Genomic DNA, 53,466 nt, shown 5'->3' with positions numbered 1-53,466 from the left:
TCTATATCAATATCTACACAATCAAGGGTTGATCTGTACAAAAAAGCCCGCATTTGAGCGGGCTAAGATGATTTTTTACTTCTTATTCTTGTGTTAGAGTGTATTCCATTTTCTACGGCCAGGCATTCTGAATAAGCGCCCAATAATTAAGCCGAGTAGGAGTACACCACCGCCGGTTAAGAACCATTGGCGCTTAACAACATCTTCAGATTGGTCAATTTGTTCAGTGAGAATGGTGTTTTCATTTTCAAGCTTTTGAATGTGCTGTGCCATTTGACGGTTATCTTCATTAAGTTGGATGGCATTGCCTGAGAGTTTTTTGATTTCTTCAAGCTGTTTTTCCAGCTCATAATTGACTTTCTTTGCAGACTTTAGAGATTCATCCGTTTCATTAAATCGGCTTTGCAATGTTTGTTTTTCGAGCTTGATTTGATTTAGTTGCTTTTCAACATAGGCGACCTTTTTCTCTAGATCTGCAACTTTCTCTCTCGCTATGGGCTGTGCCTGCAGTAGAATGGATGGCATCCAACCTTCGATATCTTCACCTCGGTGATTATAGAGCAATTTTGCCCAACCATCTTCATTCACTTCAACAACAGTGACTTTGCTACCAGAGCGTAGCATTCTTAGAATCTTGTATTTGTAACCTGGCTGACTTCTAAAAGGTATTTCAATAGAATCCGTTACATAGTTCGTGTAGCCGCCAGCTTCTGATTCTGCTTGAACACTAGGTGCTAATGTTGTCAGAAGAGCACTGATAGTTAATAGGGGTAGAATGCTGTGGTTAGATTTGACTAATTTTTTCATACTGTTCCTTTAGGTTAGTAAGTGCTTTTTCTGAATCTTCGAGCTTTTGCTTTTCCTTTGCAATAACTGCTTCTGGTGCTTTAGCAACGAAATTTTCATTGGATAATTTACCTGAGAATCGTTTTATATCGCCTTCTAATCGATTGATTTCCTTTGTTAGGCGTTTCAGTTCAGCATCCTTGTCAATGAGCCCTGCCATCGGTATCAGGATTTTCATTTCTCCAACAAGTGCCACCGCTGATTCAGGTGCTTCATCAGTTTCATTCAGTAACGTGATGTGATTTAGTTTAGCTAAACTGTTTAAAGAATGGGTATTATTTTCCAACCAAATTTTATCTTGTGTCGATAAATTTGATAAGAGAATATCTAACTTTTTACTGGGCGCTATGTCCATTTCTGAACGAATTTTGCGAATTCCCATAATAAACTGTTTAACCCATTCCAATTCAGCTTCTGCATAGGTATCGATTAATGCATCGTCTGATTTTGGATATGGCTGTAGCATGATGGTATTACCATCCTTGCCAGCTAGGCCAGCAACACTTTGCCAAGCTTCTTCGGTAATGTAAGGAGTAATTGGGTGCAGCAGTCTTAGAATCGTTTCGAGAACACGTACTAAGGTTTTTCGGGTGCCTCTCTGCGCATCTAGGGTTGCCGTGTCAGAATTCAGTACAGGTTTGACTAACTCAAGGTACCAGTCGCAATACTCATTCCACGTGAATTCGTAGAGTGCATTAGCAGCCAAATCAAAACGATATTGATCAAAATGCTTTGCCACTTCTAATTCAACAGCTTGCATTTTTGAAATAATCCAACGGTCAGCGAGAGAAAGGGTACAAGGCAGTTTCTCATCAACCCCTGTGTCTCTACCTTCGGTATTCATTAGTACATATCGAGTGGCATTCCATAATTTGTTACAGAAGTTTCGATAGCCTTCGCATCGGTTAAGATCAAATCGAATGTCTCTGCCGGTTGAAGCCAGAGAAGCAAAGGTAAACCGTAAAGCATCGGTGCCATAAGATTCAATACCCTCTGCAAATTGCTTTCGCGTTGATTTTTCAATGCGAGCAGCCTTTTCTGGTTGCATCATGCCTGACGTTCGTTTGGTTACAAGGCTTTCAAGATCAATGCCATCGATCAAGTCAATCGGGTCTAATACATTCCCTTTCGATTTGGACATTTTTTGACCTTCGCCATCCCGAACCAGACCATGAACATAAACTTGTTTAAAGGGAACTTGGCCCGTAAATTTAAGGGTCATCATAATCATCCTGGCAACCCAGAAGAAAATAATATCAAAGCCAGTGACTAAAACGGAGGTTGGGTGGAATTTTGCTAATTCGGCTGTTTGCTCCGGCCAACCGAGGGTTGAAAAGGTCCAAAGCGCTGAACTGAACCAAGTATCCAAAACATCACTGTCTTGTTGTAGAGTGACAGTATCGGATAGTTGATATTTTTTGCGAACCTCTGCTTCGGTACGGGCAACATAGACATTGCCTTGGTCATCATACCAAGCTGGAATACGGTGCCCCCACCAGATCTGTCGTGAAATACACCAGTCTTGAAGATTGTTCATCCATTCAAAATAGGTGTTTTCCCAATTTTTAGGGACAAATTGAATATCGCCGTTTTTAACCGCATCAATGGCGGGTTTGGCTAATTCTTGTACTGCAACATACCATTGATCAGTTAGGAAGGGCTCAATAACGGCATGAGTGCGGTCTCCACGTGGCACCATGAGCTTGTGTGGCTCAATTTTATCCATTAAGCCGGCTGCTTCTAAGTCGGCAACAGCCTGTTTTCTTGCTTCATAGCGATCAAGTCCCTGGTACTTTTCCGGAACTTCATCGTTCATAGCCGCATCGATGGTCATGACATTGAGCATTGGTAGATTATGACGTTTGCCCATCTCGTAGTCATTAAAGTCGTGAGCTGGGGTGATTTTGACGCAACCGGTTCCAAATTCCATATCGACATAGTCGTCTGCAATGATTGGGATTTCACGCCCCACTAAAGGAAGGGTAATGGTTTTGCCAATTAAACTTTGATAGCGTTCATCATCTGGGTGTACGGCAACAGCCTGATCTCCAAACAAGGTTTCTGGGCGAGTGGTGGCGACAACTAAATAGCCGGAGCCATCTGATAATGGATAACGCATATGCCATAAGCTGCCCATCTCTTCTTCAGAGAGGACTTCTAAATCTGAAACGGCAGTATGTAGAATTGGGTCCCAATTAACAAGGCGCTTGCCGCGGTAGATTAAACCTTCTTCATGGAGTTTGACAAAGACTTCTTTGACAGCATTGGATAGGCCCTCATCCATGGTGAATCTTTCGCGACTCCAATCTGGAGAAGCGCCTAATCTTCGGAGTTGTTGGGTAATAGTACCGCCTGACTGCGCTTTCCATTCCCAAACTTTTTGGGTAAAGGCCTCGCGTCCTAAATCATGACGGCTTAAGCCTTGAGCAGCTAGTTGTCTTTCAACCACCATTTGGGTTGCGATACCGGCATGATCTGTTCCTGGTTGCCATAATGTTTCGTCGCCTTTCATTCGGTGGTAGCGCGTTAAAGTATCCATAATGGTGTCTTGGAAAGCATGCCCCATATGAAGACTTCCTGTCACATTGGGCGGTGGGATCATAATGCTGTAAGTTTGGCCTGTTGAGCTTTGTTGCGGCTTAAAATAGCCACTTTGTTCCCAAATTTGGTACCACTTAGTTTCGATAGATTGAGGATTAAAATGCTTTTCCATTATGGTTTTGTGTCTTCTTGTAATTGATTGACTAGTTTATAACCGATATTGAGTGGTTATGGTTAGTGCGGGCGTCATTTTGCTTCGCTTAGGTCGCAAAATTCAACTTGATAAGGGGTATTCATCTTTTTGTTCAAGTTATGAATTTGCTGTGCAATGCCGCTTAAAAATTAGAAGAATTATAGCAAATTCAGCCAGGCCTGGCCGAATTTTACCGCGGATTACCACTCAATTTGCGTTGAGGTTGCTTTGCTGAGTTCTGATAACTTTTGTTGATGTGCAACCAGTTCATTTGCATTTGCACGAATGACTTTTAAAGGACCTTTGGGTTTTTCAAAATCCGTTTTAGTCAGATTTTTGGAGGTGTTTTCGGTTTTGGTGAGCATTAAGTCGGTTTGTCCACCCGTCATCGTTAAATAGACATCGGCAAGGATTTCCGAGTCAAGCAAGGCACCGTGTAATGTGCGGTTACTGTTATCGATGCCCAATCGCTTACAAAGTGCGTCTAGTGAGTTTCTTTGGCCAGGGTAGGATTTACGGGCAATTTTTAGGCTGTCAGTAATGGTGCAATGGTCTTCAATTTTGCCCCAATGATTATTAGAAAGTTGAGATAATTCATGGTTAATAAAGCCAACATCGAAGGGGGCATTGTGAATGATAAGCTCAGCACCTGACACATACTCCATAAATGCTTCCACAATATCGGCAAAGATGGGTTTGTCGATCAAGAATTCATTGGTGATACCGTGCACTTCAATAGCATCCATCGGCACTTCGCGTTCTGGTTGAATATATTGGTGGTAGTTATTGTGCGTTAGTTTTCGTTTAAAGAGCTCAACGGCACCAATTTCAATAATTTTGTCGCCATTTTTAGGATCGAATCCCGTGGTTTCAGTATCCAGTACAATTTGACGCATAGAGGGTTTTTCTCTCGTAATCCAGTGAGGGTTTTCAGGTAAAATAAGTACCAAACAATATTTTAATGCAATTGATAGGCAAAAAGTATGAGAATTAAACAAGGCAGCGAAGTGACCTTCCATTATGAACTAAGAAATGACAAAGGGGAGTTGATCGATTCAACTTTTGATGGGGAGCCAGTACATTATGTCCATGGCGATGGCGATATTATTGAGGGACTCGAAACCTTGTTTGAAGGTGAAGAGCCTGGGTTTGAGGCAAAAGTAACCTTGCCACCGGAGCAGGCTTATGGGGTGACGCGCGAAGATTTGGTTGTGTTTGCGGCGCCTGAAAATTTTGATGATCAGGTTGAATTAGAAGTCGGTGAAGTCGTTGAAACAGAAGACCCAGATGGCAATCCAATTCAATTTAGAATTGTTGATATTGATGAAGATAAGGTCTATTTAGATGGTAATCACCCTTTAGCAAACCAAACTTTAGAGTATAAAGTGGAAGTCATCGAGGTTGCTTAGGCGGTTGTTGGCTTCAGTAATGTGATTTGAGCCAAGCATAGGCTTGGCTCAATGGTTATTAATCGACTAACCCACATTTCATATTACCTGGGACGGCAATATCTATTCGTTTGGGGTTGGGTAGGTTGAGGTTGTCCATAATGGTAGAAAAATCCTCAAAAGATTTCCCATCACCAACTCGTACATTGAATTTCTTTTCTTCTCCTATCGTGCTTTGACTAAACCCTTTATAGTCGTGTGCCGGGAATACTTTGGTATCTTCGGGGAGACTAAATAATTTATCTGTTATAGATTGATACATGGCCTGGTTATTTCCGAGTTGAAAGTCGGTTCGTCCACAGTCCCTGACCAATAGAGTGTCTCCAGTAAAAACCGCACCTTCGATATGATAGCTAATGTCATTATTGGTGTGCCCGGGCGTGTGGATGACTCGGATGGGTTGCTGCCCTAAATAAAAGATATCACCTTCCTCGGCTAAAATATCCGCACACTCAGAATTTGAATTTTTATGGACAACCAATTGTCCACCAACCTGCTGTCGTAATTTTCCTGCACCCGTAATGTGGTCGGCATGAATGTGAGTTTCAAGCAGGTATGTTATGTTTAACCCCAGTTCTTTTATATGCTTTTCGTCTCTTTCGGCATTTTCGATTACTGAGTCAATGACAGCGGCTTCATTGGTGATTTCATCCCAAATAAGGTAGGTATAGGTCCAAGTTTCGTAATCAAAGAGCTGGCGTATTTTCATTATGGCGATCTCCTTAAGCAACATGAGAGGCTGAGAGGGTTCAGTAATTATTTAGATTTGAGGATAATTCTCAAACTATGATTTTGTGGCCATTATCCCTCTTTTTTACCCAATAAACAAATTGGATATAAGTTGTTGCTTATTGGTTAAGTTTGAAATCGACAATCAAGGGGTTGTGGTCTGAGATATTAGGTACCCGCATCGCTTGTGCTGAATCGATTTCTAATCCGCGATAAAAAATATAATCTAAGGGTTGGCGGTTTAAGGTTTTAATAGGGCGTTCATCTGGATACGTTACGCGTTTTAAACCTAAGGCACCCATAGAATTAAATAGGGTTGCAACGCGCTTTTTATTCCATGTATTGAAATCGCCACTTAAAATCATTGGGCCAGTTAGTTGCTCTAAAAGCGCTCTAATGGCTTCGATTTCGCGCTTAAAGAGCAAATGGGGTACGAAATTGATGGCATGAATATTTAAATGGGTGAGTATCTCACCGCTTGATAGTGGGTGAAGCGTGATAAGAGAGGCTTTATAGGTTAAAAAGCCCAGCTCTCGACTTTTTGTCAATTGTTGACGTAATGGATAGAAATGGTGAGACGACGCGGTGAGTACACCATAGAGATTTTTAGTGGTTTGAATATTCGGTGTCATGATGTATGGAAGTTGAAAAAAGTGCGGTTGTTCTGGGGTTAAGGTCGCTTCTTGAAGTGAGAGGATCTGAGGCGCAGGTATGTTTAATAGCTTTTCAATGGGTTGATGATGGTGGCGATCAAAATTGACTTTATGGCAGTTCCAGACGATTAACCGAAAAGGGTTGGGTAAAAACCTTGCTGTTGCTGAAGGGATTGATAGGGGTGTGAGCTTGGGTTTATACATTTAAACAACCTGCTCCTATAACAGCGGCGCAAAGACTCGGGTGAGGTTTTCAAAAAAACGATGGACTTTGTGCTGAGAAGGTTGATAAGTCTCGGCTTCTTGTATTTTTATTTCAACCCATTCCATTAAGGTTTTAATCAGTTGGGAATCAGATACAAAATGGCTGATTTCATAATTTAAAAACAAAGAACGGTAGTCCAGATTGGCCGAACCAAAAAAAGCAGCTTGCTGATCAATGATCATTAACTTAGCATGCATAACTCGAGATGGGAAGCAGTAGACGTTTCCGCCGGCTTCCAAAAGCTGTCTAATAAAGGAGGCGCTTCCTAGGTCAAATATGAGGTGGTCTGACGTTTGATTGGTGATTAAGCAGACATTGACCCCCCGTTTGAGCGCCATCATGAGTGCATTCATAATCGCACTATCTGGAATAAAGTAGGGACTGGCGATAATTAAATTTTTCTGTGCGGCATGAATGCTGAGCAAAAAACTTTCAAATAGTGCATCACTATTAATATCGGGTCCCGAGGGAATGGTTGTGATAGAGGTGGCATGGTTGTGGTCGATTTGGTGACTTGAATCTTGCGCGATTGGCGTTAGTCTTTCTTGACTGGTATAAAACCAATCTTCCATAAAGATGGTTTGATGATGGTTGACACTGGCACCCTTTATTTTAAATAAGGTATCAATCCAAAAAGGTCTTTCTGAGGAGCTTGTTTGTCCCATATAATCTTGAGAGAGGTTCATACCACCCGTAAAGGTGATTTGACCATCAAAAATAAAGATTTTTCGGTGGTTTCTAAGGTTCATTTGTCGGCTTAAAAACCCTTTGAAAAGCGGTTGAAAGAAGCCATAACGCCCACCAGCGCGTTTAAATTCGGCTAAAGAGCGTGCGTTTAAATATAGATTAAGTGTGCCGACCGCATCGAATAATATGCGAACTTCGACCCCTTGTTTGGCTTTTTCAGTCAGAGCATTTAATATGGCATGTCCTGTTTCATCCAATTCAAATACATAGGTTTCAATATAGATAGCGGTTTTGGCTGAATGAATGGCCTTTAGCAATTGCTGATAGGCTTCCTCTGGTTCTGCAATAAAGGCAATCGTGTTGTGATAAGTGACACTGTCTATTTGGTTGGCATAGAGTAACTGTGTAATGGCGCTGGGCAAAGGTGCGTGAAATGAGGGATTGGAGGGTGGCGATTCTAAAGGGTGTAATAAAATATTGGGTTTATTCTTTTTATAGAGTAATTTTCGTGAACCTAATACTAAATATAATAGTACTCCGAAAAAAGGCAATAGAAATAGTGTCAGTCCCCAGGTTGTTAGGCTTTGCGGTGAACGACGTTGATAGAGCATAAAAAATAAAATGCTTAATACCAGCAGTAAATTGATTCCGTAGGCCAATAAAGCCCATTGTTCAATACTAAACATTTCTTGCAATTCCTTAAAGCGTCTATAACAATGCTAGGCTTATTATTCTAATCATTTCACGCTTGTTTAGGTGAGTTGTTTAGCTTTAGGGGTAAATTAGAATGGCGGTTTCTCTCTTTAATCAGCCCAATACGCAAGGCCGTTTTATTGCTTGGAAACGTTTGATCTTGATTCTGGGCGCCCTAGTGATGATGTGTGCGGTTTGGGTTGCATACAAAACAGTCAATGCCCCATCAGAAAAAGTGAATCCAGCTGAGATGCATCCACCAGCTAAGGAGCGGATGACTGCTCCAGCAAAGACAGATGAAGAAGCAAATCGAACCGTATCAGAGCCTATCTCGAAACCTTTAAACCTGAATATTGCGCCAGTAGAGGATGGCCGTGAAGAGGGCCCTATACTGGTCGACGACATAATCGAGTCAGCAGCGACTGAGAAGAATAGCACGTTACCTAAGTCGCCACCATCACCGCTTGAATTGGAATATGGCTATAAGGGACGAGATAAACAAGGCCATCGTTTAGAGTTAGGTGCGACTGAAAACTCAACTCAGTTCAAACTAGGCGTTCAAGTCGATGAAAATAAGGTGAATGTAAATTCGATTGAAGTTGAAATCCCCTTATCAAAATAATGGGCAGTATCTCTTTGGCTAGGTGAGTCGTTTTTAACTGTTGTGAGTAAACAATGCTTTTACTTTAAATATGATTATGATAGGGTTTCACTTTTATTTATGTTAATTGTTTGAATGGGTTAGCCTAAAAGTATTTTGAGTTGATTCGTTGAGTATAAAAAGGATTTTTATGTTGTTAAAAAAAGCGCTATTATTGAGTGTCCTGTCGAGCATGATGTGGGTGTTGACGCCCATGACGTTGCAGGCCCAACCACCTGCAGCTCAAAATGCAATGCCGAAACTGAATGATGAGCAAAAAGCAATGATGATGGAGCTTCAGCGAGTTCAACAGTCATTGCAACAAACCCAACAAGCATTACAAAAAATCCAGCAAAAAGTTTATCAAGATAATCCAAAGCTAAAATCTCAACGAGATGATTTACAAAAAAGCATTGCGCAGGCAATGTCAGATGATGACTATAATGCCGAATCAGAGCTGGCAGCATTAAATCAATTGGTTGAGAAATATCAAAACACAAAAGAACAGCCGACACAGCAACAGATATCAGACTTTCAAGCGAAACAGCAGGCCTTTCAGCAACGACAAAGAGCAGCCTTTCAAAACCCAGACATTCAAAAGCAAGCAGAAGCACTACAAGTTCGCCTTCGCAAGGCTATTGAACAGTCCGGAGAATCTGGGCAATCCTTATTAGTTCGCTTAGAAGAGCAAATGAAAAAGTTAAAAACTTTGCGTCAGAAAGCCATGCAAATGATGCAAGGTAGTAGCGCCCCCTAAAGGGCGTTTATTTTCCGATTAGGGGTTACTTTCAATCACAATATTGGGAAAAGCATGGCCATAGTCTTTGCGTTTTAACGCGATAGCGCTTGAAACCTGTGTGGCGATGGCATGATACTTTTGACTGAGTTCCCCTAAAGGGTCGTTAATGACGGTGGGTTCGCCGACATCCATATTTTGGCGAATCCGAGCATCTAAAGGTAGGGCGCCTAAAAAATCGACCTGATTATCTTCTGCCAATAGCATCCCGCCATCATGGCCAAAAATGGCTTCTTCATGCCCGCATTGTCCGCAGATGTGTGTGCTCATATTCTCGACCACGCCCAACACAGGAATATTGACTTTATTAAACATTTGCAGTGCTTTACGTGCATCAATCAACGCAACCTCTTGAGGTGTGGTGACAATGACTGAGCCTGTAACAGGGATTTGTTGCGATAAGGTCAATTGAACATCCCCAGTGCCGGGGGGTAAATCAATAACCAGATAATCTAAATCAGCCCAGTTGGTTTCTTTCAGCAGTTGAACTAGGGTTGAGGTCACGATAGGGCCTCGCCAAATCATCGCATCTTCAGGGTTAATCAGAAAGCCAATTGACATCAGCTGAAGTGAGTAGGCTGAGATGGGTTCCATCGACTTGCCGTCTTTGGTTTCAGGTTTGTCATTAACGCCAAGCATGGTTGGAATGCTTGGGCCATATATATCGGCATCCAATATTCCGACGTTGGCCCCTTCACTTTGCAATGCCAAAGCCAGGTTAACGCTGGTGGTGGATTTGCCAACCCCGCCTTTGCCAGAGGCGACGGCAATAATATTTTTAACTCCGGACAGGGGTTGAATGGATCCTTGGACCGAGTGGGCAACAATTTCAGTTTGAAAATCACAGCTGACTGATTCAATGACGTTAGACTGATCGGTTAGTTGTTTCTGAAGCTTTTGGCTGATAGAAGGCCATAAGCTTTTAGCGGCAAAAGGCAATTTTAGTTTTAGTTTCAGCTGACCTTTCTTTAAGTGAGCGGATTCAATGTTTTTTTCTGAGAAGCTGCCCTCAGCTAAGCTTTCAAACGTTAACGACTGCAAGCTTTGAGAGAGTAAAGCTTGTTCCGTTTCAGGTAGCTGTGAGGCAAAAAGATTCTTAAGAATTTGCATAGTGTCGATTCCATTTCATTTAAAAACGACCAGGCCTGGTCGTTTTTGCGCTATTTTAAACCTTTAAAGCGTCGGCTTCATCCATAAAAAATTCAAGGACATTGCTGTGAATGAATACTGGACTCTTTTGTCTGTAACAGCGGTTTTAAAGGCTAAGGTAGCAGATCAAGTTGGCGTTCATTGTGGGAAAGCTGGGCATCTTGAGTGATTCGGCTTGAGGTAGGGCCTTTTTGGTTTCGGTACTTGGCATCGGCTCTTTTGTTATAGGGCTTAATGGCGGCGCTGGACAGCGTTTCAAAATTAATGGCACAGATATCCATCCCTGGACGAAGGGCGAGCGGTAGTTTTCCGCTGTTAAAAATTTCTAGCACAATTTGGCCTTCCCAGCCGGGGTCGATACGGTGAGCCGTAACATGAACCATTAGGCCTAAGCGCGCGAGGCTCGAACGCCCATCTAACCATCCGACTAAATCGTCTGGGATGGAGACGATCTCATAGGTGGATGCTAAAGCCAGTTCGCCAGGGTGTAGAAAAAATGCTTCGCCTTCTGGGATAACCACCTCATCGCCCATGATTCGATCCATGATTTTCTGCATTTCTTCTGATGGGCCACTGAGGTCAATAAAAGGTGCAGTATGATCGTTAAACACCCGGAATTTATCTGCCAGTCTTAGGTCAACGCTAATGCCTTTGATTTTGTGTTGTTCCGGCATCGGCTCTATGCCGATTTTGCCCATTTTTAAATGTTGGATAATATCACGGTCGCTTAGTTTCATGGTCTTTTTAGCTTCTGGTTAAGTTCGAGTTCAATTTTACGATCAGTATCTTTATTTAGCACAATCATTTTAACGGGAAAGTAGTTTAGACTGGGCATTAACCAAAGTTTGGCATCGATTTTATCATTGTGAAAATGGTAGCGTTGCGTTTTAGCTCGATAATTAAACGGCAAATTTAGGGTTTCTGGCTTGGCCGAAGTGGAAAATTTAAGTTTTTGTTGGCCTTTGGTGTCTTGTAGATAGATGTCATCTAAAGGTTTCTCGTTTAACACTAAGAATTGGAGGCCATAGGCAATGGAAATGACATCATAAACTCGTTCAGGGTTGGGCCATGAACGTTGTTCTTCAACATAATCGATTTGATTGTTGGCTTGGTTACGCACCAGTGTTTCGGTCTTATTAATGGTATCGCCACTCTTTCGGCGAGTCAGAAATTTTTTGTACGATAACCATTTGAAATCGGTATCTGACTGTTTAATTTTGATTTTTTCAACAGCGGATTCATTAATAAAGCGTTTAACCCAGCCAGGGGGTTCAGCAATGCTGGTAAGCAAACAATCTTGTTGCTGACAGGTCATTTTATGCTGGGCTTCACCAATATTAAATCCCATTACCCAGATGTCAAACTGTGCTTTGAATTCAGGTAAGGGTTGGGCTTTCGTTATGCTTGCAAAGCTACTCAATAATACAGCAAAGAGTCCAGTACATATTGCTCTCGGCGCTGTATTTTGGGATGTAGTTATCATCACAACGGATCCGAAGTAGGGGATAGCTGTAGAGGCTGGTTTAATGGTTGGTTGTTAAACCAGGCCTGGCCATTTTTTAACGCAATATCCCCAGTCGCTAGCCATTCAACCACTTGCCAGTATGCTTTGTGTTCATATTGGTGCGCTTTTTTTTGTAAGGATTCTACTGTGTCATTTTCGGTAATGTTAAATTTTGATTGGCAAATAACTGGACCGCCATCGAGTTCAGATGTCACAAAGTGAATGCTAATGCCGTGCTCAGCATCATTTGCTTCTAAAGCTCTTTTATGGGTATTCAGTCCGGGGTATTTGGGCAATAAAGAGGGGTGGATGTTTAACATTTTTCCCAGGTAATGGTTGACAAAGTTCGGCGTGAGAATGCGCATAAACCCTGCCAAAACAATCGCATCGATTTGATGACGTGATAGAGCTGAAATCATTTCCTGATCAAACGCGTCACGCGATTCAAAATGGGTGTGATCTAAAATTTCAGTGGCAATACCTGCCTGTTGAGCAAACACAATCCCTTTTGCCTCAGGGCGATTTGAAAGCACACATCCAATTTGATAATGTGCGGTGGATTGATGATCAATTAATGCTTTTAAATTAGATCCGGTACCGGATATCAGTACTGCGATACGCATTTTAGGCGGTTGATTCATAGAGCAGGGCATCCAGTTTCAATATTAGTTAAGTTGAACACTGGGCTCTTGCGACTCCGCTTGTTCAATTTTACCAATAACGCTCACGGTTTCGCCTTGCGCGGTTAAGCTGTCCATAGCAGCTTGTTGGTTTTCTTCACTAACCACAACGACCATACCAATGCCACAGTTTAAAGTGCGATGCATTTCTAAAAATTCAACATTGCCGTGTTCTTGAATCCAATCAAACACAGCAGGCCGTTGCCAGCTTTTTGAATCTATCACCGCTTGTGTATATTCGGGCATCACTCTCGGCAAGTTTTCTAATAGTCCACCACCGGTAATGTGGGATACAGCATGAATTTCAACCTGCTTCATCAGCTCTAATATGGATTTGACATAAATTTTAGTCGGTGCCATCAGAGCATCAATTAATGGCTGACCATCACAATCTTGATGCAGCTGGGTGCCATTGACTTCAATAATTTTTCGAATGAGTGAATACCCATTTGAATGAGGACCAGATGAGGCGAGTCCAAGCAATACATCACCAGCTTTAACTTTTTGACCATCAATTAAGTCAGCTTTTTCAACAATACCGACACAAAATCCTGCTAAGTCGTAATCGCCATCTGGGTACATTCCTGGCATCTCTGCAGTTTCGCCGCCAATCAATGCACAACCTGATTGCTTACAGCCTTCACCAATTCCTTTTACAACATCACGAGCGGTGTAGATATCGAGCTTTCCTGTTGCATAGTAGTCAAGGAAAAATAGGGGTTCAGCACCTTGAACAATAAGGTCATTAACGCACATAGCAACTAGGTCTATACCGACTTGATCATGTTTACCACTTTCAATTGCTAATCGGAGCTTGGTGCCAACACCATCGGTTCCAGAAACCAAAAGTGGGTTTTTGTATTTTCCCATTGGTAATTCAAATAAGGCACCAAATCCCCCTAATGAAGTTGAAACTTCAGGGCGAGCAGTGGCTTTAGCAATGGGTTTAATGGCTTCAACAAGTGCATTGCCTGCATCAATATCAACGCCGGCATCTTTGTAGCTAATAGAAGGGGTCTTTTTAGTCATATGATTGTGTCGTAACTTTTTTAAGAGACGGTTTGAGCAGCAATTTAACACTGCTTGTCGCGTCTCGTCTTGAAAATAGCGCCAACAAGACATGGATCACTCAAACAGGCGTTAATCGTTGTGTCCATCGGAATTAACCTGAGATTGTCGGCAAAATCGGATAACATATTGTAACTAAAAATAGTGGAGTGATTATGAGAAGTTTTCTCTTGCGTGGTTTTTTTATCGTTATTGGCGTGTGGCTGACTGGAAGCGCCTACGCAGAACCTGCGTCATTGGAAGTGAAGGTACCTGATTTATTTGAAATTAAAGTATTGCAAGAGGATGGTGAACGAGTGCGATCAGAAAGCGCTTTTGATCGTGTTTTGCAGAATGCCATGCGTCGCGTATTAATCCGTTTGACGGGTAGTGAAGATATCTTGAATCAAGCAGAAGTGGCTGATCTTCTCAATCAACCCAAAGTATGGCTAAAAAGTTATCGTTATGAACCCTATGAAGTGGAAGGGGTCAAAGTGGGGAGCTATTTAGTTTTTCAGTTTGATAAGGGGCGGCTATATAAAACGTTTCAAAAACAGGGTTGGGTCAGTTGGCCTTATCGCAATCGCCCAACAACCTTGGTGATGGGATCTCGAATGATGGCGGGTACTTTGGTGAAGTTAACTTCTCAAAATATGGAGTATGCCGCTGACATGGATTTTCGGCATAGTGCGGAGCAGTTGGGATTACCAATTGAGCTGGATCATGAAGGGAAAGTTTGGGTTTATCCCGAGGGACAAAGTCATAGCCAGGCCGTTGCTGATCGTTTACAAAGTAGCTCGGCAGATTATTTGTTAAGCTTTCAGGTTGAATCCTTGATTAATGGACGTCAACATTACAAGTGGCAAGTGTTTAGCCGCAGTGGAGAGAGTGTCATTCCGCTTGTGAAGGATATGGACTTTGTTTCAGTGGATGCTTTTTATGATCAAATCTTTTTAACCTTGATTCAGGCATACTCTGCGAGTTATCGTCAACAGGCTGATTTTCTGGGCGCTGTGACTTTGCGATTTGACGATATTTATTCAGCTGCTCAAGTTACCCAATTAGAAAGTTACTTGAAAAAAATTAAGCCAATGGTTCACCAGGTTAAGTTGGTCTCGTTGAAAGAGGCAACCGTTGTATTTGAAGTTGAATACCAGGGGAGCTATACCCAGTTATTAGAACGTTTACAAGCCTTATCCTTTTTAAAACTAGTGGATGATAATGCGTTAATTGGACGAGTGGATTTCCAATGGCAATCGCAGTCACCAGCTTCTGAGTAAGGGCCTCCAACATGTTTGTGCAATTACCGTTAAAAATTGGCTTGAGAGAAGAGGTCTGCTTTGATACCTACATCGCTGAAGAAGAAGGGGTTGCATTTAAGTTAGCACAGTTTCAGCAGAGTTTGTCAGATAGACAGAGTGATGAGTCTTTTTATGTGTATGGCGAGGTTGGCACAGGCAAAACCCACTTATTGCAAGCTGCTTGCCGGTTTGTAACCGAAAAAAATCGCGCTAGTGTCTATTTGCCTTTGGCAGATTCAAGTTTGCCATTAATTGCAGATGTATTGCATGGACTTGAGCAAACCCCTTTGGTGTGTTTGGATGATGTCGATCATGTGATGGGTGATCCAGATTGGGAGTTGGCGTTGGCAAACCTAGTCATGCGTTCTAAAGCTTTGGGGCATCAAGTGGTGATGTCGGGGAGTAGTGATGTAACTTCTTGGTCGGTTGAAACGACTGAGTGGTTGCAAGCGTTGATGTCAGTGATGCCGATTACATTAAAACCGCTAACACGAAAACAAGATATCGTATTGGCGTTACAGCGCCATGCTCAAAAGCTCGGATTTGAATTGCCCATAGAAGTGGGGAATTATTTGGTAAAGCAATTTTCAAATGATCTGCAAGAGTTGTTGTCGGTTTTGAAGTTGTTAGAGCAAGCCTCTTTTGTTGAAAAACGGCGAATGACCTTGCCTTTTGTGAAACACATTTTAAGAGTCGCATAAATGTATAGGAAAAATGAAATGATAAAAAATAGGGTTTATTTGGGCGTATTTTGGATTTTGGCTACCCTGTTTGTTAGCTTTGTTTCCCCTTCACAGGCTACAGAGAAAATTGAATTTAAAACCTTAGATGGCAAAACAGTTCAATTGTCAGACTACCAAGGTAAATGGGTGGTGGTTAATTATTGGGCGACTTGGTGTCCTCCTTGCTTGGTTGAAATGCCAGAACTCAGCTTCTTTCATGAAGCACACAAAAATAAAGATGCCATTGTCTTAGGGGTAAATTATGAACAGGCTTCTGTCAAAAAGGTACAAGCTTTTTTAGAAGAACAAATGATTAAGTTTCCCGTGGTTCGGCCGACAGGGATTATTGATAATAAAACAACGCCATTCGGTCCTTTACGCGGTTTACCGACGACCTATATGGTGTCTCCATCCGGAGAAGTCATTGCTGCTCGAACCGGGGGCGTTAATCAGCAAATGTTAGAAGATTTTCTAGAAAAATATGGCCATTTAAAGTAAAGGATGTATCGTGAATAAAACAACAATTCGATATGCAATTAAATATTGGCGACTGATCATTCACCTGGTTTTTAAAACCAAGCATTTTGGCGTCAATAACCTTTGGTGGTCAAAACAACCGTCGAGTGTTGGTTGGCACTGGTATCAACAATTGTGGGGACTGGTGACAGTAATGCCGATTGTACGTAATATTCAATCGTTAAAAGTGAGAAGTCGTTTGGGCTGGATTCCAAAAGCGGATAGCGACGCACTTGGCTTTAAATAGGCTTTGGTTGTTCAGTTGCAAGTGGGGAGAAAACAATGATTCAAATGGATCTTGAACAAAGACAGTCCATGCGTTTTGAACGGCCATTTTATGTGACAAATCATGAGGATGAAACTTTCTCGGCAGCATTTGAGGGTGCGGATGTCAATTTAACAGGGTTGGGGTTTCTGGTTGATGATCCGGATTTGTTTTTACCACATCAACAGTTAAGTCTGAGAGTGAGAAATGAGCAGTCTGATGAAGTTTATTGTCTTGAAGGCGTTGAGGTGATTCATCTGCGTCCAGATGAGTCGGGACAGTATTTGTGTGGTTGTCATATCGCACAAGTGACTAGTGGTCAATTATTGGCTCATCATCGATTGGTTATGACCGATGCTGATACTGCGCTGGTGTCAATGGAGGCTTCTAAGTTATCCGAATTTAATTTTTTAGAAGATGGGTCTGCTTTATCAAAGGACGAGGCGGATTTTCAGGAAGCCAGTATGGCTTTAAACCTTGCGGTGACCCAGTCTGAAAATAATCAAAAAGAAGTGATGCGGTTTCTGAATGCGGTTGACAGCTTATTTGACTGTCCGTTAGATGCAGAGACTAAGTTGCAAGAGCTAAAAGAAGAGTTTTCAGATTTTCGACTCTATCTGCAGCAAATGAATGACAGTACCGTCGCTTTTGCCACCTTGGCTAAGTTGTTGGCACATACCCCTGATAATACAGAGGATAAGCTGGCCTGGCGTACTTTAATTGCAGATTTCGAAGCGCGGTTTTTAACAGAAAAACAACAGGTTGCGTATGATTTTATGCATCAAGGTTTGGACGCAGTTGAAGCTTTAGAAATTGCGAATGAGTATTTAAAAAAATAAAGAGAATCACTGCCCCTAGATATTTCACAAATTTGCACCGATCTCGCTTTCCCCTTGATTCCACAAGACATATTTTCCCAGTTAGCCGTCATCAAGGATAGGACACTTCTTCAAAAATTGCCTTGTGAAAACAACTTCCTGCGCAATCCCAGAACAAATTCATGAAGCATGTGGGTTGGACTTTATTCCGCAACCAGTTGTTCGGTTCTAAAATGTCCTTTCGTGGGGGCGAGTTGGTGCGTTAAGATGGGCAAATCGGTTTGCATGGTTTTATACAGGGTCCAAGGTGGATTAATGACAATCATGCCGCTGGCCATCATGCCTTTGGCGTTGTCACTATCAATTCCTAGTTCAAAGAGCTGAATGTTTTTGATACCACTTTCTATAAAGGCTTTTTCAAGTTGTTCTATGCGAAAACGCTCAACAACCGGGTACCACAAGGCATAAGTTCCTTGTGAGAATTTTCGGTGTGCCTTTTTCATCACTTCTACCACTGTTTGATAATCTTGTTTTACTTCATAAGGCGGGTCTATCAGAATATAGCCGCGCTTTTCTTTCGGTGGTAACTGACTTAGGCAAGCTTGAAAACCATTTGATTGAAAGGTTTTAATACGAACATCGGTTTCCATATTGTGCTTAAGGTGTTGATATTCTTGGGGGTGGAGCTCATAAAGCCCCAATCGATCTTGCGGCCTTAATATCTGCTGTGCAAACCAGGGTGAGCCTGGGTAATGACTGAGCGTTGAGGTTTGGTTAAATCGTTTGATCCAGTGAAGGTAATCACGGATTAAAGGTGGCTGAGAAGTCGAATTTTGCCAAAGTTGACCAATGCCAGTTTCATATTCCTTATTCTTTTGTGCTTGATGACCTGTTAACTGAAAGGCACCGCAGCCAGCATGGGTATCCAAGTAAAATAGGGGTTTAGGTTTTTGGGTTAGGTAATTTAAAATTTGAATACTGACACTGTGCTTGAGAACATCGGCAAAGTTGCCTGCATGATAACCGTGCTGATAGCTCAACATTATTATGCCCTTCTAAAAAATATTAAAAAACGCTGGTTACCGTGGGTGTTTAGCGTCGACGTTTGGATTGTTTATTCTTTTTGGCTTCTAAACGCTGTTGTTTTTTAGCCGCCTTGAGGATGCGTTGTGCTTCAACTTGTTGAGATTCTTCGATCATATTTTCCGGAAGTTCAAAGCAGATTGGTCCAAGCAATCCTTCGCGAAGTTCATTGATAAAAATTCGTGAAATTTTGTCGAGGTTGACTTGTCCGCCAGACACTAAGCAGCCTCGACTTTTTCCAATTTGTTCCAGGAAAGTTATTTCTGGAGCAGGGCCATCAGCAGGCAGTTCGGATAATTGATAACGCTGTTTTAAGCGCTCTGGATAAGCTTTTAAGCAATATTCGGCAGCATAGCTAGCGATGTCAGGTAGCTCAAAAGCCGTTTCTTTAATACCGCCGGTAATGGCCAAGCGATAGCCAGAATGGCTATTTTCAATGTTTGGCCACAATAGTCCTGGCGAATCAAACAGGGTGATGCCACCTTCTAATTTAATTCGCTGTAGGATTTTGGTGACGGCCGGTTCATTTCCTGTTTTGGCAATGGTGCGGCTGGCAAGAGTGTTAATTAAGGTTGATTTTCCAACATTGGGGATGCCCAATATCAAAGCATGAATGATTTTGACTGAATTGTCGGTGCGAGGAACCATTTGTTTTATTTGGTTTAAGATGCGCTCTTTACGGTCTGCTTGCTGAGCATGAATGGCTAAGGTCTGAATATGGCTTGACGTGGCAAAGTAATCTTGCCATTGTTGAACTTTTTCGGAGTCTGCTAAGTCAGATTTGTTCAAGATTTTTAAGGTGGGCTTGTCGCCACGTAATTGAGCAATCATCGGATTTTCGCTACTAAATGGAATGCGAGCATCGAGTACTTCAATAATTAAATCGACTTGCGGCAAAATGTCACGAACCGCTTTTTGCGCTTTGTGCATGTGTCCTGGATACCACTGGATTTGCATTTTATTAACGTCCAAAGAGCCGCTTTAAAAAGCGGGCAAGTAAAACAAGGCCACTCAGTAACCACAAATATACAAACCATTTAAAGAGATCGTAAAAAGAGGTGAGTGGCTCTGATAGGTGTTGTAAGCCTTCAACCGATAATTGTCCATTTTCAGCTGTCCCCAGTACGATAAAGACCACCAATAAAAAGCAGGCAGCAATCGCCGTTCCTAAATATAAAAAGATTTTCTGAAAAATATCCATAATGAAGTGCCTTACTGATATGAAAGGATAATTAGCGTTAGATTGTACATGATAATGGTTATTTAAAATGCTTGTTAAGCAGTGAGATGTTGATGAAATAGGTACAAATAATAACCAGGTCTGGTCAAAATGAAGGTTTTAGCGCAATAAAAAAGCCAAGCAGATGCTTGGCTTTTTACAATCAAAGATTAATCGTTACTTATAGTGCAACGATGTTCTCAGCTTGAGGACCTTTTGGTCCGTCAGTGACTGAGAATTCAACCTTTTGACCTTCTGCTAAAGTTTTGAAGCCAGAGCTAACAATTGCGCTGAAGTGAGCGAAAACATCTGGACCAGACGCTTGCTCAATAAAACCAAAACCTTTTGCTTCGTTGAACCACTTAACAGTTCCTGTTGTTGTATTAGACATAATATTATCCTATCAATTTATAAATTAAAGAGTGCTTCGAACCTTATTGATACAAGGTGCTTGGCGTAAACATCAGAAAATAAACTTGACCTTATTTGAACTAGACTACAAAGACGGAGAATTACGAATAAAACAACGAAGACGAGCAGATAAATATGGGTTTTCTTTCTTAGTGAAGCTATTAGAGTTGATCTGGTTCTGGAAGTCAATGTTTATTTTAAATAAATCGAATTTAAAACAATTCGATGGCTTAATGGGTATTCATTGTATTGGTAGGATTAATGAAGATAAAACTGTCTTTAATCGACTTAGATCGCCATTTTATTAAGGTATTTTCAATAAAGTTTAATGAAATTAGATTATTTTTCTAAAGAGATTTGAATAGAGCCGATAACTTGATTGAAGGCAGGGCACACTGCCTCAAAACTAAAAATAGATAAATCACACACAAGTTAGATATACAAGGGAGAAATATCATGGCAATGGTAATCAACACAAATATGGCATCACTCAATGCGGTAAGAACGTTAGACGCAACCTCGCGTGAACAATCAACTGCAATGGAACGCCTCACATCAGGTCTTAGAATCAACCGTGCAGCAGATGACGCAGCAGGACTTGCAGTTGCACAAGGTATGACTACTCAAATCCGTGGAACAGAAATGGCGATTCGTAACGCCAATGACGGTATTGGCATGTTGCAAACTCTAGATGGTGCGACTGAAGAAGTTATGAACATGATGCAAAGAATGCGTGAACTAGCCATACAGTCAATGAACGGTACCTACAGTATGGATAACCGTAAACAAATGGATTCAGAAATTATCCAGTTAAAAGGTGAAATCCAGCGCGTTGCAGATACTACCAAATTTAACGGAATGAATATTATGAACGCCAGTTCATTTGGATCTGCAGCGGTTGCAGCAACCTTTGCAGCAACTAGTGCTGGAGCGCTATCTGTCGCTACAGCCAATGCGTCAGCGATGAAAATTCATGCTGGTTGGGAAGGCGCATCAAATAACCGTATGGGGATTCCAATGCTTAACTTCTCATCACTCAGTGCGATTGGTGCAGCAATAGGGTTGGCTAACTCAGGTATCTCAACTTATGCATCAGCAGCGATTAAAGCCTCGGTTGCGTTGACTACATTTGATACAGGGTTATCTGTATTAAAAACGATGCGTGCGACTTGGGGTGCGTTACAAAATCGACTAGAGTCAACGGTATCGAATTTACAAAATATTAATGAAAACATTAATGAATCACGCTCCAGAATTATGGATGCGAACTTTGCAATAGAAAGTGCAAGCTTGGCGAGAACCCAAGTATTGCAACAAGCAGGGATGAGCATGCTGAGTCAAGCGAACCAACAATCTCAGCAAGTATTATCGCTATTGCAATAAAAAGTCTTCTAAAGGTTTTCCAAAAGTTGTCGATACAGTTTTTGGGAAAATAGAAGTAAAAGAGCGAGAGTTTTATCTAAGTCAAAAAGGAGAACGATCATGGCTATGGTAATTAATACAAATATGGGGGCACTCAATGCTCAGCGGATTCTTGATAATACATCAAGAGAACAAAGTACATCGATGGAAAGATTGACCTCTGGGTTGAGAATCAATCGTGCGGCGGATGATGCGGCAGGGTTATCGGTTGTATCTGGTATGACCACGCAGATTCGAGGTACAGATCAAGCGATTCGAAACGCCAATGATGGTGTTGGTATGTTGCAAACATTGGATGGTGCAACAGAAGAAATTACCAATATGATGGGTCGTATGCGTGAGTTGGCGGTTCAGTCACTCAACGGTACCTATAATATGGATAACCGTAAACAAATGGATACAGAATTTCAGCAGTTGCAAGATGAAATTCAACGTGTTGCAGATACTACCAAGTTTAATGGTATGAATATTATGAATGCCAGTTCATTTGGTTCTGCTGCGGTTGCAGCAACCTTTGCAGCAACTAGTGCGGGAGCTCTATCTGTAGCTGGCGATAATGCCTCTGCGATGAAAATTCATGCAGGATGGGAAGCAGCTTCTGTTAACCGTCTTGGTATTGCCATGCTTAACTTTTCATCTTTGAGTGCAATTGGTGCAGCAATAGGGTTGGCTAACTCAGGTATCTCAACTTATGCTTCAGCAGTGGTTAAAGCCTCTACAGCATTGACTGCAATTGATGGCGGCTTGTCTGTTATCAATGGTATGAGAGCGACTTGGGGTGCGATGCAAAATCGTTTAGAATCGACAGTTTCTAACTTGTCAAATGTAAACGAAAACATCCAGGCTTCTAGATCTCGTGTTCAAGATGCAGACTTTGCAAAAGAAAGTGCTAACTTAGCTCGTACGCAAGTACTACAGCAAGCTGGTATGAGTATGTTGTCACAGGCTAATTCTAACTCGCAAAATGTTCTATCTCTTTTAAGATAAAGCATGCGAGATTAAGGCCTATCATCCAGTTTGAGGTGATAGGCCTTCCACTAAAATGGTTTTTAGAGTCAATGAGTTGATATAGTTTCCACAGGTTGACATCCTACTTTTTTAGTGGAATCATTGGGTTATGGTTTTACTAAAAAAGGAGAATGGTGATGGATATTCAAGCGACAAATACCGTAGATTATTCAAAAAAACCGTCTTCTAATGTGGACTCAGTTGTTCAGTCAGGTTCTCAAAATGGCCTTGCAAGTGCAAAATCCACTGAGACATCTGGTGCAACTTTAAAGAGTGCGGTAACCGAAAATGCTGAAATAGATGCGCAAAAAGCCGACGAATTATTGGTCAGCGTCAATGAAAAGGTAAAGGGGTTACAGAGTTTTTTAAAGTTTGAAAAAGATGAAGACACAGAGAAAATGGTTTTTTCGATTAAAAACAGCGAAACAGGCGAGGTCATTCGACAGATTCCTTCCAGGGATCTACTAGAAGTGTCGAAGCAGATTTCACAATATCTTGACCGGGTGCAGCAACAGGCACCTGGTGATCGGGCGGAAACCCCAATTGGATTACTAACTGATCAGATTGTTTAAGTATGATAGTTCCCTTGTGTTTAGCGGTCTTAGGACCGCTTTTTTTGTTTATGGCTTTTAAAAAGTGCAATTTTTTTCTAAAGAAATTTTGATAGAGCCGATAACTTGATTGAAGGCAGGGCACACTGCCTCAAAACTAAAAATAGATAAATCACACACAAGTTAGATATACAAGGGAGAAATATCATGGCAATGGTAATCAACACAAATATGGCATCACTCAATGCGGTAAGAACGTTAGACGCAACCTCGCGTGAACAATCAACTGCAATGGAACGCCTCACATCAGGTCTTAGAATCAACCGTGCAGCAGATGACGCAGCAGGACTTGCAGTTGCACAAGGTATGACTACTCAAATCCGTGGAACAGAAATGGCGATTCGTAACGCCAATGACGGTATTGGCATGTTGCAAACTCTAGATGGTGCGACTGAAGAAGTTATGAACATGATGCAAAGAATGCGTGAACTAGCCATACAGTCAATGAACGGTACCTACAGTATGGATAACCGTAAACAAATGGATTCAGAAATTATCCAGTTAAAAGGTGAAATCCAGCGCGTTGCAGATACTACCAAATTTAACGGAATGAATATTATGAACGCCAGTTCATTTGGATCTGCAGCGGTTGCAGCAACCTTTGCAGCAACTAGTGCTGGAGCGCTATCTGTCGCTACAGCCAATGCGTCAGCGATGAAAATTCATGCTGGTTGGGAAGGCGCATCAAATAACCGTATGGGGATTCCAATGCTTAACTTCTCATCACTCAGTGCGATTGGTGCAGCAATAGGGTTGGCTAACTCAGGTATCTCAACTTATGCATCAGCAGCGATTAAAGCCTCGGTTGCGTTGACTACATTTGATACAGGGTTATCTGTATTAAAAACGATGCGTGCGACTTGGGGTGCGTTACAAAATCGACTAGAGTCAACGGTATCGAATTTACAAAATATTAATGAAAACATTAATGAATCACGCTCCAGAATTATGGATGCGAACTTTGCAATAGAAAGTGCAAGCTTGGCGAGAACCCAAGTATTGCAACAAGCAGGGATGAGCATGCTGAGTCAAGCGAACCAACAATCTCAGCAAGTATTATCGCTATTGCAATAAGTTAACAGTTAGTCTCCCAATTTAAGTTGGGAGGCACACCAAATTTAATAGCAATGACAATGATTATGAACGCGTAAGTAAGCGTTCCCCTTGTGTTTAGCGGTTTTATAGCCGCTTTTTTTGTTTTTATAACTCAGTATTAAAGATTTATTGTTGTTTGCCGATATAATAAATAACATAAGGATTGGCACTTTTGCTGCTTGAAATAAATATCCTATAATTAAATTATATTGTTCCTGACCAGGAGACAGAATTATGGCTAATGAAATTGGCTCAACATTATTGAATTCACTGACAAACAGCACATTTGATATTGGTAATATGGCCAAGGTATTGGCAGAGGCAGATGTTGCCACCCAACGCGGTATTGTCGAAAAAGGGAATACAAAAGCGACTACAGAATTAAGTGCATTGAAGTATTTAGAGGTCAATTTAAATGCATTTAATTCTTATGTAACGGATTTGTCTTCCCCCGATATTTTTCTAGAAAAACAAGTTTCTTCAACAGATGAAACTGCGGTTACGGCAACGGCATCTACAACTGCGGTTGCTGGCTCTTTTTCTGTTATTGCTGAACAACTGGCTCAATCCCATACCCAGGTAGCAAATCAATCGTTTTCATCTCAATATGATAGCCTGACAAATGGAACTTTTACCATTAATGTTGGTGGGCAGGTACATAATATTACAGTAGATGCAACCAATAATACCTTGGAGGGGCTGCAAAAAACGATAAATAACGGCGATTATGGGATTACCGCTTCAGTCATTAATAATGGCGGTAGTTATCAGATGATGTTTTCTTCAAAGAATTCAGGTGCTAGTGGTGAGTTTTCAGTGTCTGGAATCACAGAATTTGATACGTTAGGATTGACAACAACCGTTGAAGCACAAGATGCGATTATGAACATGAATGGCGTGTCAATTACCAGTAGCACCAATACGTTTGAAGGGGTTATTGATGGTGTTAGTATTAATCTTAATTCAGCAAAACCTGGACAAGTCAATACCATTAATATTTCTCAAGATGCTACTAAGGTTACAGACACAATTAAAAGTTTTGTCGATGTCTATAACCAATTAGAAACTATTTTTGATGAAATGGGCGCTTATGATGCGTCTAAATATACTGAAGAAGAGTTGCAGTCTGATCAATATCTTTATTATGGGGATCTTGCTGGGAATAACATATTGCGTCAAATTCGCTCGGAGTTAAAAAATACTCTATCTGGCGCAATTAACGAAATTTCTGGCAATATTAACTCATTAGGGGTTGTTGGGATCAGCTTTGCATTAGATGGGCAAATGCAATTAGATGAGACCAAACTGAATGATGTTGCTGCTAGCGATGTTTCGGCATTTGCAGCTTTGTTTGCAACTGGCGGAAGTAGCACAGATACATTGGTAAATGTGTTAGGCGGGTCGGATAAAACACAAACAGGTACTTATGCGTTAGACATTACTCAGTTGGCAACCCGAGCTCAGACAGCAGGGAATGCAGCAACCGTGTCAACGGATGAACAAGTTTCTGGCGATAAAATTACCAATAGTGCTAACGCATCTATCATTGATGTGGGTGCGAGTTTAGATATTACGATTGGTGGGGTTAATCAAAATATTGACCTTTCAGCATTGGCGCAAAATTACAACTCAAAAGATGAGGTTGCGACGGCATTACAGGGGGCTTTAGATACTGCTTTTGGTGGTAGCGTTGCGACGGTCAGCTATGATGTTGCTCAATCTCGATTTGAAATTGCAGCAAATTCTGGGCAGGGTGCTGTGACGGTGAATTCTGCGACAGGTCTGGTTAATCAAGGTTTTCAGCAAGCAACTGCATATGCAGGTGAAGGATTGGTTGATCTTACTGCTGCTCCAGTGAGCTTTGATATTAAGGTTGATGACTCTATTTCAACCACGATAAATATTGCTCAACAACGCTATACCTTGAATGAATTAGCCAGTGTTATGGCCAGTAATATTAACGCGAATACAGACGTGAGTACCAACGGCAATTCTGTGACTGTATCAGCGACAGGTGGGGCGTTATCAATTGCTTCCAACCGTTTTGGTGGCTATTCATCAATTGATATTACAAATGTGTCTGCCGGTTTTGCTAATGCTGGTTTTGCGGCTAATTTGACGGCAACAGGACAGTCTGTTGATGGTACCTTAACGACGGCTTCAGGAACGATCAATATCGGTGCTTATGCGGATTCGACTGATGGACGACGAATTAATATTAGTGATTTTGCAGTTATTGGTACTAATGATGCTGAGGTTAGAGGATTAAGTTTCGAAGTGCTTGGTGGCGCAATTGGTGCGAGAGGGAATCTCAGTTTTTCAAAAGGATTTGCCAGTCGGTTAGAAGAAACGGTAAATAATTATTTTGATACTGACACAGGTTTAATTGCTCGAAGAACCGATGCATTAGATACCAAAATCGAAAACTATAAGGAACGCAATACAGCACTTGATGAACGATATGATAAACTTGAAGCCAAATACCGGCTACAGTTTTCTATGCTTCAGTCGATTATGTCTAATGCTGAAGCAACCCGCAGTCAATTAACTGCTCAATTTAGTAACAATAATAATTAATGCTCTTTAGTCGAGAACTAAGGTGTAGTGACTTATAAATAAAACAAGACATAGAAAGGGAAATCAAAGTGAGCTTACTTCAAAAACAACAATTTGCGAAACAGTACGCAAACAACTATGTTGAAACGTCTGTTTCAGAAGCCACGCCGCATAAGTTAATTGAAATGTTATATGACGGGGCTTTGAAGAATATTAAGTTGGTTAAAATTTTTATGGAGCAGAAGAACTTTGAGAAAAAATCAGAACATATGAATAAACTGCTCTCAATTGTATTGAACTTGAGAGAAGGCGTTGATTTAGAAAAAGGGGGTGAAGTTGCGGCTAATTTATATGGTTTATATGATTACTGTTATCGTCAATTAATCAAAGCATCCTTTAAAAATGATACGGTGATTTTGGATGAAATTAACGAATACTTGTCTGGGTTGAGTGAAGCATGGAAAGAACTGCCCTCAGCTTATAAAAAATTATCGAAAGATCAAATTGAAAAGATGGGAGCTCACTAAGGTGCCGTCACTGGCCTTAACGAAAATTACGCTGTTATCAGAGTCAAAAAATTTGTTAACAGCGATTGAATCTGAGTCTTGGCAAGAGTACGTTGCGTTGAATTCTATGTTTCAGCAACACCTATCTGAAGCGATAGAGGAGTACAAGCATGCGTTGGACGATACCTTGAAAGAGTTGGCTCGAGATAATGATCAAATTCAAGAGTTGGTTAAATGCAAGCAACAATCCTTATTGGAGGAGAGTAAGGCTGATTTTAAACGGTTAAAGCAATTGAAAGCATATGTTACACCAGCTGAGTAGTAACAAGCTTTTTTCAACAAAGTTATCGGAATTCTTCGCCTGTTCTGTTGTTGCCTATACCATTGGCACTCAATCAAGATTTTATTTCAAGTTCAATTGACATAAAATAAATTCGCATTTAAAAGTAGCCAAAATTTTGACATCTATGCCAAAAGCCGTTATAAAGACTATATTCAGTCTGTTAATAGTGATGGCAACCTAATGCAACAAACACTTTTACCTAACCTCGTTGGCGCTGGGCCAGCAATGCAACAAGTCAAAAAGCTCATCCATCAAGTCGCAAATACCGATGCATCGGTTCTTATTCTCGGCGAGTCAGGAACGGGAAAAGAAGTGGTCGCTCAAGCCTTACACTCTATTTCAATCCGTTCTGAAAAGGCCTTTATTCCTATTAATTGTGGTGCAATCCCTGGAGAACTGCTGGAGTCAGAGTTATTTGGTCATGAAAAAGGGGCCTTTACTGGGGCAATTACCGCTCGAAAAGGGCGTTTTGAAATGGCCGAAAAGGGCACGATCTTTTTGGATGAGATCGGTGACATGCCATTACCGATGCAGGTTAAATTACTTCGCGTCTTGCAAGAACGAATATATGAACGTGTTGGTGGCAACAAAAGCTTTGAGTGCGATGTTCGAGTGATCGCAGCAACGCACCGAAATTTAGAAGATAATATTTCGGATGGAACCTTTCGAGAAGATTTATTTTATCGTTTGAATGTGTTTCCTATTGAAATGCCGTCTTTAAGAGAAAGACCTGAAGATATTCCAGAATTGTTTGATTTTATGTTTAAAAAAATTCAGGATTCTGGGCGTAAAATTCCAAATTTATCTCAAACGGCATTGATTGCCTTACAAAATTATCATTGGCCAGGAAATGTCCGTGAATTAGGAAACCTAGCGGAAAGATTATCTATTTTGTTTCCTGGTTTGAATGTGGGTTATGATGATTTGCCGGTAAAATATCAAGTCGAACTTGACGGAAATGAAGTTTTAAAACAGGCAGAACCGCCGATAAATTCAGATGTTAGTGTGCAAGCTGATTCTTCCGATATTGACACAGGCACTTCAGCTAAAACGATTTCCGAATCGGAAGAGAGCAAACCTTCATCCATAGAATCTCAAACCAGTGACTTGTCTCCAAATTTAAGTGATGGCTTGGATTTGAAGTCCTATTTAGTTGAGATGGAGGTACAATTAATTCAAAAGGCATTAGAGCAGACGGAAGGGAATGTTTCCCAGGCGGCAAAACTGCTGCAAACTAACCGAACAACACTGGTCGAAAAGATCCGTAAATTCAATTTAAATTAATCTTAAGGCCCCATCGTGAGCACAAACGATAATTCTGTTGAAAAAGAAAGACTCACAGAGCTGGAGGCGGCTTTTGAGTTATTTAACCAGACCTCGTTTCAGTTGACGCATGCGTATGAGGCGCTACAAAATCAAGTTGAAGATCTGCAGGCTCAGTTAGCTGAAAGTAATCGTGAAAAAATTCATGTTGGAGAGCGACTTGAACAGTTGTTGAATCTATTACCAGCAGGTGTGATCGTGTTAAACGCGGATGGTCTTTTGGTGGATATGAACCCTGCAGCCCAGAAAATTCTAGGCGCTGATGCACTTGGTCGTCACTGGGATGTGGTGATGCGAAATGTTTTCCTGGTTAAAAATGATGCAGGCGAACTCATTACCCACAATCAAACGGTTTATCAGTTATCGGAGTCGCCATTAAATCTTGCGTATGACGGTGAAAATATGTCAGGTAAAATATTACTGATTCAAGATGTGACCGATGCACGAGACCTCCAGCGGCATATGAGTCGCCATCAGCGATTAAGTTCAATGGGGGAAATGGCCGCTTCACTAGCACATCAAATTCGAACGCCGCTCGCATCCGCTCTGTTATATGTGTCGCAGCTTTCTTCTCCGCAGTTGGATAGTGATAAGCGTGAAAAATTTATCGGTAAGACCTTAAATAGTTTGCGGCACTTAGAGTCACTTGTTAATGATATGTTGCAATATGCAAAAGGTGGAAAAGCGAAAAATCATAAAGTGGAGATTGATCGCTTATTGAAGGCACTCAAGCAAGCGATTGAACCCAAAATACAACTATCCAAAAGTGAAGTCTTTTTTGAACAAAATCAACCAGGTCTAGCCGTTTTAGGGGATGAGGATGGTCTATTAACTGCTCTTGAGAATCTAGTGAGTAATGCAGTTGAAATTGTGCAATCAGGCGCGAAAATATATATCAAAGCTGAGCGAGAGGCTCAACAGCTGGTTTTATCTGTTCGAGATAATGGCCCAGGGATAACAGCAGAGATGAATGAAAAGGTCTTCGAACCTTTTTATACCAGTCGGGCTCAAGGAACGGGGTTAGGGCTAGCGGTTGTAAGGGCTGTTGCAGAAGCCCATGATGGAGAAGTCTGGGTGAAGTCGGTGGAAGGAAATGGTGCCGAGTTTGGAATACGTTTGCCACTGTTGTTGACTGAGGAGAAAGCATGAGTATTGCAAAGATTTTGGTGGTTGAAGACGATAGCGAGTTGCAAGAAGCCCTAGTGGATACGCTGGAGTTAAATGGATTTGACGTTGTGGCAGTCAGTTCAGCAGAAGATGCGTTGGTCGCACTTGATGATGAAATTGCAATGATATTTACCGATATTCGAATGGACGGGATGGATGGTTATGAGTTGATGACTCGTATTCGAGCGATTAAACCTTTTTTGCCGATTGTATTAATGACCGCCTATGGAACTGTCGAGCAAGCGGTTGATGCTATGAAATCTGGGGCAGTCGATTATATTTTGAAACCGTTTGAAGCCGATGTGTTAGTTGAAAAAGCTAAGTCATATTTTTATCGAGATGCTTCGCTAGATGAAGATTTTGTTGTCGCTGATCCGGCAACCATTCAGTTAAAAACCTTGGCACAAAAAGTTGCGGAAAGTGATGCGACCGTTATGATTACGGGTGAAAGTGGAACGGGTAAAGAAGTCTTAGCACGATTTATTCATAATCACTCAACACGGAAAAAGGAACCCTTTATCGCAATTAACTGCGCGGCTATTCCTGAAAATATGCTGGAAGCAACTTTGTTTGGATACGAAAAGGGTGCGTTTACAGGTGCACTCAAAGCCATGCCGGGTAAGTTTGAGTTGGCACAAAATGGCACGATTTTCTTAGATGAAATTGGCGAAATGAAACCTGAATTACAGGCGAAATTGTTGCGTGTGCTTCAAGAACGAGAAGTCGAGCGGATTGGTAGTTCAAAAGTCATTAAATTAGACGTTCGAGTGTTAAGTGCTTCTAATGTTGACATGAAGGCCGCTATTGCAGCAGGAGACTTCAGAGAAGATTTGTTTTATCGTTTAAATGTCTTTCCTATGCGATTACCGCCATTGCGTGATCGTCCGAAAGATATTGCCGCGATTACCGAGCGTTTATTGCAACGTCACTGTGGCGGACGACGAGTTGAACCAATGATTTCAGCTCCTGCTATGCGAGCCTTAATTCAGTATGGATGGCCAGGAAATATTCGAGAACTGGATAATGTTATTCAACGGGCGTTGGTGATGATGTCGGGTGAAACTATTCAGTTACAAGATATTTTTCTAGATGAAAATTTATCAAATTTGACCGCATCAGAGCCTGCGGGATCTGTCGATGAAAAAGAAGCGATGACAACAGTTAATTCAACTGTAGTGAATGTCGATTTGGCACCTGTTTCAACCGATCTAAAAGAACGTGAAGTTCAAATTATTTTGGAAACCTTGAAAGCCAATAATGGGCATCGTCAAAAAACGGCAGAGGCGCTGAATATTAGTCCACGCACTTTGCGTTATAAGTTAGCAAAATTTAAAGAGCAGGGCTTGGAAGTAGTATGAATTCGTTTAAGGCTTTGTTAAACTAGCAACAAGTAAACAGCGCATTTGATGTGGGTGATAAGCAATTTTTTGACAGTCTCTATGGCATGACAATTGCTTTTTGTGTCATAATCCTAGTTGTTTTTGATTCACTGCATTTTTTGAGTGAATATTTTATGCGGAGTTACCTTTAAAAATGAATAATACCGTTGATACTCAAAGCTTAATGTTACAAATGCGGAGTTTGGCTGCAGAAGCAGCATCGCAGACACAGCCTGTTGTGCAGGCGGAAAAAGGAACTCAGAGTGCGGAAAATTTTGCCGACCTATTGTCCAAGTCGGTGGATGCGGTTGCCGTAGAGCAAAATAAATCTGGTGCAATGAAAAAATCCTTTGAAAAAGGGGAGGATGTTGACTTGACGGATGTTATGGTTCAAGCACAAAAAGCCAGTTTATCTTTTCAAGCAATGACACAAGTTAGAAATAAGTTGGTTGATGCTTATAAAGAAATTAAGAACATGCCGATTTAAATTCACTCACTAATTGAGAGACGTTATTATAAATGCCTGATCAACCCACTCTTGATCCCAGCCTAGATGCAAAAAATGCCGAAGGCTCGCCTCTCTTAAAAAATCTAACCTCTTTATCTGTCGCCAAACAAGTGAGTTTGGTCATCACCTTAGCGGCAAGTGTTGCCCTAGCTGTTGGCATTATCCTATGGGCGCAATCCCCGCAATATTCACTTCTGTTTGGCAATATGGATGCCAAAGACATGTCGGAAGTGGTTCAAACATTAGATCAGGAAAAAATTCCCTATAAATTAGACCAGGGTTCAGGGGCTATTTTAGTTCCGAATGACCAGGTTCATGGTTTAAGACTGAAGTTGGCCGCACAAGGCTTTCCCAAGCAAGCCCCAACGGGATATCAATTATTAGACATTGACCAAGGTTTTGGTATTTCACAATTTAAGGAAACGACCCGTTATCAACGGGCTATTGAAGGTGAGTTGGCTAAGTCGGTTTCCAGCATTAATTCCGTTAAGTCGGCTAGAGTAATTTTAGGCATGCCTAAACGCTCTGTTTTTGTGAGAAAGCAAGAAGATCCAACCGCCTCGGTTGCTGTTAAGCTTTACCCTGGACGTTCACTAAGTGAAGAACAAGTTAGCGCAATCGTTTATTTAGTCTCATCTAGTATTCCGAATATGAAGCCCAAAGGGGTCACAGTTGTTGACCAACAAGGCAATTTATTGACGAGTGATTTTCAATCAGGAATCATGAATGTTAGTTTAAAGCAGTTGGGATATACGCGTCAGGTTGAAAATACGCTATCACAACGCATTGTTACCTTGTTGACGCCTGTTGCCGGTGGTGGGCATAAAGTTCGAGCACAAGTGACCGCTGAACTGGACTTTACCCAACAAGAACAGACGCGTGAAAACTATGAACCTGATCCGTCCGCCATTCGATCTGAGCAAGAAATAAAGGAAGTTAACCGCTCAACGGGGCCTAAAGGTATTCCTGGTGCTTTAACCAATCAGCCACCAGGAGCCGGCATTGCGCCAGAAGAGGGATATCAGCCAGATGATGGTGGTTCTGGCATTAACAACTCATCAGAGAAAAGAACTAAGAATTATGAGTTGGATCGGACGGTGAGCCATATTAAAAATTCTGTTGGCGCAATTCGACGACTTTCTGTTGCGGTGGTAATTGATAACAAAACACAACTAAATGATGACGGCGAATCGATCAGTGTGCCTTTAACCGATGAAGAGTTGTCGAGCTATCGACAGTTGGTGAGTGACGCGGTTGGTTTAGACTCAACTCGAGGTGACACCTTGAGTATTGTTAATGCCTCGTTTGTTGAAGAAGTACAGGAGCGTTATGAGTCGCCACCAGTTTGGGAAGCGCCTTGGTTCTGGAACCTAATCAAACAAGTATTGGCAGGCCTGGCTGTTTTAATCATTATTTTTGGTGTTATCCGTCCAATGCTGAGAGATTTGTCAAAACGCGATGAACTGGTTCCGGATTATTTAGAAGATGTTCCAGAAGAAAAAGAAGACGTTCGAAATTCAGCTGAAATTTCCAAAGCGCTTGAACAAATGAATGAGGAAGTTGGTAAGCAAGCCGAAGAGGCGAACTTAACTTCAGAAAAAGATAAAGAAATGTTAGAGAAGGTTAAGGCGATTGTTTCTGCTGATCCAAAACTGGCTGCGCATATTATCAAGCAATGGATCTCTAAAAAGGGTTAGTTGAATCATGGTAGAAATTGAGGAATATCAGGAAAGTAATTTAACGGGGCTGGAAAAAGCCTCAATTTTGCTACTTGCTTTAGGGAAAGACTCTGCGACAAAAGTGCTTGCCCATCTTAACCCTAGAGAGGTTCAGCAAATTGGGACGGCCATGACGGATGTTTCTGAAGTTTCTCATACCGATATTGCGTCGGTTATGCAAAGCTTTATGAACGAGTTTGGTGAAGATGCCCTGGGCGTTAACCCAACTGAGTATGCACAGTCGTTAATGGTCGATGCTTTGGGCGATGGTGGTGGCGGTTTAATGGATGCCGCTTTGCTGGGTGACCAAGTAAAAGGTCTTGAAGCGCTGAAATGGATGCATCCCGCAACCATATCCAATATGCTTAAAAATGAACATCCCCAGGTGATTGCGATTGTGTTGTCTTATTTTGAACCAGACTTGTCGGCTGAAATTTTGGCAGGGATTCCCGAACGTTTCCAGTCTGAAGTGGTTTATCGTATCGCAACCCTATCAACGATTCAGCCAAGAGCCCTGTTTGATTTGAATGATGTACTTGAAAGGGCTTCCAGTGACGGTGAAGGGGGCAAATTGGCAACGATTGGTGGCGAAAAACGTGCGGCTGAAATATTGAACTTGGTGGGTAGTGGTATTGATACTAAGGTGTTGGACGATATTGCTATTGAACATGAAGATGTCAGTAAGGGGATTCAAGATAAAATGTTTGTCTTTGAAGATATCAGTGGTATTGACCCTCGCGGTATTCAAACCTTATTGGGTGAAGTACCAAATGACATTTTGAAAGTGGCCTTAAAAGGTGCCGATCAGAAGATGACCGAATTAATTTTGAGCAATATGTCAAAACGCCAAGCAGAAATGTTGCGCGAAGAGTTGGAAATGAGTGGCCCAGTGAAGTTGAGCGATGTCGAAGACGCGCAAAGAAATATTATTCAAACGGTTAGACGTTTAGCGGATGAAGATAAGTTGATGATGCCTGGTGGTGCCGAGGAATTTGTGTAGATGGCGACGCCAAAAGACACAGGGGTTACTTCCGGTGTCCCTGATAAGCCAGTGGAAGCATTGCCCGTCGCAAACTTAATCAGTGCTGATGAAGTTGCCGCACCAGAAGTCAAAACCTGGAAATACCAAGATTTGGCTCAAAAAGAACCCAATGACAAAAAAGTGGTTGATGCGGAGCTTAAAGAAAAAATTCGCCAGGAAATGCAGCCTGAGATTCAAAAACAGGCCGAAATTCTTAAAGCAGAAACTTATGAAAAAGCGCATGCCGAAGGGTATGAAGCCGGGTTTATCGAAGGATCTGAAGCGGGAAAGAAACAAGCCTATGAAGCAGTGGAAGCAGAAGCAAAACAGCTCTTATCGGAGCAAGTTAAATCTCTCCAAAATTTGATTGAATCCATGGGTGAACCTTATCAACTTATTTCTGAGTCGGTGTTTGAATCTTTATCGAGGCTGGCATTGGAAATGGCAGCAAAAGTAGTTGAAGTTGATATTCAATTACATCAAGATTGGGTATTAAAAGCCTTGCATGAAGCCATTGCTAAGTTACCAGAAGATTCAGAGCATTTGGATATTCAAGTGCACCCTGATGATTTGGCGGTGATCGAAAAATATCAACAGACTGAACAAAAAAAATGGCGCATATCGGCAGATTCAGACCTACCAAAAGGCAGTTGCCGTGTTAAACATAAATCATCAGTTGTCGTCAATAACTGGCAGCTTCGTCTAAAGTCATTTATGGAAGAAACCGACACTTTGGTTTCGAAATTGGCTGTTGAGCCAGATTCTCTTAATTCATCGACAAAACCAACTAGCCAATCAGGCGATTGAGCGAGGGTGATATCATGAAGCCCTTATTGAACCAGTTTTTATCACACCGACTCTCCGCACTTTCGAAACGCTTGCCAGAAAAAAGCCCTTTAGCTGTCGAAGGACGTTTAGTTAGAATGGTCGGCATGACCTTAGAAGTGGTTGGAACCTATGCCCCCATTGGCTCAAGATGTCAGATTTATGCAAGTGATCAAGCACCTGTGGAAGCAGAGGTGGTTGGTTTTAGTAATGATCGACTGTATTTAATGCCAATAGGTCACATTCATGGTTTGGAGCCGAATGCGCGTGTAGTACCGCTAGCTGGTGGGATTAAGGTCGGTGTCAGTCGCTCGTTGCTTGGCAGAGTCATTGATGGAGCTGGTAACCCTTTAGATGATAAAGGCCCCATTGCTTATGAAAAACGGGTGTCTTTGACGGGCCAAAAAATTAACCCCTTGTTGCGTGCCCCCATTCAGTCGCCATTGGACGTAGGGGTTAAAACCATTAATGGTTTATTGACCTTAGGAAAAGGCCAAAGGGTCGGGTTACTGGCTGGAACCGGTGTCGGTAAAAGTGTCCTGCTGGGTATGATGACTCGCTTTACGGATGCAGAGGTCGTTGTGGTTGGGCTCGTAGGTGAGCGTGGTCGAGAAGTGAATGATTTCGTTCGACATAACTTGGGTGAAGAGGGATTAAAAAGAGCGGTCGTTGTGGCAACACCTGCCGATGACCCGCCGCTAATGCGGTTGCATGGTGCTATGTTAGCAACCTCGATTGCCGAGTACTTTCGAGACCAAGGCAAAGATGTCTTGTTGTTGATGGACTCCTTAACCCGGTTTGCACAAGCGCAGCGCGAAATCGCACTTGCAGTTGGCGAACCCCCTGCTAGCAAGGGGTATCCTCCTTCCGTCTTTGCGAAACTCCCTCAGTTAGTCGAAAGAGCGGGAAATGGCGCTAAGCACTCTGGCTCCATAACGGCAATTTATACCGTTTTAGCAGAAGGTGATGATGAAAATGATCCCGTGGTTGATTCGGCCAGAGGGGTGTTAGATGGTCATATTTTATTATCACGACAAATTGCTGACTCTGGCCGGTATCCGGCAATTGATATAGAGTCATCTATCAGCCGTGTTATGATTGATATTGTTCCTGCTGAACAAGTTCAATTGGCTAGAAGGTTTAAACAACTTTATTCAATTTATCAACAAAACCAGGATTTAATTAGTATTGGTGCTTATCGACAAGGGTCAGATCCTGCGATTGATGAGGCAATAGCCAAACAGCCACAGTTGGCTAACTTCTTATCTCAATCAATGACTGAGTCTTATACTGTTGAACAGAGCTTAAGTGGCCTAAAAGCTTCTCTTGAAACGACTTGACGCTTCTATCAATGTACAAAAGGATAGAGGGTGACCAATGAAAGCAAAAATTGAGCGCTTTGAAATGCTCGTTGACCTAGCACAAAATGATCTGGATCAGGCTAGGGAAAATGTGCTTATATTGAGGCAGCAATGCGATTCCCATCAAATGCAACTGGATTCACTCAAAGAGTATCAATCGGGTTATTTAGCTTCGGTTTACCAAAACAAGCAAGTTAATTCAGCGCAAATTGTCGCCACTCAAGCTTTTATTGAGAAGGTGAATACTGCCATTTCCTCTCAACAAGAACAGGTTAATCAAGCACAACAAGCCTTAAAGGATGCCGAAGCCTATTGGATTGAACAAAAAGCTCGACATCAAGCAATGACTTCGTTATTGCAAAAACTCAAGAAAGATCAAACGATTAAATTAGCAAAACAAGAGCAAAAAACGCTAGATGAGTTGGCGTCCCAAAAATTTTATCACGACCAAAAAAAACACTAACCTCTTCACATATATTTTGAATTGGCTTGTTAGTTGCTTGTTACTTTTCAAGTTAAATTACGTTACTGGATAGAAATATGATTAAGCAACCCATATTAGACTCTGTGCTGAATCCTTCAATAGCTTCATCCGAAGCGCAACAGTCTGTTCAAAGTAATGGGCAAAGTTTGCCGAAAGGGGCAAATGGTTTTGCCAAACTTTTTGTGAGAGAAGCATCTGCATTAAAATCGCTTGATGGTCAGGTGGATCATTCGAAAACGATTGGCTCAGACATTCGGTTGCCTAGTGATGTGCTTAGTCAAGGTGTCGATAAAAGAATCCAAGATGCCGACAGAGCCTCTGAGCTAGAAACGGTATTGCAACAAATTAACCAGAAAATCATGAATGCAAATTCGACAGTTAAGACATTTGATGCTGATTCAACGCCATCCCATGCTCCTTTGACTGGAGAAAAGGGGGATAAGCTAGCATCTGGTGTTGCGCTATTGCCGGGAGTTGAAGCTCATGTGGTGAATCCGATTGTTGAACGACAGAGCGCAACAGATAAAGTGGCAATTAATGGCGAGGCTTTCGTGCAAAACGTATTAAAGTCAGTTCAACAGGTATCTAATAAAAATTTGAAAGCCCCAAATGATGCTACCGAATCAAGCGCAAAACAATCGTCACTGAAAGAAGGTTCGGAAGCTTCGATTGATGCTGTCGTATCCAATACAAAACAACCGCTACAGAAAGAAGGTTTAGAAGTCCCTATTGTTACTGTTTCATCCCATTCAAATGTGGATAGTAATGAGGCTTCTGAGGAGAAACCAGGCCTGGTTGATATTGGTAAGCAACAGAAAGAAAATGAAAGCCCAACGACAGTTTCTTTACCCGGTATGGTCGATGATGACGTCGCAATGATGACAGAATCCGGTTTGAAAGAAGTCTCGCAAGAGTCTATTCCAAGTCGTGATGTGTCTGTTCAGCCGGTTGCATATGATTCGGATCAACCAATGACTCGGGCAGAACAAAGTCGCCAAGCTGCAAATGTTGAAGCACAGCAGTCGTTCCAGCAAGGGATGAATGAAACACACCTTGAGTCAGCCCAACAAGCTCGAACGGTTCAATCACCCGTAGCTGGACAGGCTCAAGCGGCAACACAACCATCGAATATGAACCCTTCAGCTTCAGCGCAGCAGCCGTCTTCGCCTCAAAGTATGGGCGCAAGTGCTCATCAATCTACTTTTGAGCAGGGTCCTGGACAACAAGGACAGTCAGGTCACCAGGGAAATTCTGGTCAAACTCAACAGCAAATGCAACAAGCTCAAGCTTTTGCACAGTTACAAAAGCAGGATATCGCTAGAGTACAACAAGAAGGGGTTAGAAGCTTTAATGAAGCATTAATCACAGAAGAGGCTAAAGCGGAAAAAAGTGAAAAACTACTCGGCTCTTTGGGGGTATCCTTAGATGGTCGTGCTCAATTACCATCAGGAATGCAGACTATGAGTCAGCCAATGCGGTCTCCACAATGGGGGCAGGCGTTAGGACAGCGAATTACTTATATGGCGAATAATAAGGTACAAGAGGCGAAAATTACCTTAAATCCTGAAAAGCTTGGCACCATTCAAATAAAACTGAATATTGACAAGGATAGCCAATTACATGTGTCCATGACTGCACAACAGGGCACCACAAGAGAAGCCATTGAAAATGCGATGCCCAGATTACGAGAAATTCTGGATGCCGCAGGAATCGGATTGGGGTCGCTTGATGTTCGCGATGAAAGAACATTTGCTAGAGACCAAAATCAGGATGCTTCACAAGGTGGTAAGGACTCTGGTTTGAACGGATCTTCAACGGATGCAGACGATGAGGAAATGACTGAGACAGCTCCGATAGAAATAGCGACAGATAATTTGGTCGATTATTATGCTTAGTAAAGGATTGAATATGAAACTACATAAACAAATAATGACAGGCTTAATTGCATGGATGCCCTTTTCGGTTATGGCTGGAGGAGAAGAGGTGATTGCCAGTCTTGGTGGTGTTTTAGTGGCCTTGGGTGTTGGCGCCGTGATTGCGGGGGCTTTGGTTTATTTAATTTGGTGTAACCGCGTCAATGCCTGTGATTCAACCGACTTAACCGATGCCATTGATGCCTATATTGCAAATAACGACTTCTCTCAGCCGATCGAATCAAATTCAATCGCCCCAAAGTTACAGAAAAGCTTAAATAGCTTGGTCGCACTTTTTAATGAGCAACTTGAAAGCGAACAACAACAGGTACAAGCCTTTGCTCAAAATAATCAAATGCTTGAAAAGCAAACTGAAACCTTGCAGTCACAGCTTGCTGAAGCTCAGAATATGAGTCTTCAGCAACCTCAACCCCTAACAGAGTCATTTGATGCGACAGAGTTAGTTTCGCTGTCAGGTAATCTAACCAGTTTAATCGATAAAATGAGTGATGGGGCGCAAGATGGTATGGCATCGGCCTCCAGCGTTATTACAGAGGTAAACGGTTTAACGGACGAGGTCACAGAAGCGTCAGGTGTGATAAAAGCTTTAGAGGATGACAGTAATAATATTGGAACCGTTTTGGTATTGATCCGGGATATTGCAGAGCAAACTAACCTACTCGCATTAAATGCGGCCATTGAGGCGGCAAGAGCGGGTGAATACGGTCGAGGGTTTGCTGTTGTAGCGGATGAGGTTCGAATCTTAGCTGGGAAAACACAACAGGCGACAACCGAAATTCAAGCGATTATTGAAGAGTTGCAACAAAGAGCTCGTAATGCGGTTGATGTAATGGGTAGCGGACAAACTCGAGCTGAAACAACACAGCAACAAGCAGTAAAAGTAAGTGATTTTTTACATGAAATAAAGGATAATCTTGCCCAACTAAATACGGCACAAGATGCACTTTCCAAGGCAGTCAATCGTCTTTAGTGATAAATAATAAAACATTCAAGCACTCTGAAATAAAGCAAGATTAAGGTTACAGACTATGAAAGCAATTATTGGAACATTGGTGGTTATCGGTTGCCTGCTGGGAGGGTATCTTCCTCACGGTAGCTTCGGGATTCTGATTCAACCATTAGAAGTCCTCATTATTTGTGGTAGTGCATTTGGGGCCTTTATCATCGCTAACCCAGGATGGGTCGTTAAGAAAAGCTTTACAGGTGCTTTAGGGCTCGCAAAGCCTCCTCAATTTACTAAAGAAACCTATATGGAACTACTGGGGTTAATGTTCCGAATCTTTAACAAAGCACGTAGAGAAGGGTTAATGGCGATAGAGGCCGATGTTGAAGAGCCTCATTCCAGTGAGTTGTTCAATGCTTCTCCAAAAGTTGTTGCAGATCATCATGTTGTGGATTTTATATGTGATTACTTGCGGCTAATGATTAGTGGTGCCAGTAACCCGTATCAAATTGAAGATTTAATGATATTAGAGATGGATATTCACCATCATGAAGCAGCGGCACCAGCCGAAGCGGTAGGGAAGGTTGCTGAAGCCTTGCCTGGTTTTGGTATTGTTGCAGCGGTTTTGGGGATTATTGTCACGATGAGTTACTTAGATGCCGGACCCCTTGAGATTGCTCATCATATGTCGGTGGCTTTAGTGGGAACCTTTTTAGGGATTTTAGTGGCCTATGGCATTGTCGGCCCCATTTCTTCAGATATGGCTAACCGTGCGCATGATGAAGGCGCTTTTTACGGTACCATTAAAACCTGTTTAATGGCAAACCTAAATGGCTATGCACCTCAGATAGCGGTTGAGTTTGGACGAAAGTCGATTCCAGGAGCCGATAGACCTTCTTTCCAGGAAGTTGATGAGTTTTTACAAACGCAAAAATAACGCCGTTGAATTCTGTCATAAATTGAGTGAAGCTAAATGAGCGATGAACAGTCCATAATTATCAAACGGTTAACCAAATGTCCCCATTGTGCACATGGTGGGGCTTGGAAGGTTGCGTTTGCTGATTTTATGACAGCAGCAATGGCATTCTTCTTAATGCTTTGGGTGTTGGGTGGAACCAACGATGAAGAAATGCGGGCGATGGCAGAATACTTTAGAGATCCAACGGTGATTGAGGCTTCTCCATCAGTATTGGTGCCATCTAAAGAAGCAGGTCAAAGTTCAGACTCAATTATTGACATGGGCGGCTTCAAGGACGCACCGAAAGGTGGCGATGATGATGGGGTTGGTGGTGCAGATAAAGCGAAAGAAAAAGCAGAAATGGAGTCTTTGAAACGCTTAATTGAGCAGAAAATATCAGATAATCCTGTTCTAAATGAACTCAAAAATCAGCTTAAAATTGAAGTAACGCCGAATGGTTTACAGGTTCAGGTTTTAGATGATAGAAAACGCCCTATGTTTGGAACGGGTGTTGATTTGCCAAAAGATTATGCCGCTAATTTACTAAGAGAAGTGGGGTCGGTGTTGGCTAATACCCAAAATCGAATTAGTATTGCAGGTCATACGGACTCTTCCGGTTATCACTCGAATGCCGAGTATACCAACTGGGAGCTGTCCGCCGACCGAGCTAATGCGGCGAGAAGATTGCTATTAGATGGTGGTGTTGTGTCAGGTAAAATTGCACAAGTTGTTGGGTTGGCAGATACCGTGCCATTTGACAAAGAAAATCCGTATAATCCACGTAATAGACGTATTAGTATTATCGTGTTGAACCAAGAAGCGGATGAACGCTTAAGAAGTTTAAGTGAAGCGCCTGGCTTAGAAGATTTGTCAGGTGAAATGGTGAATTCACCGCTTTAATATTTAATTGTAATTATTGCTTAAAAAGGGAATCACATGGCTGAAGAAGAACAACAAGAGACTAAAAAGAGTGGCGGTAAGGGCCTAATTATTACCCTCGTTGTCGTGCTTGTTTTATTGTTGATTGGTATTAGTGTTTTAGCATTTTTCTTGCTCAAAGGCGATGGCGGAGATCATGCAAAGTCTGAAGATGGACAACAAATCGTTGAGCATGTTGACGAAGATGCGATTGCTGTTCCTCCGACCTATAAACAATATGATCCACCAGAACCAGGAAGTGCTCCTCAGTATTATCCCATGGAACCATTTGTGGTTAATTTCAAAGGTGAAGGTCAAGCTAAGTTTCTGGCAGTGACACTTAAGTTTATGTCTTACTACCCACAAGTGATTGTTGACATGGAAAATTACCGTCCAATCCTGAGAAATGATATAACGGCGCTATTAAGGGTCCAAACATTTTCTGAAATGAACTTGGATAATGGCCCTGAAATTTTGAGAAACAAAATCTTAACAAAGGCACGAGAAGTGCTTGAAAAACAAAAGATCTATCCAGATTTATTAGAAGATGTTTACTTTGAACGATTTGTAATGCAATAAAAGTGATTAGGTAGCAGCGAATGGAAGATATTTTAAGTCAAGACGAAGTCGACGCGCTCCTGAAAGGGATGGGCGGTGGAGATGTTGAAACGGAAAATGATGATTCCGTCGATGGAACCGTTGCGACTGTCTATGATTTTACCAATCAAGAACGAATTGTTCGTGGGCGTCTTCCTGCGTTAGATATTATTAATGAACGTTTTGCTAGAGGGTTTCAGCGCAATTTTAATGAGATGATTATGTCGAGCGTTGAAGTCACGGCGGGGGAAGTCAAGATCATTAAAATGATCGATTATCTGCGGAACTTATTTGTACCGACCAGTTTGAATATTTACCGCATCAACCCTTTAAATGGGGTCTCGCTTTTTACGTTAGATTCAAAATTGATTTTTACCGCTGTAGATATGTACTTTGGTGGGACAGGCTTATTGCCTTTCAAAATTGAAGGCCGAGAATACACACCCGTTGAGATGAGTATGGTTCGAAGTATCCTTGATATTTCATCGGAAACGCTCCGTAAAGCTTGGGCTCCGGTAATGGATATCGAAATCGATTATATGCATTCCGAGATGAATCCGAAGTTTGCCAGCATTGTCGATGCCACCGATATGATTGTGGTCAGTCCGATTAATGTTCGTTTTGAAGGGGTTGAAGGTCGGGTTGATATCGTCATGCCTTATGCGATGCTTGAACCCGTTAGAGATAAACTTGAAGAGGGTATGTCAAATCTTCAAGGGGAGTCGGATAACCGTTGGTCTCGAACCCTCAAGGAAGAAGCCAAAAATATTGAAGTCGATTTATCTGTGAACTTACTTGAGTTGCAAATGAACATGGATGATCTGATGAAAATGGAAAAAGGCGATATCATTCCAATCGAAATGCCCGAACAGGTAACTGTTAGAGCGGAAGGCATTGGAATTGTTCGAGGAAAAATTGGCGAGAGCAATGATCGAAAAGCGGTAAAAATCGAAGAAATATTAAGGCATCCTGCTTATCAAGAGCGAATGATTGAGAATGTAAAGGAATGGTACAATGAGTGAAGAAGATGATTTAAGTGCTTGGGGTGAAGCCATGGATGAACAAGCACAGTCGGAAACATCATCCGCAACCGACGATGATCCTTGGGGTGAAGCCTTGTCTGAACAAGCAAGGGAAACACACTCAAACAATGCTGATGAAATTGATGCAGCCTCATTTGCGGCACTTGAAAAAAGCCGTGGCAACGGCTCTGAAAAGGTTGACTTGGATGTGCTATTAGATATCCCTGTCACGCTTGCCTTGGAAATTGGTCGAGCAAAAGTTTCCATTCGAAATCTGTTGTCTTACACCCAAGGGTCGGTTATTGAGATGGATCGTTTAGCTGGAGAGCCGCTTGACTTGTTGGTGAATGGCACCTTGATCGCGCATGGTGAGGTGGTGGTGATTAATGACAAGTTCGGGGTTCGATTAACCGATGTCATTAGTCCTCAAGAACGGATTAAAAAACTCAAATAATCCATAATGCTAAAAACAAAAAAAGCCCGAAATTTCGGGCTTTTTTATGGATAAAAATAATAATTGGTGGAGATGGGCGGAGTCGAACCGCCGTCCGAGAAGCCTCCATTTAAAACTCTACATGTTTATTTGGTCAATTATTTTAACCTAATGCTACCCGGCCAGCAGGGATCACATTAAGCGAGCTTGTAAAGTTTAGTCAAGCCTTATCCAAACACATAAGACCGACGATTCCGTGTGAGTCGACACAGAGCTGGGCGCCACGAACAACGGCCCCAGTCTGCGCTAGCGGGATTAAGCCGCTAGAGCGTAGTTATCGTCGTTTGCAACTATAACAAATTGAAATAAAGATTTACGTGCATCATTCAGGCACGACATGCATCCTAAACTTTGTACTCCCCGTCGAAACCAGTGCATCCCCGAATTCGATGGTTTGCTTCTTAAAAATGACCAGGCCTGGTCGTTTTTAAGTGTTAGAAAGTGGATATTATACAGTATTTAGAGCTGTTGAGTTTGTTTTCAAGTGGAATAGATCAAAATCTATGCATGATATTTGAGAATGCGTTGTTTATCACGGTTCCAGTCACGCTCTTTTGCCGTGGCACGTTTGTCGTGCAGTTTTTTACCTTTCGCTAGACCAATAGAGATTTTGACTTTGCTCTTGCTCCAATACAGGCTCAGTGGGACGAGCGTATAGCCTTTTTGATCGATTAGCCCCATGAGACGGTCAATCTCTCGACGATGCATTAGCAATTTTCTAAGCCGTAAAGGATCGTGAAAGTTATGCGTTGAGGCACTGATTAATGGGGTAATCAGTGCACCGAACAGCCAAGCTTCATGGTTTTTAAGCAGAATATAACTTTCATTAATTTGAACTTTTCCTTGGCGTAAGCTTTTAACTTCCCAACCCGAAAGTACTAAGCCTGCTTCGTAGGTTTCTTCAATAAAATAGTCAAAACGCGCTTTTTTATTTTGAGCAATGCTGTTTGCATTGTTTTGTTTTTTTTTCTTTGCCATAATAGCGGATTATAGCGAATTTACAGGCGTCGTATGAAAAAAATAACACGCTCTGCTTTGTTGCCTTATTCCGCTGAATGTATGTTTGATTTGGTGAATGATGTTGCAACTTATCCCGAGTTTTTGCCGTGGTGTGGTGGCAGTGAAGTGATTGAACACACTGATGAAAAAATGGTTGCGAGTATTTTAATTACTAAGGCGGGACTTAAACACCAATTTATGACCCGCAATGAGTTACAGCGGCCTGAGAAAATCGAATTGCATCTGCTAGAAGGACCCTTCAAAAGTTTGTATGGTTTATGGGAGTTTCAATCCTTAGATACGGAAGCTTGTAAAATTTCATTGGATATTGAGTTTGAAATCAATAATTCTTTATTGAATGCCGCGATTGGGGTGATATTTGAACAGATTGTTTCAACCTTAGTTCAATCATTCTGTGATCGCGCAAAACAGGTGTATGGATCATGATTATTGAAGTGGCTTATGCTCTCCCTGATGAACAGTTTTTATGTGAAGAAACTGTGGGAGAGGGGACTACCGTTGGCGAAGCGTTAAAGGCTTCGAAATTACTGAAAAAATTTCCAGATTTAAATATTGATTCGGTTGGTATTTTTTCGCAAGAGGTGTCTTTGGATCGTGTGCTTCGAGAAGGGGACCGTATTGAGGTTTATCGTCCGCTGATTGCAGATCCGCGGGAAAGAAGACGAAACCAAGTGGAACAAGATCGTAAACAAAAGTAAGCTCCGCAAAGCAATGCGACAAGGAAGTGAAAATGCTGTCAGTAGCACGCTATAAACGAGTTTTGGGTATTTGGGTTATTATCGGATTGGGTTTTTTCAGCCTATCGGCTCAGGCTGAAGTTGAAACGGTCGAAACGCTAACAGGAGAAGCTTTACATATTCGTTTGGTTGAAACGGCCATTCATTATGATTTCTTTAATCAACGCTGCCGTGGGGTTCGGGCTTCTGCAAATCAGTCTGAAGTCAATCGGTTATTTATTCAAAAGTACCGACTCACACTGAATAATTTTATTAAAAAATACATTACAACAGATGCTCGAGATTTACGGGATCGTCTTAAAAATGCGCTTTACCGTCAAGTCGCTGACATGGGGGGGGGTCAACCTGCAAGGGCACAGGGGTTGGAGGCAACGATTAAGTCCGATTATCGCCAACTATTAGAAAGAGTCGATGTATCTTCTTGGTATCCACTAATTGATTAAGTCAGAGCACCCTGTTCTTAATTCGTCTATCTGAGTTTGTTTCCGATTTAATTTTCCTTGAAGTTCGGCCCAGCCAGGTGCTTTCACGTTGCTTTGCTGGCTGTTTCATGCAATCTTTGCCGAATGCCCGCAAAAAAAATCCATATTGGCTAAAGTTTTTTGAGTTCCGGTCGATTAACGGCCATTTTTCGATGAGTTTAACTTTTTTTATGACTTGGCACTTCCTTTGCTTGGTTTTGGTTAGAAAAAGAATAATGTAATTAAATTGACACAAAGATTGCGATAGCAGCAAATCAATTTGACTAAACCAGACTAGATAAGGAATTTCGCCATGGATTCAATTTTTGGCATACATGAACAAGCATTGGCCATTCGTAAAGAACGGCAAAACCTGATTGCGAATAATTTGGCGAATGCCGATACGCCAAATTTTAAAGCGCGTGATTTGGATTGGCGTAAAGAGATGCAAGCGGCAGAAGAATCGTTGAGTCAGTCGATTAACAGACCTGATATGAAGACAACCCATAGTCGTCATATCGGTGGGTTCGCTGACGCAGCCAGTACGGAAAGTTATTTAAAATATCGCCAACCGACCCAGCCAGCATTAGATGGCAATACGGTGGAAACGCATATTGAAAAAGCCCAATTTATGGAAAACGCCATGCAATATCAGGCAACGCTTGAATTTCTGAATGGTAAAATTAATGGCATTCGCGGTGCCTTGAAAGGCGAATAAGGAGAGTTCTGATGTCAATGTTCCCAACGCTTGATATATCTGCTTCAGCGATGCATGCCCAAACAGTTCGTTTAAATACGATTGCCTCAAATATGGCAAATGTCGACAGTGTGAGCAGTAATGCCGAAGACACTTATCGCTCTAAACAGCCTGTTTTTAAAACTGTATTGGACCAGGAATCTGGCTTGCCAGTAGGCGGAGTTAGAGTGGATGATGTGGTTGAAAGTAAAGCACCGTTAAAAATGGAATATAACCCCAATCATCCTTCTGCCAATGAGGAAGGATATATTTTTAGACCCAATGTCAATGTGGTTGAAGAGATGGCCAATATGCTCAGTGCCTCTAGAAGCTATGAAACCAATATTGAAGTATTGAATACTTCTAAGCAATTATTACTAAGAACCATTCAACTGGGTAAATAGGAGATAGATTATGGCAACGTTACCGATTGATACGCAAAATCAGAATTATATTTCGTCCTTGCAGCAAGCAACAGATCCGAAAAAAAATGCGCCAAATCAACAGTTGGATCAAGCTGATTTCTTAAGATTATTAACAACACAGCTAGCCAATCAAGATCCGAATAAACCCATGGATCCAACGAACTTCGTTACTGATTTAACACAAATGAGCCAACTTGAATCAACCAATAAAATGAACGAAGCAATGCAAGCCATGACCACTAGCTTACAGAGCATGCAGGTGATGCAGTCTGCCAGTTTAATTGGTAAAAATGTACAGGCAGTTGGTGATTTATTATCTCATCAGCAAGGTACGACAAGTGATATTAAATTGGATATCAAAGAGCCTTTAACCGACGTCAAAGTGGTTATTTCTAACGACTCTGGCCCTGTTAAGGAAATCTTTTTAGACGATCAACCTATCGGTGAAAAAGTGGCGCAATGGGATGGTATTGATAAGCTCGGTAATGATATGCCAAGTGATGATTATCAACTGACCGTTTATGGTACAGGTAAAGATGGTGACATTAAAACCATTGACACCATTGTTCCTTCACGCATCAATTCAATTGGAGTTGGCAGTGATGGAACCGCTCGAGCCACCTTGGCCACGGGTGAAATCGTTAATGTTGATCAAATTAGAGAAATTAGTTGATCGTTTCAAAGGTGCCTGTCTGACAGCGAGTTCAGATAGGCTCAATTTTTTAGTTAGTCCATATTACCGTTCTTATTTTCATGCCGATCAGTCGGTAATACCACTTCTTAATCAAACTCACATTTATTTCTAAGTCGTTTTCTATCCAACTTTTTTGTATCTCTATTCAATTCACGCAATAGCAATTTGTGATTTCAGCTGTTGATTTGATGAGGCTTAGGAAGGCTGTTGAGTCGCTACATGTTGTACTAGAATGCAATACGGCAAGGAGAAAATAAAGTGATTGCCGTACAGCTTTGCCTTATCGGCAACCGTTGCCGTTATTATTAAATATGAGGTGGAAAGTCGTTGGCGTAGAATTTAAGTCAACAGGTAAAAAGCCCCGTAATAAGGGTATCGGCAGCTTTCTGAAATCTTTAATTCTTTTTTTATTAAATTTGGCACGGCTCATGCTAATCAGTCATTAATAAAATAAATCGAGTCAGTCACAAGGAGAGCTATCATGCCATTCGATCTAACAGCAGTCAGTGGAATTAATGCCGCAAGCGAAGGCTTGGGGGTTGTCTCAAACAACTTAGCAAACGCCCAAACCACCGCCTTTAAAGCATCAAGAGCGGAATTCGCCGATGTCTTTTATGGCGCTCAAAACTCACCTGGTAATGGGGCAAGAGTCGGGTCAATTACTCAAGATTTCTCAAATGGAACCATCTCAAGTACCGGACGTGATTTGGATATGGCGATTGATGGTGAAGGTTTCTTTATCTTAGAAGATAGAACCGGTAAATATGGTAACGTTTATACACGTAATGGTTCTTTTAAAGTTGATAAGGATGGTTTTGTTGCCTCTCAGGATGGAAACGCCTTACAAGGGTATTTATTAGATACTGCTTTGTCTACAGAGGCAATTCCAGTTTTTAACACTACCTTGAGTTCAATTAACTTAGATGAATTGAATAAAGTGCCAAAAGCAACCGACTCTATGACTTTTAATGTTAACTTAGATGGCCAAGAACCGAATAATATCGATCCAGCTCAAACGCCCGCCGCTGGTACGATCAGTAATTCTGCTGCTGGTAATACGGCTTTAGGTGGTTCTACTTTACCCAATATTCAAAAGTTAACAAATCCTGAAGCGGATCCATTTGGTGGATCGCCAGATTTTTCTACTAGTAAATTGGTTTATGACACATTAGGGGGCGAGCATCGTTTAACCACTAATTTCTTTAAACGGGATGTAGTGACCGCGGCCAATTCAGACCTAACCTATGATCCTATAACCCAAACTTATGCTCAGGGAGCTGCAGGTACTGGGAATGCAAAATATACCAGCTGGATTGCTCAAACGACTGTAGAAGATTATGATTTGGCCACAAATCAATGGATTACTTCTGGACACAGGGAGGCGGTTCCAGCAGATGGCACAGCATCAGCCGATGCTGGGATGATTTTTGAATTACGTTTTGATACCAATGGGTCATTGATTGATGTGAGAGAACCTGTTACTGCTGCATTAGCAGCTGGTGCAAATTCAACACCTGTCGGTCAAGACACTGCCAATACTCCTTTAGCAAATGCGAGTTGGTCTCAAGTTGGCGCACAACCTCAAATGGCTTGGGTAATTGATACTCCGATTACCGGTGCTCAAGATCCTTTAGGGAATCCTGCGGATCCGAAGGGAATTAAAATTACCGCTGATTTTACCGCGTTAACACAATATGCCGGGACTTATAACCTAAGAGGCGTGACTCAGAACGGTTATCAAATTGGTGACTTGGTTGGTGTAACAACTGGGCAAGATGGTATTGTTGAAGCGCGCTATTCAAACGGTCTAGCCGTTAAGGTTGCTCAATTGGGTGTAGCAAACTTCAGTGATAAAAATGCGATGGAAAAACTGGGTGGACAAACCTATGCTGAATCATTCTCATCGGGTGCTGTGCAAATTGGTACACCTCAAGAAAATGGATTTGGTTCGATTAACTCGGGTGCATTGGAATATTCGAATGTGAATACGGCATCAGAATTGGTGAATATGATTCAAATGCAACGGACTTATCAAGCCAGTGCACAGGTTGTTCAAACTGCTAAAACCTTGACACAAGCTATTTTACAAATCTAGTTTTAAGTTTACTTTTCTGGTCTTGCCGGCAATCATTGCCGGCTCTTTTTTATAACATCCCGTAATAAATTTATCGGCAAACTTCTAAAGAACTTTAATCGCTTTATTTTATAAATTGGCACAGCTTGTGCTAAATAAACTTTGATTAAAACAAAAGTGTCAGCCTTTTGGCAGAGAACGCTAAATACAAGGGAACGAAACACATAGACCAAAGAGTCAAGAGTATGAAATGTGTTTCAAATAAGGGTTCAGGTAGAAATTTTCTGGACCCTATTTTCTTAAAGCCAATCAAGCAGACAGTTAAAGCAAACCAGTCAGGTTAAGGAATTGTGTTATGGATCGGATGTTATATATCTCGATGAGTGGTGCCAAAGAGGTGATGCTCTCACAGGCCAATAATGCCAATAACCTTGCCAATGCCAATACAGATGGTTTTAAGCAAGACTTTAATCAATTCCGAGCGCAACATATGCAGGGACCGGGTTGGAACTCGCGTACCTATGCTTTAGATGAAAGACCCGCAACGGACTTTTCACCGGGGGCAATGAAAGTGACCGGGCGTGATTTGGATATTGCAACTAAGGAAAATGGTTATATTGGTATCTTATCGCCAGATGGAACAGAAGCCTTAGTTCGATCTGCATCAATGCATTTAACCCCATTGGGTGAATTGGTGGATTTAGGAGGGAATGCGATTCTGAATCAAGGGGGAACCCCGATAACTATACCGCCTGCTAAGTCAATAAAAGTTGGAAATGATGGAACCGTTTCATTTATTCCTGCGGGCTCAGCAGATAACTTGCCAGTGGTTCTCGATCAAATTCGATTAGTCGAGCCTGAGATCAAGTCTTTACAGAAAGGGGTGGATGGCTATATTCGAAATATTGGAGAACAACCGTTAGCGCAAGCAGCGGTTACGGTAGTGGGTGGTGCATTGGAAACGAGTAATGTGAACAGCGTTCAGGCATTAACTAATATGATTGAGTTGTCACGAAAATATGAAATGCAAATTAAGATGATGAGCACCTCAAAAAGCCATGCTCAAAAATCGGATAGTTTACTTAAGCTAGGTTAATAAAGGTGTTGTCAGCCACCGTGTTGACAAAAGGAGTTTGAAATGAATAGAGCACTATATGTGGCTAAAACAGGTCTGGAAGCCCAAGATTTTAGATTGACAACCATCTCTAATAACTTGGCGAATGCCAATACGTTTGGTTATAAGACAGCACGTGCCGAGTTTCAAGACTTAATGTATCAGAATATTCGTCAACCAGGTGCGCAAGCAACTCAGAACGCTGAAAATACCTATCCTTCTGGTATTCAAATGGGAACTGGGGTGAAAGCCGTTGGAGTACAAAAAATTCATACAGATGGGAATGCAGTAGTTTCTAATAACCAGTTTGATGTGATGATCCAAGGTAAAGGTTTCTTCCAAGCAATAGACCAGGACGGCAATATTTTGTATACCCGTGATGGTTCTTTTCAGTTAAATCAAAATGGGGATCTTGTCACCTCGTCTGGGTTTTTAGTGGAACCTAACATCAATGTGCCTCTCAATTCAACGGAGGTCATTATTTCACCAGATGGTATCGTGTCGGCTAAAGAAGGTGGAAATCCCGATCCAATACAAATTGGTCAGATTACCGTAGCAACCTTCATCAATCCAGCTGGTTTGGAATCAGCGGGTAAAAACTTCTTTCTAGAAACGCTTGCCAGTGGACCACCAAATGTCAAAAACCCTGAAGTTGAAGAAGCAGGAAGCCTTTTACAAGGGGCTGTTGAATCGTCAAATGTAAACACAGTTGAAGAACTGGTGGGCATGATTGAAGCACAGCGAACTTATGAAATGAATTCGAAAGCCATCAGTGCTGCTGACGGCATGATGCAATACCTAAATAATAATGTCTAAAAAAAGCTCTTATGATAAAAGCGTACAGCGCTAAGAAGGAGATAGTGATGATCAGAAAAACTGTTAAACAAATGCGTCGATTTCATCCTTTAGTGGGGGTGTTGCTCGCGTCAGTTGTTATTGGAGGCTGTTCTTCAACACCTGAACGATTAGAAAAGTTCTCCTATGAGCCAAATTATCCGATGAATATTCCAAAGAAGACGTTGCCGAAGAATGGGTCTCTTTATCAAAGCTCAGAAGCCTTGACGTTGTTTGATGATTCACGTGCTCATAAAATTGGCGATATTATCACCATTAATTTGGCTGAAAAATTTGATGCCAAGAAAAAAGATGAAGCGAAATACAATAAAGATAACAGTCAAAATTTCGGTCTAAATGGCCAAGCACAGGCAGGTACCAATGCTAATGTTATGGGAGGGAATGTTTCGATTCCCGGCCTTGGAACGGGCATAGGCGTTGGTTATGGTTCAAGTGGTGCCTTTACCGGTAAAGCCGATGTAAAACAGAATTCAAGTTTGACAGGGTCCATTGCGGTCACCGTTGTTGAAGTGATTTCGAATGGTAATTTGGTCATCCGTGGTGAAAAATGGATTACGATTCATGAAGGTGAAGAAGTGATTCGATTTGCGGGTATTGTGAGACCGCAGGATATTCGTCCAGATAATACTATCGATTCGGAAAAAGTTGCCGATGTGAGACTGATTTATAAGGACACTGGTATTTCTGGTAATACGGCTCGTCCAAGTGCCTTGACACAATGGCTACATAAATACTGGCCGCTATAATTCAACCTTTATTTTAAATGTGATAAACATTCAAAAACGGCCAGGCCTGGTCGTTTTAACCCGCTTTTCTGGTCTTTGGGGGATAAATTTTATCCCCATTTTTTTGACCATTTTTGCCACTCGGCAACCCTCTTAAAAACTTTAGATTTTTTTTCATGTTTTTATTGGTATGGCATCAATAATGCTTTGTTATTCACACAATAAAA

57 protein-coding genes and 1 other RNA gene are annotated in these 53,466 nt (G+C 41.7%); 41 read left to right on the top strand and 17 right to left on the bottom strand.

Annotated elements, in window-relative coordinates; genetic code table 11:
- Window positions 1-93: 93 nt before the first annotated feature.
- The 3 genes from CYQ88_RS08880 to dnaQ all read right to left on the bottom strand — a co-directional run bounded on the left by CYQ88_RS08880 (window position 94) and on the right by dnaQ (window position 4,476).
- The gene (locus CYQ88_RS08880) at window positions 94-807 is read right to left on the bottom strand and encodes a TIGR04211 family SH3 domain-containing protein (RefSeq protein ID WP_101841000.1); all 714 of its coding nucleotides are present in this window, start codon (window positions 805-807) and stop codon (window positions 94-96) included.
- Entirely contained in the window at window positions 785-3,559 is a 2,775-nt protein-coding gene (locus CYQ88_RS08875) for a valine--tRNA ligase (RefSeq protein ID WP_101840999.1), read from the bottom strand. Before CYQ88_RS08875 ends, CYQ88_RS08880 begins: the two co-directional genes overlap by 23 nt.
- 221 nt (window positions 3,560-3,780) lie before the next feature.
- Window positions 3,781-4,476, bottom strand: coding sequence for a DNA polymerase III subunit epsilon (gene dnaQ, locus CYQ88_RS08870; RefSeq protein WP_101840998.1), 696 nt, complete (start codon window positions 4,474-4,476; stop codon window positions 3,781-3,783).
- A gap of 87 nt (window positions 4,477-4,563) precedes the next feature.
- On the opposite strand from dnaQ, the gene CYQ88_RS08865 reads away from it, so the two are divergent.
- Window positions 4,564-4,989 (top strand): peptidylprolyl isomerase, encoded by a 426-nt coding sequence (locus CYQ88_RS08865; RefSeq protein ID WP_101840997.1) that lies wholly within the window; start codon window positions 4,564-4,566, stop codon window positions 4,987-4,989.
- A gap of 58 nt (window positions 4,990-5,047) precedes the next feature.
- Here the strand turns inward: CYQ88_RS08865 and CYQ88_RS08860 are convergent, their stop codons facing one another.
- From CYQ88_RS08860 to cls, 3 genes are all read right to left on the bottom strand, one after another.
- Window positions 5,048-5,737 carry an MBL fold metallo-hydrolase gene (locus tag CYQ88_RS08860; protein WP_101840996.1) on the bottom strand — a complete coding sequence of 230 codons (690 nt, stop codon included), beginning with the start codon at window positions 5,735-5,737 and terminating at the stop codon, window positions 5,048-5,050.
- Window positions 5,738-5,876: 139 nt separating this feature from the next.
- Window positions 5,877-6,614, bottom strand: a complete 738-nt coding sequence (locus CYQ88_RS08855; RefSeq protein WP_101840995.1) for an endonuclease/exonuclease/phosphatase family protein — start codon at window positions 6,612-6,614, stop codon at window positions 5,877-5,879.
- Between the two features lie 15 nt (window positions 6,615-6,629).
- Entirely contained in the window at window positions 6,630-8,048 is a 1,419-nt protein-coding gene (cls, locus tag CYQ88_RS08850) for a cardiolipin synthase (RefSeq protein WP_101840994.1), read from the bottom strand.
- Between the two features lie 101 nt (window positions 8,049-8,149).
- Between cls and CYQ88_RS08845 the strand changes: the two genes are divergently transcribed.
- A complete protein-coding gene (locus CYQ88_RS08845) occupies window positions 8,150-8,677 on the top strand; it encodes a hypothetical protein (RefSeq protein WP_101840993.1) in 528 nt (175 codons plus the stop codon).
- Window positions 8,678-8,846: 169 nt separating this feature from the next.
- Entirely contained in the window at window positions 8,847-9,452 is a 606-nt protein-coding gene (locus tag CYQ88_RS08840) for a hypothetical protein (RefSeq protein ID WP_101840992.1), read from the top strand.
- 18 nt (window positions 9,453-9,470) lie between these two features.
- Here the strand turns inward: CYQ88_RS08840 and apbC are convergent, their stop codons facing one another.
- The 5 genes from apbC to purM form a co-directional block, all read right to left on the bottom strand.
- Window positions 9,471-10,601, bottom strand: coding sequence for an iron-sulfur cluster carrier protein ApbC (gene apbC / locus CYQ88_RS08835; protein ID WP_101840991.1), 1,131 nt, complete (start codon window positions 10,599-10,601; stop codon window positions 9,471-9,473).
- A 152-nt stretch (window positions 10,602-10,753) separates the two neighbouring features.
- Complete coding sequence (gene dcd, locus CYQ88_RS08830; protein WP_101840990.1) at window positions 10,754-11,377, bottom strand: dCTP deaminase; 624 nt, start codon at window positions 11,375-11,377, stop codon at window positions 10,754-10,756.
- Entirely contained in the window at window positions 11,374-12,123 is a 750-nt protein-coding gene (locus CYQ88_RS08825; protein WP_101840989.1) for a DUF3108 domain-containing protein, read from the bottom strand. The genes dcd and CYQ88_RS08825 overlap by 4 nt, the downstream gene beginning before the upstream one ends.
- Window positions 12,123-12,785, bottom strand: a complete 663-nt coding sequence (purN, locus tag CYQ88_RS08820) for a phosphoribosylglycinamide formyltransferase (protein ID WP_233188849.1) — start codon at window positions 12,783-12,785, stop codon at window positions 12,123-12,125. The genes CYQ88_RS08825 and purN overlap by 1 nt, the downstream gene beginning before the upstream one ends.
- A gap of 24 nt (window positions 12,786-12,809) precedes the next feature.
- Window positions 12,810-13,853 carry a phosphoribosylformylglycinamidine cyclo-ligase gene (gene purM / locus CYQ88_RS08815; RefSeq protein ID WP_101841003.1) on the bottom strand — a complete coding sequence of 348 codons (1,044 nt, stop codon included), beginning with the start codon at window positions 13,851-13,853 and terminating at the stop codon, window positions 12,810-12,812.
- Between the two features lie 194 nt (window positions 13,854-14,047).
- Between purM and CYQ88_RS08810 the strand changes: the two genes are divergently transcribed.
- Genes CYQ88_RS08810 through CYQ88_RS08790 form a run of 5 tightly spaced genes read left to right on the top strand, consistent with a single transcriptional unit; the run spans window position 14,048 to window position 17,514 of the window.
- A complete protein-coding gene (locus CYQ88_RS08810) occupies window positions 14,048-15,151 on the top strand; it encodes a DUF2066 domain-containing protein (RefSeq protein WP_101840988.1) in 1,104 nt (367 codons plus the stop codon).
- An 11-nt stretch (window positions 15,152-15,162) separates the two neighbouring features.
- Window positions 15,163-15,873: a DnaA regulatory inactivator Hda gene (gene hda, locus CYQ88_RS08805; RefSeq protein WP_101840987.1), complete on the top strand. Its 711-nt coding sequence runs from the start codon at window positions 15,163-15,165 to the stop codon at window positions 15,871-15,873.
- Between the two features lie 18 nt (window positions 15,874-15,891).
- Window positions 15,892-16,392, top strand: coding sequence for a TlpA disulfide reductase family protein (locus tag CYQ88_RS08800; RefSeq protein WP_233188848.1), 501 nt, complete (start codon window positions 15,892-15,894; stop codon window positions 16,390-16,392).
- Window positions 16,393-16,402: 10 nt separating this feature from the next.
- Entirely contained in the window at window positions 16,403-16,657 is a 255-nt protein-coding gene (locus CYQ88_RS08795) for a hypothetical protein (protein ID WP_199170180.1), read from the top strand.
- A gap of 35 nt (window positions 16,658-16,692) precedes the next feature.
- Window positions 16,693-17,514 carry a PilZ domain-containing protein gene (locus CYQ88_RS08790; protein WP_101840985.1) on the top strand — a complete coding sequence of 274 codons (822 nt, stop codon included), beginning with the start codon at window positions 16,693-16,695 and terminating at the stop codon, window positions 17,512-17,514.
- Between the two features lie 182 nt (window positions 17,515-17,696).
- Here CYQ88_RS08790 and CYQ88_RS08785 read toward each other — a convergent pair whose 3' ends face one another.
- From CYQ88_RS08785 to CYQ88_RS08770, 4 genes are all read right to left on the bottom strand, one after another.
- Entirely contained in the window at window positions 17,697-18,536 is an 840-nt protein-coding gene (locus CYQ88_RS08785; protein WP_101840984.1) for a 23S rRNA (adenine(2030)-N(6))-methyltransferase RlmJ, read from the bottom strand.
- A 49-nt stretch (window positions 18,537-18,585) separates the two neighbouring features.
- On the bottom strand, window positions 18,586-19,548 hold the full coding sequence (ylqF, locus tag CYQ88_RS08780) for a ribosome biogenesis GTPase YlqF (protein ID WP_369827552.1): 963 nt from the start codon (window positions 19,546-19,548) through the stop codon (window positions 18,586-18,588).
- A complete protein-coding gene (locus CYQ88_RS08775) occupies window positions 19,538-19,777 on the bottom strand; it encodes a hypothetical protein (RefSeq protein WP_101840983.1) in 240 nt (79 codons plus the stop codon). Before CYQ88_RS08775 ends, ylqF begins: the two co-directional genes overlap by 11 nt.
- 199 nt (window positions 19,778-19,976) lie before the next feature.
- The gene (locus CYQ88_RS08770) at window positions 19,977-20,186 is read right to left on the bottom strand and encodes a cold-shock protein (RefSeq protein ID WP_101840982.1); all 210 of its coding nucleotides are present in this window, start codon (window positions 20,184-20,186) and stop codon (window positions 19,977-19,979) included.
- A gap of 476 nt (window positions 20,187-20,662) precedes the next feature.
- On the opposite strand from CYQ88_RS08770, the gene CYQ88_RS08760 reads away from it, so the two are divergent.
- From CYQ88_RS08760 to fliN, 23 genes are all read left to right on the top strand, one after another.
- Complete coding sequence (locus CYQ88_RS08760; protein WP_101840978.1) at window positions 20,663-21,589, top strand: flagellin; 927 nt, start codon at window positions 20,663-20,665, stop codon at window positions 21,587-21,589.
- 99 nt (window positions 21,590-21,688) lie between these two features.
- Window positions 21,689-22,615, top strand: a complete 927-nt coding sequence (locus tag CYQ88_RS08755; protein WP_101840980.1) for a flagellin — start codon at window positions 21,689-21,691, stop codon at window positions 22,613-22,615.
- 158 nt (window positions 22,616-22,773) lie between these two features.
- On the top strand, window positions 22,774-23,208 hold the full coding sequence (locus tag CYQ88_RS08750; RefSeq protein WP_158236035.1) for a flagellar protein FlaG: 435 nt from the start codon (window positions 22,774-22,776) through the stop codon (window positions 23,206-23,208).
- Window positions 23,209-23,394: 186 nt separating this feature from the next.
- Window positions 23,395-24,321, top strand: a complete 927-nt coding sequence (locus CYQ88_RS08745) for a flagellin (protein ID WP_101840978.1) — start codon at window positions 23,395-23,397, stop codon at window positions 24,319-24,321.
- A 255-nt stretch (window positions 24,322-24,576) separates the two neighbouring features.
- Window positions 24,577-26,919: a flagellar filament capping protein FliD gene (fliD, locus tag CYQ88_RS08740; protein ID WP_101840977.1), complete on the top strand. Its 2,343-nt coding sequence runs from the start codon at window positions 24,577-24,579 to the stop codon at window positions 26,917-26,919.
- A gap of 68 nt (window positions 26,920-26,987) precedes the next feature.
- Entirely contained in the window at window positions 26,988-27,425 is a 438-nt protein-coding gene (gene fliS, locus CYQ88_RS08735; RefSeq protein ID WP_101840976.1) for a flagellar export chaperone FliS, read from the top strand.
- 1 nt (window position 27,426) lies between these two features.
- Window positions 27,427-27,726 (top strand): hypothetical protein, encoded by a 300-nt coding sequence (locus CYQ88_RS08730; protein ID WP_101840975.1) that lies wholly within the window; start codon window positions 27,427-27,429, stop codon window positions 27,724-27,726.
- A gap of 201 nt (window positions 27,727-27,927) precedes the next feature.
- Entirely contained in the window at window positions 27,928-29,031 is a 1,104-nt protein-coding gene (locus tag CYQ88_RS08725; protein ID WP_101840974.1) for a sigma-54-dependent Fis family transcriptional regulator, read from the top strand.
- 15 nt (window positions 29,032-29,046) lie between these two features.
- Window positions 29,047-30,219 (top strand): PAS domain-containing sensor histidine kinase, encoded by a 1,173-nt coding sequence (locus CYQ88_RS08720; protein WP_101840973.1) that lies wholly within the window; start codon window positions 29,047-29,049, stop codon window positions 30,217-30,219.
- Window positions 30,216-31,595, top strand: a complete 1,380-nt coding sequence (locus CYQ88_RS08715; protein WP_101840972.1) for a sigma-54 dependent transcriptional regulator — start codon at window positions 30,216-30,218, stop codon at window positions 31,593-31,595. The genes CYQ88_RS08720 and CYQ88_RS08715 overlap by 4 nt, the downstream gene beginning before the upstream one ends.
- A 175-nt stretch (window positions 31,596-31,770) precedes the next feature.
- Entirely contained in the window at window positions 31,771-32,103 is a 333-nt protein-coding gene (gene fliE, locus CYQ88_RS08710; protein ID WP_101840971.1) for a flagellar hook-basal body complex protein FliE, read from the top strand.
- A 32-nt stretch (window positions 32,104-32,135) separates the two neighbouring features.
- The gene (fliF, locus tag CYQ88_RS08705; protein WP_101840970.1) at window positions 32,136-33,821 is read left to right on the top strand and encodes a flagellar basal-body MS-ring/collar protein FliF; all 1,686 of its coding nucleotides are present in this window, start codon (window positions 32,136-32,138) and stop codon (window positions 33,819-33,821) included.
- 7 nt (window positions 33,822-33,828) lie between these two features.
- A complete protein-coding gene (fliG, locus tag CYQ88_RS08700) occupies window positions 33,829-34,842 on the top strand; it encodes a flagellar motor switch protein FliG (RefSeq protein WP_101840969.1) in 1,014 nt (337 codons plus the stop codon).
- Complete coding sequence (locus CYQ88_RS08695) at window positions 34,843-35,670, top strand: FliH/SctL family protein (RefSeq protein WP_101840968.1); 828 nt, start codon at window positions 34,843-34,845, stop codon at window positions 35,668-35,670.
- A gap of 14 nt (window positions 35,671-35,684) precedes the next feature.
- Window positions 35,685-37,028 (top strand): flagellar protein export ATPase FliI, encoded by a 1,344-nt coding sequence (fliI, locus tag CYQ88_RS08690; protein WP_101840967.1) that lies wholly within the window; start codon window positions 35,685-35,687, stop codon window positions 37,026-37,028.
- A gap of 37 nt (window positions 37,029-37,065) precedes the next feature.
- Window positions 37,066-37,512 (top strand): flagellar export protein FliJ, encoded by a 447-nt coding sequence (gene fliJ, locus CYQ88_RS08685; RefSeq protein WP_101840966.1) that lies wholly within the window; start codon window positions 37,066-37,068, stop codon window positions 37,510-37,512.
- 77 nt (window positions 37,513-37,589) lie between these two features.
- Window positions 37,590-39,428: a flagellar hook-length control protein FliK gene (locus CYQ88_RS08680; RefSeq protein ID WP_101840965.1), complete on the top strand. Its 1,839-nt coding sequence runs from the start codon at window positions 37,590-37,592 to the stop codon at window positions 39,426-39,428.
- A 13-nt stretch (window positions 39,429-39,441) separates the two neighbouring features.
- The gene (locus tag CYQ88_RS08675) at window positions 39,442-40,437 is read left to right on the top strand and encodes a methyl-accepting chemotaxis protein (RefSeq protein ID WP_101840964.1); all 996 of its coding nucleotides are present in this window, start codon (window positions 39,442-39,444) and stop codon (window positions 40,435-40,437) included.
- 58 nt (window positions 40,438-40,495) lie between these two features.
- Window positions 40,496-41,347: a flagellar motor stator protein MotA gene (motA, locus tag CYQ88_RS08670; protein WP_101840963.1), complete on the top strand. Its 852-nt coding sequence runs from the start codon at window positions 40,496-40,498 to the stop codon at window positions 41,345-41,347.
- Window positions 41,348-41,383: 36 nt separating this feature from the next.
- Entirely contained in the window at window positions 41,384-42,268 is an 885-nt protein-coding gene (gene motB / locus CYQ88_RS08665; RefSeq protein WP_101840962.1) for a flagellar motor protein MotB, read from the top strand.
- Between the two features lie 36 nt (window positions 42,269-42,304).
- Window positions 42,305-42,865: a flagellar basal body-associated protein FliL gene (gene fliL / locus CYQ88_RS08660; RefSeq protein ID WP_101840961.1), complete on the top strand. Its 561-nt coding sequence runs from the start codon at window positions 42,305-42,307 to the stop codon at window positions 42,863-42,865.
- Between the two features lie 20 nt (window positions 42,866-42,885).
- On the top strand, window positions 42,886-43,905 hold the full coding sequence (fliM, locus tag CYQ88_RS08655; RefSeq protein WP_101840960.1) for a flagellar motor switch protein FliM: 1,020 nt from the start codon (window positions 42,886-42,888) through the stop codon (window positions 43,903-43,905).
- Window positions 43,898-44,359 (top strand): flagellar motor switch protein FliN, encoded by a 462-nt coding sequence (gene fliN, locus CYQ88_RS08650; protein WP_101840959.1) that lies wholly within the window; start codon window positions 43,898-43,900, stop codon window positions 44,357-44,359. Before fliM ends, fliN begins: the two co-directional genes overlap by 8 nt.
- 64 nt (window positions 44,360-44,423) lie before the next feature.
- Here the strand turns inward: fliN and ssrA are convergent.
- Together ssrA and smpB are read right to left on the bottom strand one after the other, a co-directional pair.
- Window positions 44,424-44,780, bottom strand: a transfer-messenger RNA (tmRNA) gene (ssrA, locus tag CYQ88_RS08645).
- Window positions 44,781-44,899: 119 nt separating this feature from the next.
- A complete protein-coding gene (smpB, locus tag CYQ88_RS08640) occupies window positions 44,900-45,376 on the bottom strand; it encodes an SsrA-binding protein SmpB (protein ID WP_101840958.1) in 477 nt (158 codons plus the stop codon).
- 33 nt (window positions 45,377-45,409) lie between these two features.
- Here smpB and CYQ88_RS08635 point away from each other — a divergent pair, with 33 nt between their 5' ends.
- The 10 genes from CYQ88_RS08635 (at window position 45,410) to CYQ88_RS08590 (ending at window position 53,260) form a co-directional block, all read left to right on the top strand.
- Complete coding sequence (locus CYQ88_RS08635) at window positions 45,410-45,844, top strand: type II toxin-antitoxin system RatA family toxin (RefSeq protein WP_101840957.1); 435 nt, start codon at window positions 45,410-45,412, stop codon at window positions 45,842-45,844.
- Window positions 45,841-46,116, top strand: a complete 276-nt coding sequence (locus tag CYQ88_RS08630) for an RnfH family protein (protein ID WP_101840956.1) — start codon at window positions 45,841-45,843, stop codon at window positions 46,114-46,116. Before CYQ88_RS08635 ends, CYQ88_RS08630 begins: the two co-directional genes overlap by 4 nt.
- A gap of 32 nt (window positions 46,117-46,148) precedes the next feature.
- Complete coding sequence (locus CYQ88_RS08625; RefSeq protein ID WP_101840955.1) at window positions 46,149-46,598, top strand: hypothetical protein; 450 nt, start codon at window positions 46,149-46,151, stop codon at window positions 46,596-46,598.
- 331 nt (window positions 46,599-46,929) lie between these two features.
- On the top strand, window positions 46,930-47,334 hold the full coding sequence (gene flgB / locus CYQ88_RS08620; RefSeq protein WP_101840954.1) for a flagellar basal body rod protein FlgB: 405 nt from the start codon (window positions 46,930-46,932) through the stop codon (window positions 47,332-47,334).
- Window positions 47,335-47,345: 11 nt separating this feature from the next.
- On the top strand, window positions 47,346-47,756 hold the full coding sequence (gene flgC, locus CYQ88_RS08615; protein ID WP_101840953.1) for a flagellar basal body rod protein FlgC: 411 nt from the start codon (window positions 47,346-47,348) through the stop codon (window positions 47,754-47,756).
- Window positions 47,757-47,766: 10 nt separating this feature from the next.
- Complete coding sequence (locus CYQ88_RS08610; protein WP_101840952.1) at window positions 47,767-48,450, top strand: flagellar hook assembly protein FlgD; 684 nt, start codon at window positions 47,767-47,769, stop codon at window positions 48,448-48,450.
- 502 nt (window positions 48,451-48,952) lie between these two features.
- Entirely contained in the window at window positions 48,953-50,566 is a 1,614-nt protein-coding gene (locus tag CYQ88_RS08605) for a flagellar hook protein FlgE (RefSeq protein ID WP_101840951.1), read from the top strand.
- A gap of 334 nt (window positions 50,567-50,900) precedes the next feature.
- Entirely contained in the window at window positions 50,901-51,641 is a 741-nt protein-coding gene (locus CYQ88_RS08600; protein ID WP_101840950.1) for a flagellar basal body rod protein FlgF, read from the top strand.
- 42 nt (window positions 51,642-51,683) lie between these two features.
- Entirely contained in the window at window positions 51,684-52,475 is a 792-nt protein-coding gene (gene flgG / locus CYQ88_RS08595) for a flagellar basal-body rod protein FlgG (protein WP_101840949.1), read from the top strand.
- Window positions 52,476-52,522: 47 nt separating this feature from the next.
- Entirely contained in the window at window positions 52,523-53,260 is a 738-nt protein-coding gene (locus tag CYQ88_RS08590) for a flagellar basal body L-ring protein FlgH (protein WP_101840948.1), read from the top strand.
- The last annotated feature ends 206 nt before the right edge of the window (window positions 53,261-53,466 follow it).

The organism is Hydrogenovibrio sp. SC-1 (assembly GCF_002848135.1).
GTDB lineage: Bacteria > Pseudomonadota > Gammaproteobacteria > Thiomicrospirales > Thiomicrospiraceae > Hydrogenovibrio.
Note: the sequence above shows the minus strand (reverse complement) of the source record. Positions and strands in the feature narration are given on the sequence as shown.

Bases quoted from the DNA above. Each gene is read 5' to 3' on its own strand.
- CYQ88_RS08880 (WP_101841000.1), bottom strand. From the start codon at position 807: ATGAAAAAATTAGTCAAATCTAACCACAGCATTCTACCCCTATTAACT.
- CYQ88_RS08875 (WP_101840999.1), bottom strand. From the start codon at position 3,559: ATGGAAAAGCATTTTAATCCTCAATCTATCGAAACTAAGTGGTACCAA.
- dnaQ (WP_101840998.1), bottom strand. From the start codon at position 4,476: ATGCGTCAAATTGTACTGGATACTGAAACCACGGGATTCGATCCTAAA.
- CYQ88_RS08865 (WP_101840997.1), top strand. From the start codon at position 4,564: ATGAGAATTAAACAAGGCAGCGAAGTGACCTTCCATTATGAACTAAGA.
- CYQ88_RS08860 (WP_101840996.1), bottom strand. From the start codon at position 5,737: ATGAAAATACGCCAGCTCTTTGATTACGAAACTTGGACCTATACCTAC.
- CYQ88_RS08855 (WP_101840995.1), bottom strand. From the start codon at position 6,614: ATGTATAAACCCAAGCTCACACCCCTATCAATCCCTTCAGCAACAGCA.
- cls (WP_101840994.1), bottom strand. From the start codon at position 8,048: ATGTTTAGTATTGAACAATGGGCTTTATTGGCCTACGGAATCAATTTA.
- CYQ88_RS08845 (WP_101840993.1), top strand. From the start codon at position 8,150: ATGGCGGTTTCTCTCTTTAATCAGCCCAATACGCAAGGCCGTTTTATT.
- CYQ88_RS08840 (WP_101840992.1), top strand. From the start codon at position 8,847: ATGTTGTTAAAAAAAGCGCTATTATTGAGTGTCCTGTCGAGCATGATG.
- apbC (WP_101840991.1), bottom strand. From the start codon at position 10,601: ATGCAAATTCTTAAGAATCTTTTTGCCTCACAGCTACCTGAAACGGAA.
- dcd (WP_101840990.1), bottom strand. From the start codon at position 11,377: ATGAAACTAAGCGACCGTGATATTATCCAACATTTAAAAATGGGCAAA.
- CYQ88_RS08825 (WP_101840989.1), bottom strand. From the start codon at position 12,123: ATGATAACTACATCCCAAAATACAGCGCCGAGAGCAATATGTACTGGA.
- purN (WP_233188849.1), bottom strand. From the start codon at position 12,785: ATGAATCAACCGCCTAAAATGCGTATCGCAGTACTGATATCCGGTACC.
- purM (WP_101841003.1), bottom strand. From the start codon at position 13,853: ATGACTAAAAAGACCCCTTCTATTAGCTACAAAGATGCCGGCGTTGAT.
- CYQ88_RS08810 (WP_101840988.1), top strand. From the start codon at position 14,048: ATGAGAAGTTTTCTCTTGCGTGGTTTTTTTATCGTTATTGGCGTGTGG.
- hda (WP_101840987.1), top strand. From the start codon at position 15,163: ATGTTTGTGCAATTACCGTTAAAAATTGGCTTGAGAGAAGAGGTCTGC.
- CYQ88_RS08800 (WP_233188848.1), top strand. From the start codon at position 15,892: ATGATAAAAAATAGGGTTTATTTGGGCGTATTTTGGATTTTGGCTACC.
- CYQ88_RS08790 (WP_101840985.1), top strand. From the start codon at position 16,693: ATGATTCAAATGGATCTTGAACAAAGACAGTCCATGCGTTTTGAACGG.
- CYQ88_RS08785 (WP_101840984.1), bottom strand. From the start codon at position 18,536: ATGTTGAGCTATCAGCACGGTTATCATGCAGGCAACTTTGCCGATGTT.
- CYQ88_RS08775 (WP_101840983.1), bottom strand. From the start codon at position 19,777: ATGGATATTTTTCAGAAAATCTTTTTATATTTAGGAACGGCGATTGCT.
- CYQ88_RS08770 (WP_101840982.1), bottom strand. From the start codon at position 20,186: ATGTCTAATACAACAACAGGAACTGTTAAGTGGTTCAACGAAGCAAAA.
- CYQ88_RS08760 (WP_101840978.1), top strand. From the start codon at position 20,663: ATGGCAATGGTAATCAACACAAATATGGCATCACTCAATGCGGTAAGA.
- CYQ88_RS08755 (WP_101840980.1), top strand. From the start codon at position 21,689: ATGGCTATGGTAATTAATACAAATATGGGGGCACTCAATGCTCAGCGG.
- CYQ88_RS08750 (WP_158236035.1), top strand. From the start codon at position 22,774: ATGGATATTCAAGCGACAAATACCGTAGATTATTCAAAAAAACCGTCT.
- CYQ88_RS08745 (WP_101840978.1), top strand. From the start codon at position 23,395: ATGGCAATGGTAATCAACACAAATATGGCATCACTCAATGCGGTAAGA.
- fliD (WP_101840977.1), top strand. From the start codon at position 24,577: ATGGCTAATGAAATTGGCTCAACATTATTGAATTCACTGACAAACAGC.
- CYQ88_RS08725 (WP_101840974.1), top strand. From the start codon at position 27,928: ATGCAACAAACACTTTTACCTAACCTCGTTGGCGCTGGGCCAGCAATG.
- CYQ88_RS08715 (WP_101840972.1), top strand. From the start codon at position 30,216: ATGAGTATTGCAAAGATTTTGGTGGTTGAAGACGATAGCGAGTTGCAA.
- fliE (WP_101840971.1), top strand. From the start codon at position 31,771: ATGAATAATACCGTTGATACTCAAAGCTTAATGTTACAAATGCGGAGT.
- fliF (WP_101840970.1), top strand. From the start codon at position 32,136: ATGCCTGATCAACCCACTCTTGATCCCAGCCTAGATGCAAAAAATGCC.
- fliG (WP_101840969.1), top strand. From the start codon at position 33,829: ATGGTAGAAATTGAGGAATATCAGGAAAGTAATTTAACGGGGCTGGAA.
- CYQ88_RS08695 (WP_101840968.1), top strand. From the start codon at position 34,843: ATGGCGACGCCAAAAGACACAGGGGTTACTTCCGGTGTCCCTGATAAG.
- fliI (WP_101840967.1), top strand. From the start codon at position 35,685: ATGAAGCCCTTATTGAACCAGTTTTTATCACACCGACTCTCCGCACTT.
- fliJ (WP_101840966.1), top strand. From the start codon at position 37,066: ATGAAAGCAAAAATTGAGCGCTTTGAAATGCTCGTTGACCTAGCACAA.
- CYQ88_RS08680 (WP_101840965.1), top strand. From the start codon at position 37,590: ATGATTAAGCAACCCATATTAGACTCTGTGCTGAATCCTTCAATAGCT.
- CYQ88_RS08675 (WP_101840964.1), top strand. From the start codon at position 39,442: ATGAAACTACATAAACAAATAATGACAGGCTTAATTGCATGGATGCCC.
- motA (WP_101840963.1), top strand. From the start codon at position 40,496: ATGAAAGCAATTATTGGAACATTGGTGGTTATCGGTTGCCTGCTGGGA.
- motB (WP_101840962.1), top strand. From the start codon at position 41,384: ATGAGCGATGAACAGTCCATAATTATCAAACGGTTAACCAAATGTCCC.
- fliL (WP_101840961.1), top strand. From the start codon at position 42,305: ATGGCTGAAGAAGAACAACAAGAGACTAAAAAGAGTGGCGGTAAGGGC.
- fliM (WP_101840960.1), top strand. From the start codon at position 42,886: ATGGAAGATATTTTAAGTCAAGACGAAGTCGACGCGCTCCTGAAAGGG.
- fliN (WP_101840959.1), top strand. From the start codon at position 43,898: ATGAGTGAAGAAGATGATTTAAGTGCTTGGGGTGAAGCCATGGATGAA.
- smpB (WP_101840958.1), bottom strand. From the start codon at position 45,376: ATGGCAAAGAAAAAAAAACAAAACAATGCAAACAGCATTGCTCAAAAT.
- CYQ88_RS08635 (WP_101840957.1), top strand. From the start codon at position 45,410: ATGAAAAAAATAACACGCTCTGCTTTGTTGCCTTATTCCGCTGAATGT.
- CYQ88_RS08630 (WP_101840956.1), top strand. From the start codon at position 45,841: ATGATTATTGAAGTGGCTTATGCTCTCCCTGATGAACAGTTTTTATGT.
- CYQ88_RS08625 (WP_101840955.1), top strand. From the start codon at position 46,149: ATGCTGTCAGTAGCACGCTATAAACGAGTTTTGGGTATTTGGGTTATT.
- flgB (WP_101840954.1), top strand. From the start codon at position 46,930: ATGGATTCAATTTTTGGCATACATGAACAAGCATTGGCCATTCGTAAA.
- flgC (WP_101840953.1), top strand. From the start codon at position 47,346: ATGTCAATGTTCCCAACGCTTGATATATCTGCTTCAGCGATGCATGCC.
- CYQ88_RS08610 (WP_101840952.1), top strand. From the start codon at position 47,767: ATGGCAACGTTACCGATTGATACGCAAAATCAGAATTATATTTCGTCC.
- CYQ88_RS08605 (WP_101840951.1), top strand. From the start codon at position 48,953: ATGCCATTCGATCTAACAGCAGTCAGTGGAATTAATGCCGCAAGCGAA.
- CYQ88_RS08600 (WP_101840950.1), top strand. From the start codon at position 50,901: ATGGATCGGATGTTATATATCTCGATGAGTGGTGCCAAAGAGGTGATG.
- flgG (WP_101840949.1), top strand. From the start codon at position 51,684: ATGAATAGAGCACTATATGTGGCTAAAACAGGTCTGGAAGCCCAAGAT.
- CYQ88_RS08590 (WP_101840948.1), top strand. From the start codon at position 52,523: ATGATCAGAAAAACTGTTAAACAAATGCGTCGATTTCATCCTTTAGTG.